Source organism: Caballeronia sp. LZ028, assembly GCF_031451415.1.
GTDB classification, from domain to species: domain Bacteria; phylum Pseudomonadota; class Gammaproteobacteria; order Burkholderiales; family Burkholderiaceae; genus Caballeronia; species Caballeronia zhejiangensis.
The window spans coordinates 1-57,671 of sequence record NZ_JARUXN010000004.1; the positions used below are offsets into that span (position 1 = coordinate 1).

The 57,671-nt window shown below is 62.4% G+C and carries 49 protein-coding genes and 2 pseudogenes (1 of these 51 running past the window's edge); 16 read left to right on the forward strand and 35 right to left on the reverse strand.

Annotated elements, in window-relative coordinates; all coding sequences use genetic code 11:
* Positions 1–508: 508 nt before the first annotated feature.
* From QCE58_RS22785 to QCE58_RS22825, 9 genes are all read right to left on the reverse strand, one after another.
* On the reverse strand, positions 509–1,345 hold the full coding sequence (locus QCE58_RS22785; protein ID WP_409014143.1) for a glycine betaine ABC transporter substrate-binding protein: 837 nt from the start codon (positions 1,343–1,345) through the stop codon (positions 509–511).
* A gap of 133 nt (positions 1,346–1,478) precedes the next feature.
* Positions 1,479–2,720 carry an FAD-binding oxidoreductase gene (locus QCE58_RS22790; protein WP_409014144.1) on the reverse strand — a complete coding sequence of 414 codons (1,242 nt, stop codon included), beginning with the start codon at positions 2,718–2,720 and terminating at the stop codon, positions 1,479–1,481.
* Between the two features lie 23 nt (positions 2,721–2,743).
* On the reverse strand, positions 2,744–4,042 hold the full coding sequence (locus tag QCE58_RS22795; RefSeq protein ID WP_175982385.1) for an SRPBCC family protein: 1,299 nt from the start codon (positions 4,040–4,042) through the stop codon (positions 2,744–2,746).
* Between the two features lie 38 nt (positions 4,043–4,080).
* Positions 4,081–4,839, reverse strand: coding sequence for an electron transfer flavoprotein subunit beta/FixA family protein (locus tag QCE58_RS22800; RefSeq protein WP_250521473.1), 759 nt, complete (start codon positions 4,837–4,839; stop codon positions 4,081–4,083).
* On the reverse strand, positions 4,836–5,999 hold the full coding sequence (locus tag QCE58_RS22805) for an electron transfer flavoprotein subunit alpha/FixB family protein (RefSeq protein WP_175982383.1): 1,164 nt from the start codon (positions 5,997–5,999) through the stop codon (positions 4,836–4,838). The genes QCE58_RS22800 and QCE58_RS22805 overlap by 4 nt, the downstream gene beginning before the upstream one ends.
* A 4-nt stretch (positions 6,000–6,003) precedes the next feature.
* Positions 6,004–7,920, reverse strand: coding sequence for a (Fe-S)-binding protein (locus QCE58_RS22810; protein WP_175982382.1), 1,917 nt, complete (start codon positions 7,918–7,920; stop codon positions 6,004–6,006).
* 14 nt (positions 7,921–7,934) lie between these two features.
* Entirely contained in the window at positions 7,935–9,998 is a 2,064-nt protein-coding gene (locus QCE58_RS22815; RefSeq protein ID WP_250436319.1) for an NADH:flavin oxidoreductase, read from the reverse strand.
* Between the two features lie 28 nt (positions 9,999–10,026).
* The gene (locus tag QCE58_RS22820; protein ID WP_250521472.1) at positions 10,027–10,557 is read right to left on the reverse strand and encodes a DUF5943 domain-containing protein; all 531 of its coding nucleotides are present in this window, start codon (positions 10,555–10,557) and stop codon (positions 10,027–10,029) included.
* 31 nt (positions 10,558–10,588) lie between these two features.
* Positions 10,589–11,560: a dipeptidase gene (locus QCE58_RS22825; RefSeq protein WP_008354153.1), complete on the reverse strand. Its 972-nt coding sequence runs from the start codon at positions 11,558–11,560 to the stop codon at positions 10,589–10,591.
* Between the two features lie 410 nt (positions 11,561–11,970).
* Between QCE58_RS22825 and QCE58_RS22830 the strand changes: the two genes are divergently transcribed.
* Positions 11,971–12,966, forward strand: coding sequence for a GlxA family transcriptional regulator (locus tag QCE58_RS22830; RefSeq protein ID WP_008354155.1), 996 nt, complete (start codon positions 11,971–11,973; stop codon positions 12,964–12,966).
* A gap of 4 nt (positions 12,967–12,970) precedes the next feature.
* Here QCE58_RS22830 and QCE58_RS22835 read toward each other — a convergent pair whose 3' ends face one another.
* Together QCE58_RS22835 and fdhA are read right to left on the reverse strand one after the other, a co-directional pair.
* A complete protein-coding gene (locus QCE58_RS22835; protein WP_241484883.1) occupies positions 12,971–13,420 on the reverse strand; it encodes a GNAT family N-acetyltransferase in 450 nt (149 codons plus the stop codon).
* Positions 13,421–14,404: 984 nt separating this feature from the next.
* Complete coding sequence (gene fdhA / locus QCE58_RS22840; RefSeq protein ID WP_008354157.1) at positions 14,405–15,601, reverse strand: formaldehyde dehydrogenase, glutathione-independent; 1,197 nt, start codon at positions 15,599–15,601, stop codon at positions 14,405–14,407.
* Between the two features lie 227 nt (positions 15,602–15,828).
* Here fdhA and betI point away from each other — a divergent pair, with 227 nt between their 5' ends.
* The 3 genes from betI to betA are packed head-to-tail and all read left to right on the forward strand — an operon-like array spanning position 15,829 to position 19,628.
* Positions 15,829–16,416: a transcriptional regulator BetI gene (gene betI / locus QCE58_RS22845; protein ID WP_008354158.1), complete on the forward strand. Its 588-nt coding sequence runs from the start codon at positions 15,829–15,831 to the stop codon at positions 16,414–16,416.
* Between the two features lie 29 nt (positions 16,417–16,445).
* A complete protein-coding gene (betB, locus tag QCE58_RS22850; RefSeq protein ID WP_250440856.1) occupies positions 16,446–17,915 on the forward strand; it encodes a betaine-aldehyde dehydrogenase in 1,470 nt (489 codons plus the stop codon).
* Between the two features lie 12 nt (positions 17,916–17,927).
* Positions 17,928–19,628 (forward strand): choline dehydrogenase, encoded by a 1,701-nt coding sequence (betA, locus tag QCE58_RS22855; protein ID WP_250521471.1) that lies wholly within the window; start codon positions 17,928–17,930, stop codon positions 19,626–19,628.
* Positions 19,629–19,805: 177 nt separating this feature from the next.
* Here the strand turns inward: betA and QCE58_RS22860 are convergent, their stop codons facing one another.
* The 7 genes from QCE58_RS22860 to QCE58_RS22890 are packed head-to-tail and all read right to left on the reverse strand — an operon-like array spanning position 19,806 to position 27,141.
* On the reverse strand, positions 19,806–20,072 hold the full coding sequence (locus QCE58_RS22860) for a hypothetical protein (protein ID WP_008354170.1): 267 nt from the start codon (positions 20,070–20,072) through the stop codon (positions 19,806–19,808).
* The gene (locus QCE58_RS22865) at positions 20,069–20,512 is read right to left on the reverse strand and encodes a dihydroneopterin aldolase (protein WP_250521470.1); all 444 of its coding nucleotides are present in this window, start codon (positions 20,510–20,512) and stop codon (positions 20,069–20,071) included. Before QCE58_RS22865 ends, QCE58_RS22860 begins: the two co-directional genes overlap by 4 nt.
* Positions 20,509–21,162 carry a sarcosine oxidase subunit gamma gene (locus tag QCE58_RS22870; protein WP_175982377.1) on the reverse strand — a complete coding sequence of 218 codons (654 nt, stop codon included), beginning with the start codon at positions 21,160–21,162 and terminating at the stop codon, positions 20,509–20,511. The genes QCE58_RS22865 and QCE58_RS22870 overlap by 4 nt, the downstream gene beginning before the upstream one ends.
* Positions 21,152–24,154, reverse strand: coding sequence for a sarcosine oxidase subunit alpha family protein (locus QCE58_RS22875; protein WP_250440853.1), 3,003 nt, complete (start codon positions 24,152–24,154; stop codon positions 21,152–21,154). The genes QCE58_RS22870 and QCE58_RS22875 overlap by 11 nt, the downstream gene beginning before the upstream one ends.
* Entirely contained in the window at positions 24,151–24,450 is a 300-nt protein-coding gene (locus tag QCE58_RS22880) for a sarcosine oxidase subunit delta (protein WP_175982376.1), read from the reverse strand. The genes QCE58_RS22875 and QCE58_RS22880 overlap by 4 nt, the downstream gene beginning before the upstream one ends.
* A 20-nt stretch (positions 24,451–24,470) precedes the next feature.
* On the reverse strand, positions 24,471–25,715 hold the full coding sequence (locus tag QCE58_RS22885; RefSeq protein ID WP_008354176.1) for a sarcosine oxidase subunit beta family protein: 1,245 nt from the start codon (positions 25,713–25,715) through the stop codon (positions 24,471–24,473).
* Between the two features lie 31 nt (positions 25,716–25,746).
* Positions 25,747–27,141, reverse strand: coding sequence for an L-serine ammonia-lyase (locus QCE58_RS22890; protein ID WP_008354177.1), 1,395 nt, complete (start codon positions 27,139–27,141; stop codon positions 25,747–25,749).
* 368 nt (positions 27,142–27,509) lie between these two features.
* On the opposite strand from QCE58_RS22890, the gene QCE58_RS22895 reads away from it, so the two are divergent.
* The 3 genes from QCE58_RS22895 to QCE58_RS22905 all read left to right on the forward strand — a co-directional run bounded on the left by QCE58_RS22895 (position 27,510) and on the right by QCE58_RS22905 (position 29,864).
* Entirely contained in the window at positions 27,510–27,824 is a 315-nt protein-coding gene (locus QCE58_RS22895) for a hypothetical protein (protein ID WP_033535841.1), read from the forward strand.
* A 137-nt stretch (positions 27,825–27,961) separates the two neighbouring features.
* Complete coding sequence (locus QCE58_RS22900; RefSeq protein ID WP_175982375.1) at positions 27,962–29,050, forward strand: GlxA family transcriptional regulator; 1,089 nt, start codon at positions 27,962–27,964, stop codon at positions 29,048–29,050.
* Positions 29,051–29,099: 49 nt separating this feature from the next.
* On the forward strand, positions 29,100–29,864 hold the full coding sequence (locus QCE58_RS22905; RefSeq protein WP_250521469.1) for a class II aldolase/adducin family protein: 765 nt from the start codon (positions 29,100–29,102) through the stop codon (positions 29,862–29,864).
* Positions 29,865–29,894: 30 nt separating this feature from the next.
* Here the strand turns inward: QCE58_RS22905 and QCE58_RS22910 are convergent, their stop codons facing one another.
* From QCE58_RS22910 to QCE58_RS22940, 7 genes are all read right to left on the reverse strand, one after another.
* Positions 29,895–30,830, reverse strand: coding sequence for a choline ABC transporter substrate-binding protein (locus tag QCE58_RS22910; RefSeq protein WP_250521468.1), 936 nt, complete (start codon positions 30,828–30,830; stop codon positions 29,895–29,897).
* 94 nt (positions 30,831–30,924) lie between these two features.
* On the reverse strand, positions 30,925–31,917 hold the full coding sequence (locus tag QCE58_RS22915; RefSeq protein ID WP_008354182.1) for a GlxA family transcriptional regulator: 993 nt from the start codon (positions 31,915–31,917) through the stop codon (positions 30,925–30,927).
* A 15-nt stretch (positions 31,918–31,932) separates the two neighbouring features.
* Entirely contained in the window at positions 31,933–32,835 is a 903-nt protein-coding gene (gene choW, locus QCE58_RS22920; RefSeq protein WP_008354184.1) for a choline ABC transporter permease subunit, read from the reverse strand.
* A complete protein-coding gene (locus QCE58_RS22925; RefSeq protein ID WP_008354185.1) occupies positions 32,828–34,006 on the reverse strand; it encodes a glycine betaine/L-proline ABC transporter ATP-binding protein in 1,179 nt (392 codons plus the stop codon). Before QCE58_RS22925 ends, choW begins: the two co-directional genes overlap by 8 nt.
* 455 nt (positions 34,007–34,461) lie before the next feature.
* A complete protein-coding gene (locus QCE58_RS22930) occupies positions 34,462–34,614 on the reverse strand; it encodes a hypothetical protein (protein ID WP_008354186.1) in 153 nt (50 codons plus the stop codon).
* Between the two features lie 252 nt (positions 34,615–34,866).
* A complete protein-coding gene (locus tag QCE58_RS22935) occupies positions 34,867–35,844 on the reverse strand; it encodes a hypothetical protein (protein ID WP_250521467.1) in 978 nt (325 codons plus the stop codon).
* A gap of 190 nt (positions 35,845–36,034) precedes the next feature.
* Positions 36,035–36,718 carry an MgtC/SapB family protein gene (locus tag QCE58_RS22940; protein ID WP_008354188.1) on the reverse strand — a complete coding sequence of 228 codons (684 nt, stop codon included), beginning with the start codon at positions 36,716–36,718 and terminating at the stop codon, positions 36,035–36,037.
* A 124-nt stretch (positions 36,719–36,842) separates the two neighbouring features.
* On the opposite strand from QCE58_RS22940, the gene QCE58_RS22945 reads away from it, so the two are divergent.
* Positions 36,843–37,955 carry an AGE family epimerase/isomerase gene (locus QCE58_RS22945; RefSeq protein ID WP_250521466.1) on the forward strand — a complete coding sequence of 371 codons (1,113 nt, stop codon included), beginning with the start codon at positions 36,843–36,845 and terminating at the stop codon, positions 37,953–37,955.
* 6 nt (positions 37,956–37,961) lie between these two features.
* Here the strand turns inward: QCE58_RS22945 and QCE58_RS22950 are convergent, their stop codons facing one another.
* Positions 37,962–39,503 carry a methyl-accepting chemotaxis protein gene (locus QCE58_RS22950; protein WP_008354190.1) on the reverse strand — a complete coding sequence of 514 codons (1,542 nt, stop codon included), beginning with the start codon at positions 39,501–39,503 and terminating at the stop codon, positions 37,962–37,964.
* A 271-nt stretch (positions 39,504–39,774) separates the two neighbouring features.
* Between QCE58_RS22950 and QCE58_RS22955 the strand changes: the two genes are divergently transcribed.
* Positions 39,775–40,215 (forward strand): PaaI family thioesterase, encoded by a 441-nt coding sequence (locus QCE58_RS22955; protein WP_008354191.1) that lies wholly within the window; start codon positions 39,775–39,777, stop codon positions 40,213–40,215.
* A 72-nt stretch (positions 40,216–40,287) separates the two neighbouring features.
* On the opposite strand, the gene QCE58_RS22960 is transcribed toward QCE58_RS22955, so the two are convergent.
* Genes QCE58_RS22960 through QCE58_RS22985 form a run of 6 tightly spaced genes read right to left on the reverse strand, consistent with a single transcriptional unit; the run spans position 40,288 to position 45,497 of the window.
* Positions 40,288–41,136 (reverse strand): ureidoglycolate lyase, encoded by an 849-nt coding sequence (locus tag QCE58_RS22960; protein ID WP_175982371.1) that lies wholly within the window; start codon positions 41,134–41,136, stop codon positions 40,288–40,290.
* 41 nt (positions 41,137–41,177) lie between these two features.
* Positions 41,178–41,921 (reverse strand): SDR family oxidoreductase, encoded by a 744-nt coding sequence (locus tag QCE58_RS22965; RefSeq protein WP_008354193.1) that lies wholly within the window; start codon positions 41,919–41,921, stop codon positions 41,178–41,180.
* Between the two features lie 43 nt (positions 41,922–41,964).
* Positions 41,965–42,810, reverse strand: a complete 846-nt coding sequence (locus QCE58_RS22970) for an amidohydrolase (RefSeq protein ID WP_250521474.1) — start codon at positions 42,808–42,810, stop codon at positions 41,965–41,967.
* Positions 42,811–42,818: 8 nt separating this feature from the next.
* A complete protein-coding gene (locus QCE58_RS22975) occupies positions 42,819–43,868 on the reverse strand; it encodes an aldo/keto reductase (RefSeq protein WP_250457911.1) in 1,050 nt (349 codons plus the stop codon).
* A 34-nt stretch (positions 43,869–43,902) separates the two neighbouring features.
* The gene (locus tag QCE58_RS22980; protein WP_250521465.1) at positions 43,903–45,171 is read right to left on the reverse strand and encodes a UxaA family hydrolase; all 1,269 of its coding nucleotides are present in this window, start codon (positions 45,169–45,171) and stop codon (positions 43,903–43,905) included.
* Positions 45,172–45,179: 8 nt separating this feature from the next.
* The gene (locus tag QCE58_RS22985; RefSeq protein WP_250436304.1) at positions 45,180–45,497 is read right to left on the reverse strand and encodes a UxaA family hydrolase; all 318 of its coding nucleotides are present in this window, start codon (positions 45,495–45,497) and stop codon (positions 45,180–45,182) included.
* Between the two features lie 211 nt (positions 45,498–45,708).
* Here QCE58_RS22985 and QCE58_RS22990 point away from each other — a divergent pair, with 211 nt between their 5' ends.
* Together QCE58_RS22990 and QCE58_RS22995 are read left to right on the forward strand one after the other, a co-directional pair.
* A complete protein-coding gene (locus tag QCE58_RS22990) occupies positions 45,709–46,506 on the forward strand; it encodes an IclR family transcriptional regulator (RefSeq protein ID WP_372492614.1) in 798 nt (265 codons plus the stop codon).
* Positions 46,507–46,599: 93 nt separating this feature from the next.
* Positions 46,600–47,145, forward strand: coding sequence for a hypothetical protein (locus QCE58_RS22995; RefSeq protein ID WP_008354201.1), 546 nt, complete (start codon positions 46,600–46,602; stop codon positions 47,143–47,145).
* On the opposite strand, the gene QCE58_RS23000 is transcribed toward QCE58_RS22995, so the two are convergent.
* Positions 47,142–49,541 (reverse strand): GNAT family N-acetyltransferase, encoded by a 2,400-nt coding sequence (locus tag QCE58_RS23000; protein ID WP_250521464.1) that lies wholly within the window; start codon positions 49,539–49,541, stop codon positions 47,142–47,144. The genes QCE58_RS22995 and QCE58_RS23000 overlap by 4 nt on opposite strands.
* Before the next feature lie 332 nt (positions 49,542–49,873).
* Between QCE58_RS23000 and parA the strand changes: the two genes are divergently transcribed.
* The 3 genes and pseudogenes from parA to QCE58_RS23010 form a co-directional block, all read left to right on the forward strand.
* Positions 49,874–50,536 (forward strand): ParA family partition ATPase, encoded by a 663-nt coding sequence (gene parA, locus QCE58_RS23005; protein ID WP_250440844.1) that lies wholly within the window; start codon positions 49,874–49,876, stop codon positions 50,534–50,536.
* 24 nt (positions 50,537–50,560) lie between these two features.
* Positions 50,561–50,666, forward strand: a pseudogene (locus QCE58_RS34145) (chromosome partitioning protein ParB); the annotation flags it as partial.
* Between the two features lie 77 nt (positions 50,667–50,743).
* Positions 50,744–51,625 (forward strand): annotated as a pseudogene (locus tag QCE58_RS23010) (ParB/RepB/Spo0J family partition protein); the annotation flags it as partial.
* Between the two features lie 76 nt (positions 51,626–51,701).
* Here the strand turns inward: QCE58_RS23010 and QCE58_RS23015 are convergent.
* On the reverse strand, positions 51,702–53,048 hold the full coding sequence (locus QCE58_RS23015; protein WP_008354205.1) for a replication initiation protein: 1,347 nt from the start codon (positions 53,046–53,048) through the stop codon (positions 51,702–51,704).
* Positions 53,049–54,789: 1,741 nt separating this feature from the next.
* On the opposite strand from QCE58_RS23015, the gene QCE58_RS23020 reads away from it, so the two are divergent.
* On the forward strand, positions 54,790–55,989 hold the full coding sequence (locus QCE58_RS23020; RefSeq protein ID WP_250503199.1) for a DNA-binding protein: 1,200 nt from the start codon (positions 54,790–54,792) through the stop codon (positions 55,987–55,989).
* 24 nt (positions 55,990–56,013) lie between these two features.
* Here QCE58_RS23020 and QCE58_RS23025 read toward each other — a convergent pair whose 3' ends face one another.
* Complete coding sequence (locus tag QCE58_RS23025) at positions 56,014–57,042, reverse strand: tyrosine-type recombinase/integrase (RefSeq protein ID WP_250521462.1); 1,029 nt, start codon at positions 57,040–57,042, stop codon at positions 56,014–56,016.
* A 186-nt stretch (positions 57,043–57,228) separates the two neighbouring features.
* Here QCE58_RS23025 and QCE58_RS23030 point away from each other — a divergent pair, with 186 nt between their 5' ends.
* Positions 57,229–57,671, forward strand: the start of a protein-coding gene (locus QCE58_RS23030; RefSeq protein WP_250521461.1) for a DUF2252 domain-containing protein. The gene runs 982 nt beyond the window's last position; only the first 443 of its 1,425 coding nucleotides appear in the window; the start codon lies at positions 57,229–57,231; the stop codon falls past the right edge of the window.

Below are 57,671 nucleotides of genomic sequence, written 5' to 3' on the forward strand. Positions count from 1 at the left end.
GGCACAGCGCTACGCGCTGCCGCCCGGTATGCAAGGGAAACCAACGTGCGGCAAGTGCAGCGAGATTGAGACGTTAGTAGCGAAGCACGCGCGGACCCGATTGACCGGTCGGCCGCGAAGCGGGCTGGAGCTATTTGGTGCTGAACCAGTTTGGTGTGTGGTGCGATGTGGCAGACCGTGCGCGAGCCAAGCTCGATGGGGCCTATGAGGGCACTCTTTAGGCAGCCCACGAACGACGAGAGGACTATCCAAATTGCGTGTGACCGCGGGCGTATCAGTAGCTGCTTTCTTTGCTTACTTTCTTTGCAGCAGCAAAGAAAGTGAGTGCCGCCCCGCACAGGGGCAATGCTAATAGACCGACACGAATACGGGATCCGGCGAAATCAAAAGCCAAAAGCCAAAAGCAAAAGCCAAGAGCAAAACCCCAAAAAAAAGCGCCGCAGGCATAACCCACGACGCTCAGCGTTTGCCCAAACGCCCAAAGACCCAAAAAACCCAACGAAAAAAATTACTTAGTCCAGGACTCCACCCGATCCCCATGCGCGCTGATCCACGCATCCGCCGCCGCCTGCGGCTTCTCTCCATTTTGCGTCGCCAGCATCACGCTATCGATCTCACCCGGCTTCCACTGAAACTTCTTGAGGAATGCCACCACCTGCGGCGCCTTCTTCTCCAGCTCCGGATTGATCACGTTATCGACGTGCTCCGACTCACCGAACACCTTCTTCGGATCCTCGAGGAACTTGAGCTTGTACTTCGCGAACATCCAGTGCGGCTTCCAGCCCGTCACGATGATCGGCTTATTGGCCGCTTCGGAACGCGCCAGTTCCGCCGTCATCGCCGAACCCGAGCTCGGCAGCAGCTTGTAGTCGAGGTTATAAGCCTTGATCGCTTCGCTCGTCTTCTGCATCACACCCGCGCCCGCATCGATGCCCACGATGCGCGAATCGAATTCCGCCTTCTTCGCCTCGAGATCGCTCAAGCTGTTGACGTCGACGTTCTCCGGCACGATCAAGCCGATTTTCGCGTCCTGAAAGTTCGGACCGAGATTCACGACCTTCGACTTGAAGTTGTTCCAGTACGCGCCATGCGTGACCGGCAGCCACGCCGACAGCGTCGCGTCGAGATCGCCGCGCGCCACGCCCTGCCACATCACGCCCGCGGCCACCGGCACCAGTTGCACCGGATAACCCAGCTTCTTCTCGATCACGCGCGCCGCCACGTTCGACGTCGCCACGCTATCGTCCCAGCCCTCGACATAACCGATTTTGATCGTCGGCTTATCCGCGGCGTTTGCCATCAGGCTCGATGCGAGGGCGGCGCTCATCGCCCCCAAAACGAGCATTCTTCTCATCGGTTTCATTTGGTTTCCCCTTAGCGGCCCCACGCCGTGTAGCGAACAGAATCACCAGCCAGAATTGACGCGTAGCGCACTTTTCCGACACTCAGTTGTCAAGAAACGACGCGCCCCTCAGGGCTTACTTGTCGACGACGAGATCGCTCATAGGCTTGCTGCAGCACAGCAGCACCATGCCCTGATCGATCTCGCGCTGACGTATGCCGCCCGCATGCTTCATGCTCACTTCGCCCGACACGAGCTTGACCTTGCACGTCCCGCACATGCCCTGCGTACACGACGATGGCAAGCGCACGCCCGCCTTCTTCGCCGCATCGAGCACATGTTCGTTGCTGCCGCATTCGATGTCGCGCCGGCTCTTCGCGAAGCTCACCTTGAACTTCGTATCGACGACGGGCGCGGCTTCAACAGGCGCTTCGATGATCTCGACGGGCTCTGTCGGCGCAGGCGCAAAGCCGACCGCCTCCTCGCGCGCTTCGACGAAATCCGTCTGCGTCGCAAGGGCCTCGGCGACATGCGCCGTCGTCAGTTCAGCCGCGACTTCCTCGACGACGCCGAACGAGAAGCTCTCCTCGTGATAATGCTTGCGATCGAAACCACCTGCATCGAGCAGATCGCGCACCGCCTTCATATACGGCGCCGGGCCGCACGTGAAGACTTCGCGCTCGAGAAAGTCCGGCGCGATCAGCTTCAGGAGCGGCAGCGTGAGAAAGCCCGTCACGCCCGGCCAGTTCGTGCGCGTGCCGACCCGCTCGCACACGAACGCCGTGCGGAAGTTCTTGTGATTCGACGCGATGAGATCGAGCTCGCGCGCAAAGATGATGTCATCCGGCGTGCGCGCGCTATGCACGAACACGATGTCGGCATCGTCGCCGAGTTCGTGATGCGCGCGGCTCATCGACATGAGCGGCGTAATGCCCGAACCCGCCGACAAGAACAAATACTTGCGCGCCGGATGACGCGCGCACGTGAATTCGCCCGATGGCCCGAGCACGCGCACCGTCGATCCCGCGACGAGGTTATCGTGCAGCCAGTTCGACACCGGCCCGCCCGGCACGCGCTTCACCGTGATGGAGATCGTGTGCGGGCGCGTCGGCGCGGACGAGATCGTATAGCAGCGATTGATCTGCTCGCCGTTGATCTCGAGCTCCAGCGTGATGAACTGCCCCGGCTCGAAGACGAACGTGCGCTCACCCGGCGCCTTGAAGAAAAAGCTCTTGACGTCGTGCGTTTCCTGTCGGACGTGACAGCAGACGAGCGTCTCGTCCGTGTCGCAATTCCAGCGCACGGGCAGCGTCCCCCAGAACTTCGGCTGGGTCACGCGGCTGTCGGTCGGCTCGAAAGTAGCCTGATCGCGCATCATGTTCTACTCCTGCTACGAGGCTGTCAGCGCATGAAGGAAACGACTTTCTCACCGAGCGACGCATCGACGCCGTGCTCGGGCGTATCGGCGTAATCGGCAAGACGTCCGATGTACCACTCGCAAAACTTCTCGACGAGACCTTCCGTGAACGGCGAGTACGGACCCGGTTCGTAGGCGTTGCTCGCGACGCCGAGTTGCGAGTACTCGACGAGCGTGCGGTCCTGATCGTTCGTCGCGCGCCACACGGCGGTGAGATTGTCGACGTCGTAATCGATGCCTTCGCGCGCGTCCTTGTGCACGAGCCACTTCGTGCGGACGAGCGTTTCCCCCGATGCAAGCGGAATCACGCAGAACGTCACGATGTGATCGCTCATGAAGTGATGCCACGAGTTCGGCTGCGTCCAGAACGACAAGCCGCCCAGGTCCGCGCGCTCGAAGCCGCCGAGCAGTTTCTTCGATGCGACTTTCGCATCGAGCGTCTGCGATTCGCCATCGCGATCGAGCGGCAAACGTTGCGTGCGAAAGCCCGTCACGAGATCGGCGAGGCGTTCGATTTCCGCGGACGGCAGGCACATCGCTTCCCATTGCTTCGTGCGCTCTTCGACGGTCTTCTCGAACGCCGCCATGCCTTCTTCGTTCGCGGGCGAGCGCTGATAGCCGAAGCCGTATTCGTAAAGCGAAATGGTCAGCTCTGGATGATTCGCGACGCAGTGATAGCACTCGCGATTGTTCTCCATCGTGAGCTTCCAGTTGCCCTTCTCGACGATATCGATGCTCGCCGCGATCTTGCAATCCTTCAGACCGTGCGGCGCGAGATACGGCTCCATCGCTTCGCGCATCACGGCGAAATCGGCGGGCGGTTCATCGGCGAGACAGACGAAGATGAGGCCCGCGAGATTCTGCACATGCACCTTCTTCAGGCTGTGCTTGCAGCGGTCGAACTGGTCGCCCATGTGCTCGGCGAACATCAGATCGCCGGAGAGGTTGTAGGTCCAGCTGTGATACGGGCACACGATATTGCCGAGCGAGCCCTTCTCCTGATTGCACAGGCGCGCGCCGCGATGCCGGCACACGTTGTAGAAGGCGCGTATTTCCATATCGTCGTCGCGCACGATCAGGATCGAATCGTTGCCGATCTCGATCGTCGTGTAATCGCCCGGCTCGGGAATGTCCGGCTCGACGGCGACCTGAATCCAGGTCTTGCGGAAGATGGCATCGAGGTCGAGCGCGTGAATCTCTTCGCTCGTGTAGAACGGCGCCTCGAGCGTGTGGCCCTTTTTGCGGCGTTCGATCATTGCGCGAACGTCTGCCGAAACTTTCATCGTGTGCACCTGTATGTGGGTCGATGTGGGTCGAGAAATCAGTAATCGACGAGTTGATGCTCGCGCAAATACGCCAGAATCACTTGTGCTTTTTCGACGGAACTCCCTTCAATTACGACGCTTCCGCCGCGGCTTTCGGTCGTTGTCGCGCCGAGCATGCGCGCGTGGCCCGAGCGCTTTTCCGGCGCGGCGAGTTTCTTGGGCTTGGCCGTCACCGGGCCGATGCGCCACGCCGTGCTTTCCTTGTCGACGGGCGCGCTCGCGGCGACCGGCGCGACGTGGCCTTCGCGCATGCGCGCATAGGCGTAGCGCGGCGCGGCGTTGGCCAATGGATGCACGGCGACGAGCGCGGGCAGCGGCGCGCGCACGCGTCGGCGCAAGCCCTTCGGCATGAACTGGCGCACTTCGACACCTTCCTTCGTCACGCCGACATCGACGGCCGCGCCGACGAGCGGAACGTTCAGCGCATCCGCGAGCTTGTACGGCAGCGTGCCGCTGTCGTAAGCGCCTTCGGCGCGCGTGCCGGTGAACACGAGCTCGTAACCCGCAAGCCTTTGCGCGAGGGCCGCACACGCATCGCCTTGCGTGTTGAGCACTTCGACTTTCGACGCGCCGAGCGCGAGATATTCCTGCAACGCCGGATTAGCCGGATCACCCGCGTGCAACACGTCGAGTTGCGCGCCGTGCGTCTTCGCGATGCCGATGGCGATGGTCAGCGCGGCGGCGTCGTTGCGGCTGTAGCGCGCCGCGCCGCTGACGGGATGACGTCCGGTGGAGACGAGAACGGCGATCTTCATGCAGCGACTCCTTCGGCGATGTGCGCGGTCTGCGCGATCGATCCGCCGCTGGCACGCGCGGCGCGTGCGGCGGCGGCGGCATCGGTCAGTGCCTTGATCGTTTCCTGCGTGTCCGCGACGATCGTCAGATTCGCGCGCTTCGCGATCGGCGCACTGGCGTCGAGATTCACGGCGATGACGTGGCGGCAATCCTTGATGCCCTGCAAGTGCTGCACCGCGCCCGAAATGCCGAACGCGATATACACGCTCGCCTCGACCGTCTTGCCGGTCGCGCCGATCTGCTTGTCGCGCGTGAACTTGCCATCGTCGACGGCGACGCGGCTCGCGCCGATCGCCGCGCCCAGCGTGCCCGCGAGCGCTTCGAACGCGGCGATGTCCGACACGCCGTTGCCCGCCGACACGATGAAGTCCGCTTCCTCCAGCGCGACCTGCGCCGCGTCCATCTCTTCGATGCCGAGATCGACGTAAGCGCTCGCTTTCGCCGCCGGCACGATGCCTTGCGGATTCATCGCCTCGCCCGCGCCGACGAAGGGCAGCTTCGCATCGACGGCATGAGCTGCAAGCAAAACCATGTCGGGCAATGCACGCGATGCAAGCGCGCGACCCGCCTGTGCATACGACGCGACATGCGCTGCATCGATTTCGACGACCTGCGTCGCGATGGACGCATCGGCGCGTGCGGCGTAGCGGCGGCCGAGATCGCCGTCGCCGGTTGCGTTGTCGGGCATGAAGATATGCGCCGGTCGGAACGCAGCGACGCAGGCGGTCAACGCGCGCACTTCTTCGTCGGGCGCGTAGTTGCGGCGATCGAACTCCGGCAGCGCGACGTAGCGATCCGCGCCGAGCACGGCGGCATCGTCCTTGAACTCGCCGAACGCGATCAGCACGACTTCGGTCTGATCGTCCGCGAGCAAGGCGGCGGCCGCGAGCGCCTGGCGCGCGTGATCGTCGAGCGCGCCGCGATCCGTGTGCGCCGCGACGAGCAGCGAACGCGTCGCGGGCTTCGTCGTGCGGCGCGGCTTCGTCGCTTCCTTGTGGCCGCCGTGCGTGAAGTTCAGCACGACGCCATTGCCGATTTCGCCGAGCGTGATGCGCTTCAGTCCATCGGCCGTGATGACGAAGGGACGGCGCGGATCGATTCGTTTGATGTCGTTGTTCATCGCTTCACTCCAAGGCCGCAGCGACGAGTTCCGCCACGTCGAGCACTTCGGGACGAGGACCGACCACGCCTTCCAGCATCGCGGTGCATTGCGGGCAACCGACCGCGACGACTTCCGCGCCGACCGACTTCGCATCCGCGATGCGGATATCGGGAATGCGCTGCTTGCCGGGGATATCCGTCAGCGGCGCACCGCCGCCACCGCCGCAGCAACGCGCGCGCATGCCATGACGCTCCATCTCGACGACCTTGATGCCAATGGTCTTCAGCAACTTGCGCGGCGCTTCCGTCTCGCCGTTGTAGCGGCCGAGATAGCACGGATCGTGGTACGTGATTTTCTTGTCCGCGAGCACGGCGGCGGCCTTCGGCGTGAGCTTGCCGCTCGCGACGAGCTCCGCCATGAACGCCGTGTGATGCTGCACTTCGTAGTAGCCGCCAAGCGCGCGATATTCGTTGCGCAAGCTATGCAGCACATGCGGATCGGCCGTGACGATGCGACGGAACTGGTATTGCGACAGCGTGTTCATCAGCTTCGATGCGCATTGCTGGAACGTGGCTTCGTCGCCGAGACGCCGCGCCGTGTCGCCCGTATCCGTTTCGACGCCGCCCAGCACCGCGTAATCGACGCCCGCCTTGTTCATCACTTTGGCGAGCGCGCGCAGCGTGCGCTGATAGCGCATGTCGAATGCGCCTTCGCCGGCGATCAGCAGAACATCGACAGGGCGTCCCGGCTGCGCGACCTGCACTTGCAAATCCACCGACCAGTCGTAGCGCGCGCCGATATCGAAACCGTTCTGACTGCCGGTCTCGCGCAGGTTCGCGAGCGTGATCGGGCCTTTGCCGGGCACATCGCCTTCGACGAGCGTTTGATTGCGGCGCATGTCGACGATCGCATCGACGTGCTCGATCAGCATCGGGCACTCCTGCACGCACGCGCGGCACGTCGTACACGACCAGATCGTGTCCGCTTCGATCATCTGCGAGATGAGCGGCTTGGCCGGACCGCCGGAATGCCTGCCGACGGGAATGCCGGGTGTCGGGCTACCCGCGTATTGCGAGTCCGATCCGCCGACCATGCCGACGACCAGATCCTGAATCAGCTTCTTCGGATTCAACGGCTGACCCGATGCGAACGCGGGACACGCGGCCTCGCACTTGCCGCACTGCACGCAGGCATCGAAGCTCAACAACTGATTCCAGCGAAACTCGACCGGCTTGCCGACGCCATATTCCTTCGCATCGAGCACGGGCTTCTTGAGCGCCGTCGGCGGCACGACTTCGCGTTCGTTCTCGTCCTTCGCGTGAAAACGCTCCTGACGCGGATGAAAGGCGAGATGCAGCAGACCCGCCATCGCGTGCTTCATCGGGCCGCCTTGCGCCGCGCCGAAGGTCATCGTGTACGCGCCCGCCGCGATCAGCAACGCGACGATGATCGCGAGCGCGCCGGACATCCACGATGCAGGCAGCAGCATGAACAACGCGAGACCGAGCGCGAACGAACCGAGCAGCAACGGCAGGCTGTCCCACGGTCCATGCGACAGACGCGCGGGCACGTCCTTCGCGCGACGCCGCTTGTACACGAACATCGCACCGACGAACATGATGATCGCCGCGAGGAAAATCGCGCGGTCGAGCCACACCGAATAGATCGCGAGACCGTAGTTGATGAAGACGAGCGCCATCGCGAGGATCGCGCCACCCGCGGTCGCGACGTGCGTCTTCGCGATATACGGATCGCGCGCCACGACATGATGCAGATCGACGAAATAGCGCTTCGGAATGGTCAGCAGATTCGCCCATCCATAGGCGCCGGCCGTCGTCGCGCGGCCTTCGCGCCAGTACGCTGCGCGCTTGAGCAAGGCGAACGCGAGGCCCGCCATCGAAAGCCACAACAGCGCGGTGATGACAAACACGGGGTTCATCGTCGAATACCTCGTCAGAAGTCTTTGCAGAGGCGCAGCGAATCGTAGATCGCGCTGTGGATGTTGTGCATCGAGATGCAGTCGCCGACGCGGAACAACAGGAAGCGTCCGTTGCCGAGCTCTTCGCTCAACGACGGCTGCGGTAGCGATGCGAACAGCGTGTGCACGTCGATCTGTCCGCGATTGAGCGACTCGGGCTTGAGCTTCCAGTAGAGCGCGTCGTTCGGCGTGATGCCGTTCTCGATCACGACCTGATCCACCGCGCGCTCTTCCTGCTCTTCCGTGTACTCGTTGCGGATCACGGCGATCTTCTTGCCGTTTTCCTCGTAGACCTTGTCGAGCCAGTAGTTAGGCGTATGAATGACGCCTTGCGCATAGAGACGGCGATAGAAGATCGGGAACGTGGTGCCGCCGGTGTCGTCGGCGACTTTGACATCGGGCGTGACGATCTCGACGTTATTCCCGCGCGACGCGATAAAGTCCGCTACGCCCGCGCCCGCATGAGTCGATACGCCGTCGTAGACGAGCACGTTCTTGCCCGGCTCGACCTTGCCCGAAAGAATGTCCCACGAACTCACGGCGAGACCTTCTTCGACGCCCCACGCAGGAACCTGTTCGGTGAACGACGAACCGCCCGTCGCGAGCACGACGATGTCCGGCTTCTCTGCCATGATCATCTTCTCGTCGGCGGCGACACCGAGACGGCGATCGACGCCGAGGCGCTTCGTTTCCATGTCGAACCAGCGCACGATGCCGGCCATTTGCTCGCGCTGCGGCGCTTTCGCGGCGAGCATGATCTGACCGCCGACATAATCGTTCTTCTCGAACAGCACGACATCATGACCACGCGAACGCGCGACGCGCGCCGCTTCGAGACCGGCAGGCCCCGCGCCGACCACGACAACCTTGCGCTTCGGGCCACGCGTCTTTTCGATGACGTGCGGCATCGTCTGTTCGCGCGACGTCGCGGCGTTCTGCACGCACAAAACGTCGAGACCGTTGTACTGGCGATCGATGCAATAGTTCGCGCCGACGCACTGCTTGATTTCGTCTTCGCGGCCATCGCGAATCTTGATGACCATATGCGGATCGGCGATCTGCGCGCGCGTCATGCCGACGAGATCGACCATGCCGTTTGCAAGCAGACGCTCGGCCTGTCCCGCATCGCGAATGCTTTGCGCATGCATGATCGGCAGCTTCACGACCGACTTGATGCCCGCGGCGAGATGCACGAACGGCTCGGGCGGCAGCGCCATCGGCGGCATGCAGTTGGCGAGCGTGTTGTGCGTATCCGCGCCCGAACCGATCACGCCGACATAATCGATGAGGCCGCTTTCGGACATCGCCTGCGCGATCTCCTTGAGGTTCTCGTGCGAGAGACCGTCTTCATGAAATTCGTCGCCGCACATGCGCAGGCCGACGCAGAAATCCGCGCCCACTTCTTCACGCACGGCCTTCAGCACTTCCATCCCGAAGCGCAGACGATTCTCCAACGAACCGCCCCATTCATCGGTACGGAAGTTGGTGCGCGGGCTCCAGAACTGATCGATCAAATGCTGATGCGCCGCCGAGATCTCGATGCCGTCCATGCCTGCATCCTTCACGCGCCTCGCGGCCGCCGCGAAGTCCTGGATGATGCGCTTGATCTCTTCCACTTCGATGATCTTCGCGTTGCCGCGATGCACCGGCTCGCGCACGCCCGACGGCGACATCAGATGCGGCCAGTGCTCGCCGTGCCATGCGGAGCGGCGGCCCATGTGCGTCGCCTGAATCATGATGAACGCGCCATGACGATGCATGGCTTCGGCGAGACGCGAGAGCGGATCGATGACCTTGTCGGTCGCGAGGTTCACCGACTTCCACCAGCCTTGCGGACTGTCGATCGACACCGGGCTCGAACCGCCGCACACGGCGAGGCCGACGCCGCCCTTCGCTTTCTCCTCGTAATAGCGGATATAGCGGTCGCCGGGCAGACCGCCCGGTTCGGCATAGACCTCCGCGTGCGCGGTGCTGACGATGCGGTTGCGCAACGTGAGCTTGTTGAGCTGAAGAGGCTTGAAAAGGTTCGGGTAACGCATCGCGATCGACCTCGGAGTTGAGCTTTGCTTACAGCGGCGACACTTCAAATACGCAATGCGAATGGCCTTCCGCCGCGCATTGGGTTTCGATCGACGTCGAGCGCGGACCTTTCTTCGCACTGTCGGGAGCCGTGTCGTTGACCCAGTCCATCGCGCCCGCGAACCATCCCGCGAACATGTAGCAGAGCTTGCCCTCTTTGCCGGGCTGCGCGAGCACGAACGACGAGTTATGCAGATGAATGCGCGCATGCGATGTCGCAGGATCGGCTTCGACGATCGTGAAGAGTCCCCATCCACGTTGCGACAGGCGCTTCAGGTAATGCTCGAAGCACGCCATGCCGCTGATGCCGTGCTTCTCGGCTTCCTTGTCGCACCAGTGATACGCGGACTTGTAGCCGGCCTTGTAGAGAATCTCGGCATACGTATCGCGGCCGAGCGCTTCTTCGACGGCGACGTGATTGTTCGTGAAGAAGTGGCGCGGCACGTAGAGCATCGGCAGCGCGTCGGTGGTCCAGACGCCGGTTTGCGGATCGACATCGATAGGCAGTTGCGGTTGCATCGCGGGGTTCCTGTTTATTTGTCGTTGACGGTCAGACGTTCCAGACTTCGCCGAAGAAGCGCATCCAGTTTTCGCCCATCACTTTCTTGATGCGCGATTCGCTCCAGCCGGCCTTTTCCATTGCAGCGGTGAGGTTCGGGAATTCGCCGATCGTGCGAATGCCTTCCGGATTCACGACCTTGCCGAAGTTCGTCAGGCGGCGATAACGGCCCTTGTCGTGCGTGATCCAGTCGAAGAATTCGGTGCTATAGCCTTGCGTGAAGTCCGTGCCGATACCGACGTTGTCTTCGCCGATGACATCGATGGTGTATTCGATCGCTTCGAGATAGTCATCGACCGTTGCATCCGGGCCTTTCTTGAGGAACGGCGAGAACATCGTCACGCCGACGAAGCCGCCCGCATCGACGATCTCGCGCAGTTGATCGTCGCTCTTGTTGCGCGGATGATCCTTGAGTCCCGACGGACAGCAGTGCGAGTACGTGACGGGCTTCTTCGAGCAGGCGATCGCATCGGAAGACGTCTTTGCGCCGACGTGCGAGAGATCGACCATGATGCCGACGCGATTCATCTCGTGAATCACTTCCTTGCCATAACCCGACAGACCGCCGTCCGGTTCATAGCAACCCGTGCCGACGAGGTTCTGTGTGTTGTAGCAAAGCTGGACCACGTTCACGCCCAGCTCCTTGAACACTTCGATATAGCCGAGGTTGTCCTCGAACGCATACGAGTTCTGGAAGCCGAAGATGATGCCGGTCTTGTTTTCCTTCTTTGCGCGCAGGATGTCGTCGGTCGTGCGGACGAGCGTGAGAATTTCGCTGTATTCGCGGATCTGCTGCTTCATTTCCGCGATGTTGTCGATGGTCTTCTGGAAGTCTTCCCACACCGACACGGTGCAGTTCACGGCGGTGACGCCGCCCTTTCTCATGTCTTCGAACACGGAGCGCTCGAACTTCGAGATGTTCAGTCCGTCGATGATGATGCTGTCGTTGTGGAGGGTGCTCATCGTGGTGTGCTCCGTGTCGCCTGAGAGGTGGGGGTCGTTCGACGTCGCTTTCGTCGTTGCGTCTATTCTTGACTTTCGCCCTGCCGGTCAATTTACGAATTCAGACGTGTTCTTTACCTTTTCCGACATGCGCGTCTGTTTTCGACAAGTGGCGAATTCCTTTTCGGTGTAGCGAATTTTTTGTGTGGGCTGTTGCACTGCATCGGAACGATCGTGCGCTGCTGCAGTGCATGTCTTGCGGCGCCTGGCCCCGCGTCAGTGCGAGCGCGCAGCGGAGCATGCGCGATGCCCTTCATCGATCAGGGTTTAGCCTGATGGCATGGTAGTTGCACTCGCAACCAAAATTGCAAGCGTGGTAAGCGCCGCGCATGACGGCGCCACTCAATAGATTCCAAGGAATCAGTTCTCACATGTCCTCCGATCGCACGGCGTCGCTGTCACACTTCGCGTTCATGCCGCTTCCCAACTTCACGATGATCGCGTTCACCAATGCGATCGAAGTCCTGCGCATGGCGAACTACTTGACGGGGCAGCCGTTGTATCGCTGGTCGATCGTGAGTCCGGAGGGCGGGCCGGTGACGGCGAGCAACGGGCTTTCCGTCGATACCGGTCCGGTGGAATGCGTCGGGCAGCCCGACATCGTGTTCGTGGTCGGCGGCATCGACGTGCAGCGTGCGACTACGCCCGCGCATCTTTCTGCCTTGCGCCGTTTCGCGCGCACGGGCAGCGTGCTCGGCTCGCTTTGCACCGGCACGTATGCATTGGCGCGCGCGGGCTTGCTCGCCGGCTATGCGTGCGCGATTCACTGGGAAAACATGTCGGCGCTTAAAGAAGAGTTTCCCGACACGCGCTTTCTCAAAGAGCTGTTCGTGGTCGATCGCGATCGCGTGACGTGTACGGGCGGCGTCGCGCCGCTCGACATGATGCTGAACTTGATCGCGGCACGCGTCGGCACCGCGCGGGTGACGCAGATCGCGGAGCAGTTCATCGTCGAGCATGTGCGCGATACGAGCGCGCAGCAGCGGATGCCGCTCGTCGCGCGTCTGGGGTCCGCGAACAAGTCGCTCTTCGAAGTCATCTCGCTGATGGAGAACAACATCGAAGAGCCGTTGTCGCGCGAGGAACTGGCGCGGCTCGCGGGCATGTCGCAACGGCAACTGCAGCGGCTATTCCGCGAACATCTCGGCATGACGCCGACGCATTACTATCTGACGTTGCGCTTGCGGCGCGCGCGTGAATTGCTGCTGCAGACCGACATGTCGATCATGCACATCACGATGGCGTGCGGTTTTCAGTCGGCGTGTCATTTCTCGAAGAGCTATCGCGATGCGTTCGGCACGGCGCCGACGCGCGAGCGGCGCAAGCAGGTGCCGCCGCTGGCTGCCGTTCCCGCGATGGTGGCCTGAGCGTTCAGATCGCCATGTGAAGGCGCGTTTCGCAGACTTCGCATCCGCCGAGTCTTTCGGTGCGGAACACGCCGTCCAGTGCAAAGCCGAGCGCCTTGTAGAAGCGCAGGCCGTGCACGTTTTCTTCGAGCGCCCAGAGCGTCATTTCCCGATAGCCTTCGCTTGCCGCGGCGTTGATCGCTTCATCGATCAGCATTCTTCCCGCGCCCTGGCGCCAGTGTGCCGGGTCGATATAGATGGCTTCGATTTCGGCATCCGTTCTGCCTTTGTCGTTATCGCGTGACGGGCCCCATGCGATCCAGCCGAGCATGATGTCGTCGCGTTCGGCGAGCATTATGCGGGGCATGCCGCGCGCGATCAGCTCGGACCAGAGGGCACGGCGTTTCGGAATGGAAAGCGAATTGAGGTATTCGGCGGGGAAGATGGAACGATAGGCGGCCTGCCAGGCCTTCACGTGGATGCGCGCGATTTCCGCAGCATCGGAGGGGGCCGCCAGGCGGAAGGAAAGCGCGGTTCGGAGGTAATCGGCCTTCATGCGTCCTAGTATGACGCGGTTTTCTTGCTTTTTGCCTTGTGGTTTTCGCTTGGTTCGGGTTTTGCCGGATGCCGGTTTGGCCGGCGGCTGGCTTGGCTTGGCGTGGGTTTCGCCGGAGCCCGGGTTGGGTTGGCTTGGCTTGGTTTCGCCGGAGCCCGGGTTGGGTTGGCTTGGCTTGGTTTCGCCGGAGCCCGGGTTGGGTTGGCTTGGCTTGGTTTCGCCGGATCCCGTTTTCGCGTCGGTCTATTAGCACTGCCCCTGTGCGGGGCGGCACTCACTTTCTTTGCTGCTGCAAAGAAAGTAAGCAAAGAAAGCAGCTACTGATACGCCCGCGGTCACACGCAATTTGGGTAGTCCTCTCGTCGTTCGTGGGCTGCCTAAAGAGTGCCCTCATAGGCCCAACCGGGCTTGGATCGCGCACGGTCTGCCACATCGCATCACACACGAAACTGGTTCAGCACCAAATAGCTCCAGCCCGCTCCGCGGCCGACCGGTCCATCGGGGATGCATGTGCTTCTCTACTAACGTCTCCATCTCACTGCAATCGCCGCCCTTTGGTTTCCCTTGCATACCGGGCGGCAGCGCGTAGCGCTGTGCCGAAGCTCTTTCGTGCTGAACCAGTGTCCTCAGCGTTTTCGGGCGGCGGACCGTGCGCGATCCAAGCCCGATTAGGTGTTTGAGGGCACTCTTTAGGCGAGTGCCGCCTGTGACGAGAGGACTACCCAAATTGCGTGTGACCGCGGGCCGTGACGAGCTGCTTTCTTTGCTTACTTTCTTTGCAGCAGCAAAGAAAGTGAGTGCCGCCCCGCACAGGGGCAACGCTAATAGACCGCCACGAAAACGGGATCCGGCAACAACAAGAAAACCGAAGGCCCCCAACCCGCCGGGGGCAAAAACAAAGGCTCAAGCCGCCTTCAACAACCCATGCGGATCGATAACAAACTTCCTCGGCGCTCCGCCATCAAACTTCCGATACCCATCCGGCGCTTCATCGAGCGAAACCACCGTCACATTGACGATATCGGCAATCGGCAACCGATCCCACAAAATCGCCTGCATCAGATTGCGGTTGTACTTCATGACCGGCGTCTGCCCCGTATGGAACGAATGCGACTTCGCCCAGCCCAGCCCGAAGCGAATGCTCAAACTCCCCTTCCTCGCCGCAGCATCGACCGCACCGGGATCGTCAGTCACGTAAAGACCCGGAATCCCGATCGCGCCCGCCGCCTTCGTAATCTCCATCAGCGAATTGAGCACCGTCGCGGGCGCTTCGTGACCGGCATCGCTGCCGTGACCGTGCGCTTCGAAACCGACGCAATCGACCGCGCAATCCACTTCCGGCTTGCCGAGAATCTGCTCGATCTGCTCGCCGAGCGTCGCATCCTTCGACAGGTTGATCGTCTCGAAGCCCATCGCGCGCGCATGCGCAAGACGCTCCTCGTTCATGTCGCCGACGATCGTGCAAGCCGCGCCCAGCAAGCGCGCCGACGCAGCCGCCGCCATCCCGACCGGCCCCGCGCCCGCGATATACACCGTCGAGCCCGGCCCCACGCCCGCCATCACCGCGCCGTGGTAACCCGTCGGAAGAATGTCGGAGAGACAAGTCAGATCGCGGATCTTGGACATCGCCTGCGCTTTGTCGGGAAACTTCAGCAGATTGAAGTCCGCGTACGGCACCATCACGTATTCCGCCTGACCGCCGATCCAGCCGCCCATGTCGACATAGCCATACGCGCCGCCCGCACGCGACGGATTCACGTTCAGGCACACGCCCGTATGCTGCGCCTTGCACGTCGGACAACGGCCGCACGCGACGTTGAATGGCACCGAAACCAGATCGCCGATGGCAAGCGTCTCGACATCGCGCCCCACTTCGATCACTTCGCCCGTAATCTCATGGCCGAGCACGAGGCCGACTTCCGCTGTCGTGCGGCCGCGCACCATATGCTGATCCGAGCCGCAAATGTTCGTGCTGACGACCCTCAGAATGACGCCGTGGCCGATGTCCCGCCCGCGTGGATCGACCATCTTCGGATAGTCGATGGATTGCACTTCGACCTTGCCCTGCCCCAGATACACGACGCCGCGATTGCTGCTCATTTATCGTCTCCTTGTTTCGTGGACGGCATGCGCGAACCATCCGACCGATGACCGCGCCCGTGCAACGAGGGTAGCGCTCTCGCGACGCCGCGACTCGCACTCAATGCGACGCACGTTTGACTGAAACCGACATCGCGCGCAGAAAACCTTTCGACCCGCTTTTTATTGATTGACCGTTCAAAATAAAAAAAATAGTATCTGCGCACATCGTCAGTCACGAAAAGACCATGCCCAAGCTCGGAATGCGCGATATCCGCCGCGCGCAACTCATCGACGCCACGTTGCATACCATCGACCAATCCGGACTTTCCGGCGCGACGCTCGCTTCGGTCGCGCAGCGCGCGAGCACGTCGACGGGCATCGTCAGCCATTACTTCGGCGACAAGGACGGTCTGCTCGAAGCCACGATGCGCCATGTGCTGCGCTCGCTATGGCAAGGCACGTCGCGCCGCCGCAAAGCCGCGAAGCCCGATCCGCGATCGAAACTGCGCGCGGTCGTCGCGGCGAATTTCGATGTCGAACAGGTGAACGGGCCCGTCATGAAAACCTGGCTCGCGTTCTGGTCGGAAAGCATGCACAAGCCGGAATTGCGCCGGCTGCAGCGCGTGAACACGCGGCGTCTGCATTCGAACCTGTGCGCGGATTTCGCGCGTGCCTTGACGAAGCCCGCCGCGCGCCGCGCCGCAAGCGGCCTCGCCGCGCTGATCGACGGCCTGTGGCTGCGCGGCGCGCTGGCCGGCGAGCCGTTCGACACGAAGGGCGCGCTGCGGCTCGCTTACGAATACATCGACCTCGTGCTGGAAGCGCACGGCTGATTAATCACATTCAAGGAAAGGAGCGCGACATGTCCGCATTCGGAGAGCAACGGCTTTATATCGGCGGCGAATACGTCGATGCGACAAGCGGCGAAACCTTCGACACGCTCGATCCCGCGACCGGCGAAACGCTCGCGCGCGTGCAGCGGGCGTCGCAGGCGGATATCGATCGCGCGGTGAAATCGGCGCGCGAAGGCCAGCGCGAATGGGCCGCGATGACCGCGATGCAGCGCTCGCGCATCCTGCGCCGCGCGGTCGATCTGCTGCGCGCGCGCAACGACGAACTCGCCGCGATCGAAACACGCGATACCGGCAAGCCGATCGCGGAGACGCGCGCCGTCGATATCGTCACGGGCGCGGATGTCATCGAGTATTACGCGGGGCTCGCGACGGCCATCGAAGGTGAGCAGATTCCGCTGCGCGAATCGTCGTTCGTTTATACGCGGCGCGAACCGATCGGCGTGTGCGCGGGCATCGGCGCGTGGAATTATCCGATTCAGATCGCGTGCTGGAAATCCGCGCCCGCGCTCGCGGCGGGCAACGCGATGATCTTCAAGCCGAGCGAAATCACGCCGCTGACTGCGTCGAAGCTCGCGGAAATCTATACGGAAGCGGGCCTGCCCGCGGGCGTCTTCAATGTCGTGCATGGCGACGGACGCGTCGGCGCGATGCTCGCGGAACATGCGGGCATCGAGAAGATATCGTTCACGGGCGGCGTCGAAACCGGCAAAAAAGTGATGGCGCGCGCGGGCGGATCGACGCTCAAGGAAGTGACGATGGAACTCGGCGGCAAGTCGCCGCTCATCGTATTCGACGACGCCAACCTCGAACGCGCCGCCGATATCGCAATGAGCGCGAACTTCTTCAGTTCCGGACAGGTATGCACGAACGGCACGCGCGTGTTCGTCGAACGCGGTGTCATCGGCAAGTTCGAAGCGCTCGTGATGGAGCGCGTGAAGCGCATTCGCATCGGCGCGCCCGATGATCCGCGGACGAATTTCGGGCCGCTCGCGAGCGCCGCGCAGTTGCAGAAGGTGCTGACGTATATCGAGAGCGGCAAGCGCGAAGGCGCGCGGCTCGTCGCGGGCGGTGGGCGCATGACCGACGGCGCATTCGCGCGCGGCCAGTACGTCGAGCCGACCGTGTTCGCTGATTGCCGCGATGACATGCGCATCGTGCGCGAAGAAATTTTCGGGCCTGTGATGAGCATCCTCGCGTTCGATGACGAAGACGAAGTCATCGCGCGCGCCAACGATACCGACTACGGCCTCGCGGCGGGCGTCGTGACGGAGAACCTGTCGCGCGCGCATCGCGTGATTCATCGGCTCGAAGCGGGCATCTGCTGGATCAATACGTGGGGAGAGTCGCCGGCGGAAATGCCCGTCGGCGGATACAAGCAATCGGGCGTCGGGCGCGAAAACGGCATCGTCACGCTGAGCGCCTTTACGCGCATAAAGTCCGTGCAGGTCGAGCTCGGTCCCTATCAGCCTGTGTTTTAAGGAGCATGTGCGATGAGCGCGAACGAATACGATTACATCATCGTCGGTGCGGGATCGGCGGGCAACGTGCTCGCGTCGCGTCTCACGGAAGACGAAGACGTGACGGTGCTGCTGCTCGAAGCGGGCGGGCCGGATTATCGCTTCGACTTTCGCACGCAGATGCCTGCGGCGCTGGCTTATCCGCTGCAAGGGCGGCGATACAACTGGGCCTATGAAACCGAGCCCGAGCCGCATATGAACAACCGTCGGATGGAGTGCGGGCGCGGCAAGGGGCTGGGCGGATCGTCGCTGATCAACGGCATGTGTTATATCCGCGGCAATGCGCTCGATTACGACAACTGGGCGTCGATGCCCGGTCTCGAGAACTGGAGTTATCTCGACTGTCTGCCGTATTTCCGCAAAGCGGAGACGCGCGATATCGGACCGAATGCGTATCACGGCGGCGATGGTCCCGTGCATGTGACGACGAGCAAGCCCGGCAACAATCCGCTTTTCGCCGCGATGGTCGAGGCGGGCGTGCAGGCGGGTTATCCGCGTACCGAGGATCTCAACGGTTATCAGCAGGAAGGCTTCGGTCCGATGGATCGCACCGTGACCGCGAAGGGACGTCGTGCGAGCACGGCGCGCGGGTATCTGGATCGCGCGAAGCATCGTGCCGGGTTGACCATCGTGACGCATGCGATCACGGATCGTGTGTTGTTCTCGGGTAAGCGGGCTATCGGCGTTGCTTATCTGCATGGCGGGCAGCGCGTGACGGCGCATGTGCGGCGCGAAGTGCTCGTGTGCAGCGGGGCGATTGCATCGCCTCAGTTGTTGCAGCGCTCGGGCGTCGGACGGTCTGACTGGCTGAAGGAGTTGGAGATTCCTGTCGTGCATGATCTGCCGGGCGTCGGTGAGAACTTGCAGGATCATCTCGAGATGTACATGCAGTACGAATGCAAGGAGCCGGTGTCCTTATATCCGGCGTTGCAGTGGTGGAATCAGCCGGCGATCGGGCTCGAATGGATGCTGAACGGGACGGGCATCGGCGCGAGCAATCAGTTCGAAGCGGGCGGCTTCATCCGCACGCGCGACGAGGATCTTTGGCCGAACATCCAGTACCACTTTCTTCCGGTCGCGATCAATTACAACGGCTCGAATCCGATAAAGATGCATGGGTTCCAGGCGCATGTCGGATCGATGCGCTCGCCGAGTCGGGGGCGCGTGAAGCTCAAGTCGCGCGATCCGAACGCGCATCCGAGCATTCTTTTCAACTACATGGCCGATCCGCTCGACTGGCGCGAGTTTCGCGATGCCATTCGGATTACGCGCGAGATCATGCGGCAGCCCGCGCTCGCGCGATATCGCGGGCGGGAGTTGCATCCGTCGGATGATCTGCAAAGCGATGCGGAACTCGATGCGTTCGTGAGGGCGAAGGCGGAGACGGCTTTTCACCCTTCGTGCTCGTGCAAGATGGGTTATGACGATATGGCTGTCGTCGACAGCGAAGGACGCGTGCATGGGATGGAAGGATTGCGCGTCGTGGATGCGTCGATCATGCCGCAGATCACGACCGGGAATCTCAATGCGCCGACGATCATGTTGGCGGAGAAGATTGCGGATCGGATTAGAGGCGTTGCTGCGTTGGGGCGGGCGGAGACGGCTTATTTTGTGGCGCGGGGGAAACGGGCGCGGGGGGTGGTGGGGGCGAAGGGGGGGTTGGTGGGGGTTTGAGGTGGGAGCTCCGCTTGGGCGGAGGGGGCTAACGGGGGTTGTAGGTGTGTGGACACAAATCGGGTCTATCTCCGCGCATGCGGAGGAACCACTGCGGCACCCATGCCGCCATGTGGCACGCCAAGGTCTATCTCCGCGCACGGCTCGATCGTCGCATTCCTCCGCCCCCGCGGAGCTTCAACTCCCCCCAAACCTCCCCCTAGCCGCCTCCACCACCCTAACCACCGCCTCCGCGCTCAACCGCGCCGCCACGACCCTCACATACTCATGATGCCTGGCCTCTAACGGCGCATCGAGATACTGCGCATGCAGATACCGAATCAACGCAATCCGCCGATGCTTCAGCGCGATACTTCGATCCAGCAGCTTAAGCGCCGCATCCGCATCATGCTTCTTGCATGCACGTTCGGAGAGCTGCGCAGCCGAATCACGCGACGCGTTCATCGCCGGACTACAGCCGCATCCCACGCATCGACGCGCGACCGCCAAGCATCGAAATCCGCCCGACGCCAGTCGAGTTCAAGCCCAAGCCGCTTCGTGCCCTCACGAATCTTCGGCTTGTGCAGCACCAAAGTAAGCGCATCCAGCGCCGGCCACTCTTCGAACGACAACGCGGCGATCTCCACCGCGAGCGTCTCCAGCAAGCGCGTATGCGCCTTCCCTTCAAGAAACGCGCTCACCCGATTGCACCACGCCTCGTAATCAATGAGACCATCGTCCGATTCATGCGGCATGCCGCGATAACGCAGGCTCGCATCGATGCACACGGGCTGCGGCCCTTCATGCTCATGCTCATACAAGCCGACGCGCGTCTTCACGACCAACTCATCGACGATCACGCGCCAGCCCAGGCCACCCGCGGCAAGCGGTTCGAACGGCTTCATGAGAGCAACGGCGCGGCGGCGTCGAGCATCATCTTCACGAAGTAATCGGCGAAGCTGCGGCGCACGATTATCTCGAAGCGATCGCCGCCCAGCGGCACGAGCGTAAGCGATGCCTTGAAGTAATGGCTCTGCGCGCATTGTCCTTCGCCGAAAACCTTCGGATGCAGATCGAGCGGACAACCGCGCGAAAGCACGTCACGCGTCTTCGGTCCGTCGATTTCGAGCACCGTATAACCGCTGCCGATATCCACCGCCGCCGAGAACTGTCCGACGAACGCGTCGCGCAGTTTCGCTTCGAGCGGCGCGGGACGCGATGCATCGTGCGCCGTATCCGAATGCACGAGCCATTCATCGGGACCGAGCCACAGCATCGTATAACCGTTGCCGCGCGCAATAGTGTTCGCCTTCTCGGGCGGCGTGCAGCCGATCACGCTCTGCACCGCCTTCGCGAACGCCGGATCGCGCGTATCGCCACGCACGTTCACGAGTTCGAGGAACGGCCGCTCGGCCAGACGAAACGCTTTCGGCGAGCCCGACTGATGCGTCTTCATCAATGCATCCGCGCCGACGAGCGGAGACTCCTGCCACACACCCTGTCCGCTGATTGCGCGATCGACGACCGTCGAGGAACCTTTGATCTCATTCAACATGCTGACGTGCTCCTTCGCTGTCGTAGAACACTGAACTGGTGATTTTTGCGTTGACCCGCTTGCCGTTCGCGAGCGGAATCATGACCGATTCGCCGATCTTCTCCAGACCGCCCTTCACGACGGCCAACGCAATCGAGCGCTTCAAAATAGGGCTGTAATAGCTCGACGTGACGTGTCCGAGCATCGGCGCGGTATCGCCCTGAAACGGTCCCGCGACGATCTGCGCGCCTTCCGGCAGCACGAACGAAGGATCGTCGGTGAGCAGGCCGACGAACTGCTTTCGCCCTTGTTTTGCAGTGTCCGAACGCGTGAGCGAGCGCTTGCCGATGAAGTCCTTCGACTTCGCGACAAGCCCGCCCATGCCGAGGTCGTAAGGCGTCATCGAGCCGTCCGTATCCTGTCCGACGATGATGTAGCCCTTCTCTGCGCGCAGCACGTGCATCGTTTCCGTGCCGTACGGCGTAATGTCGAATTCAGCGCCCGCGAGCATCAGCGCTTCCCACACCGCGCGTCCGACATTCGCGGGCACGTTCACTTCATACGCGAGCTCGCCCGAGAAACTGATCCGCATCACGCGCGCCGATGCGCCCGCCACCGTGCCATCGCGATAGCTCATGAACGGGAACGCCGCGTTCGCGAAGTCGATGTCGTGACACACTTTCTGCAGCACCTTGCGGCTGTTCGGTCCGACGACCGCGAACGTCGCCCAGTGATCCGTCACCGATGCGAGACGCACGCGCATGTCGGGCCATTCGGTCTGCAGCCAGCGTTCGAGCCACGTCAGCACGCGCGCCGCGCCGCCGGTGGTCGTCGTCATCATGTAATGCTGTTCGCCGAGACGCACCGTGACGCCATCGTCGAAGATCATGCCGTTCTCGTCGAGCATCAGCCCGTAACGGCACTTGCCGACTTCGAGCTTGCTCCACGGATTCGTGTACATCCAGTTCAGGAGCTTCGCCGAATCGGGGCCTTGAATGTCGATCTTGCCGAGCGTCGATGCATCGAGAATGCCGACGCTCTGACGCACCGCGAGCGACTCGCGCGCGACCGCCGCGTGCATGTCCTCGCCCGCCTTCGGGTAGTACCAGGGACGCTTCCAGTTGCCCACATCCTCGAACATCGCGCCGTTCTCGACGTGCCATTCGTGGATCGCGGTCTTGCGCACCGGATCGAGAAACTCGCCCAGCTCGCGGCCCGCGAACGTGCCGAAAGTGACAGGGGTGTAATTCGGGCGGAACGTCGTCGTGCCGGTCTCGGGAATCGTCTTGCCCAAGGCTTGCGCGAGAATCGCCATGCCGTTGATGTTGCCGAGCTTGCCCTGATCGGTGCCGAAGCCCATCGCCGTATAACGCTTGACGTGCTCGACCGATTCGAAGCCTTCGCGCGCCGCAAGATAGATGTCGGCCGCCGACACGTCGTTCTGGAAGTCGACGAATTGCTTCGGACCGCGCGTCGACAATTCCTTGTTGCCGACGATCCACAGCGGCAACATCGGCGCTTCGACGATTTCAGCGACTTGCACGGCAGCCGGCTTCACGACGATATGACCCGCGGCGCGCGCCGCTTCCGCGCCCGCATCCGCGCCGAGGCGAATGCCGCGCGACAGCGAGAACTCGCCCGCGCATGCGCCGACGCTGCTCTCCAGTTGCATCGCCTTGCCCGGCACGAAGCACGCTTTCTCTTCGTGCCAGTGCGCCTTGCCGCCCGATTGCGCGAAGAGATGCAGCACGGGGCTCCAGCCCCCCGACATGGCGACGAGATCGCATGGCAGGTCTGTCTGCTTCTGACCGACCTGGCCTTTGTCGTACGAAGCCACTTCAACCGATGCAACCCGCAGCTTGCCGCGCGCAGCCGTGATGACCGCGTTGTTCAGCACGCGCACGCCGTAGCGTCGCGCGGCCGCGGGCAACGTGCCCTTCGATTCGGCCGGACGCGGATCGACGACGGTCACATCCGCGCCTGCCGCCTTCAGATCGAGCGCGCATTGATATGCGTCGTCGTTGTTGGTGAACACAACGGCGTTGCGGCCCGGCATCACCGCATAGCGATGCAGATACGTCGACACCGCCGACGCCAGCATGATGCCCGGCAGATCGTTGTTGCCGAAAACGATCGGGCGCTCGTGCGCGCCGGTCGCGAGCACGACGCGTTTCGCGCGCACTTTCCACATCAGTTCGCGCGTGCCGCTGCGGCGCGATATCGGCAGATGCTCCGTCAGACGCTGCGTGACCGTGACGAGGTTGTGATCCTGATAACCGAACGCCGTGCTGCGCGAAAGAACCTTCACATCGGGCATCTTGCGCAGTTCGCCTTCGATTTTCTGCACCCATTGCAGCGCGGGCTTGCCGTCGATCTCCGCGCGGCACGACAGAAGGGATCCGCCGAGTTCGCGCTGATCGTCGACGAGAATCACGCGCGCGCCCGACAAACCCGCCGCATGCGCCGCCGCGAGACCCGAAGGTCCGCCGCCGATCACGAGCACGTCGCAATGCGCGAAGCACTTGTCGTAGCGATCGGCATCGAGTTGCTTCGGCGCTTCGCCGAGACCCGCTGCATCGCGAATCACTTCCTCGTATTTCGGCCACAACTTGCGCGGCCACATGAACGTCTTGTAGTAGAAGCCTGCGGGAATGAAGCGCGCGATCTTCTGATTGACCGCCATGCGATCGTTTTCGATGTTCGGCTTCGCGTTCACGCTCTGCGCGACGAGCCCTTGATACAGCTCGACTTCGGTAGCGCGCGCATTCGGCACGGTGTACGCGCCGGTTTCGAGTTGCACGATTGCGTTCGGCTCTTCGACGCCCGCCGTGATGATCCCGCGCGGACGGTGATACTTCCAGCTGCGCGCGACGAAGCGCTCGCCGTTCGCGAGCAACGCGGACGCGAGCGTATCGCCTTCGAAGCCCTGATACGTCTTGCCGTTGAACGTGAAGGTGACGGGAATCGCACGATTGATGCGCCCGCCCATGCCGAGTCGGTCTTTCTGGCTCATTTCGACGTGCCTCCGTTGTCATGCATCACAGCCAGCGGACGGTCGAACGTCTCGTAGCCTTGAATTTCATATGAAACCGTATCGCGCTGCACTTTGAACCAGCGGCGGCAGCCTTGCGCATGATTCCATTGCTCGCGATGCACGCCGCGCGGATTCTTGCGCATGAAGAGGTAGTCGCCCCACTCGCGGTCGGAGAGCTTTTCGGTGTCGAGCGGGCGCGCGATATCCGCTTCGCCGCCGCAGGAAAATTCGGTTTCGGCGCGCGGCCCGCACCAGGGGCATTCGATCAGCAACATGTTTTTCGCTCCTAATGCGATTAGTGGGCCACGGCAGCCGCGCCGTGTTCGTCGATCAGATGACCGGTATAGAAACGATCCAGCGAGAACGGCGCGTTCAGCGGATGCGGCTCGTCCTTCGCGATCGTGTGCGCGTAGGCCCAGCCCGAACCCGGCGTCGCCTTGAAGCCGCCCGTGCCCCATCCGCAGTTGAAGTACAGACCCTTCACGTCGGTCTTGGAGATGATCGGGCACGCATCCGGCGATACGTCGACGATGCCGCCCCACTGACGATTCATCCGCACGCGCGAGAACACGGGGAACATCTCGACGATCGCTTCCAGCGTGCCTTCGATGATGTGAAAGCTGCCGCGCTGACCGAAGCCCGTGTATTGATCGACGCCCGCGCCGATCACGAGGTCGCCCTTGTCGGACTGGCTGATGTACGCATGCACCGCGTTCGACATCACGACCGTGTTCACGACCGGCTTGATCGGCTCCGACACGAGCGCCTGCAACGGATGGCTTTCGAGCGGCAGGCGCACGCCGGCCATGTCGGCGAGCGTCGTCGTGTTGCCCGCCGTGACGACCGCGACCTTCTTCGCCTTGATGAAACCCTTCGTCGTATCGACGCCCGTCACCTGACTGCCGTCGCGGCGAATGCCCACGACCTGGCAGTTCTGGATGATGTCGACGCCCGCGCGATCCGCGCCGCGCGCGAAGCCCCACGCGACCGCATCGTGACGCGCGACGCCGCCGCGACGCTGAATCGACGCGCCCAGCACCGGATAGCGGCTGTTGAGATTGATCGTCGGCTCGATTTCCTTGATCTGCTGCGGCGTGAGGAACTCGGCATCGACGCCGTTGAGACGGTTCGCGTTCACGCGGCGCTCGGTATCGCGCACGTCCTGCAGCGTATGCGCGAGATTCATCACCCCGCGCTGCGAGAACATCACGTTGTAGTTGAGGTCTTGCGAGAGGCCCTCCCACAGCTTCATCGCTTTTTCGTACAACGCCGCCGATTCATCCCACAGATAGTTCGAGCGCACGATGGTCGTGTTGCGCGCGGTATTGCCGCCGCCGATCCAGCCCTTCTCGAGAATCGCGACGTTCGTGATGCCGTGCTCCTTCGCGAGGTAATACGCGGTCGCGAGACCATGACCGCCGCCGCCGACGATCACCACGTCGTACTCGCGCTTCGGCTCGGGACTTCGCCACTGGCGCTCCCAGTTCTCGTGATACGACATGCCGTTGCGTAAGAGGCTGAAGATGGAATAGCGGCTCATGGTGTTTCTCTTCCTTCGTGGGGTCCTGAATTCAGCATTCGATGACGTTCACGGCGAGGCCACCGCGCGACGTCTCCTTGTATTTCGTCTTCATGTCCGCGCCGGTTTCGCGCATCGTCTTGATGACCGAATCGAGCGACACGTAATGCTTGCCGTCGCCCTTCATCGCCATGCGCGCGGCGTTGATCGCCTTGATCGCGCCCATCGCATTGCGCTCGATGCACGGAATCTGCACGAGGCCGCCAACGGGGTCGCACGTCATGCCGAGGTTGTGTTCCATGCCGATTTCCGCGGCGTTTTCGACTTGCGCGGGCGTGCCGCCCATGACGGCGGCGAGCGCGGCGGCGGCCATCGAACAGGCGACGCCGACTTCGCCCTGACAACCCACTTCCGCGCCCGAGATCGACGCCGTTTCCTTGTAGATGATGCCGATGGCCGCGGCTGTCAGAAGGAAGCGCACGATGCCGTCATCGTTCGAGCCGTGCATGAACTTCACGTAGTAATGCAGCACGGCGGGAATCACGCCGGCCGCGCCATTGGTCGGCGCGGTGACGACGCGGCCGCCCGCCGCGTTCTCTTCGTTGACGGCCATCGCGTAGAGATTGACCCAGTCGAGCATCGACAGCGGGTCGCGCAGCGACTCTTCCGAGCGCGACCGCAGCGACGCGGACAGATCGGCGGCGCGGCGCTTGACTTGCATCGGACCGGGCAGCTCGCCGCGCTCCTTGCAGCCGCGCTCCACGCACGCGGCCATCACGCGCCACACCGCGAGCATGCCTTCGCGGACTTCGGATTCGCTGCGATTCGCGCATTCGTTTTGCATGGTCACGTCGGCGATAGACAGACCTGTCTCCTGACAGACGCGCATGAGATCGTCGCCGGTGCGAAACGGATACGGCACCGTATTGGCCGCGCGCAAGCCGTTCACGCGATCGCCTTCGCGATTCACGACGAAGCCGCCGCCGACCGAGTAATACTCCTTCTCGACGAGAAGCTGGCCGTTCTCGTCGAACGCCTGAAAGCGCATGCCGTTCGGATGCACGATGCTCGATCCCGGCGCGCCCGGCATCAGCTTGCGATAGAAGCCGATATGCTCGCGCTCCTCGAACATCACATCGTGCTTGCCGAGCAGCTTCAGGCGCTTCGTCGCGCGGATTTCCGCGAGACGCGGCGCGATGACGTCCGGATCGATGAGATCGGGCAGATTCCCTTCGAGGCCGAGCAGCACGGCCTTGTCGGTGCCGTGGCCTTTGCCGGTCGCGCCGAGCGAGCCGAACAGCTCGGCGCGCACGCGCGTGACGAAGGCGAGCAGATTGGCGTCTTCGATATGCGACGCGAAGCGGCACGCCGCGATCATCGGCCCGACGGTATGCGAACTCGACGGTCCGATGCCGATCTTGAACAGATCGAAGACGCTGACGTTCATTGGCGTGTCCCTTGGGTTGGCGAGATGTTCCGGTATGGCGCTCATTGCACCAAACCCAGAAAAGACCCGATAGAACAAAAACGCCATCGAAATGGGATCGCGGCGTCAGCGCCGTTTTTCGCGCGTGGACGACGTCGGATTTCCGATGATTTCAGGCCCGGCGACGCAAGCGCGACTGCGCGTAACAGAGCATTTCGCGCCCGGCGCGTTTTTGCGTATCTTCGTTGCACATCCCGCATTTTTGAGACTGGTCCGAAGCGTCGCGCCGACAGGCATCGGTATATTCCCTAGGTCTTGAGGTGAGCCACGCCTACAGGTTTCGGATCACTCGTCCTTTCCGCCTTTTCTTGCTTATCCGGTTCGCATTGATGGAAACTCACGCCTTACCCGACCAGTTCTTCAAATCCTGGATTCTCGCTTTCCTTATCAGCGTGGCTGTCGTCGGCACGCTTCAGGCAGTCGATCTGCTCGCCGTCGATCGGGTGCTCACGCGTCAGGTGCCCGTCTGGATCGCGCTGATGCTGCTCTGCTCGATCGATCCCGCCCTGCGCTACTTCGGCGTGTTGAAGGCCGAAGTCGAACAGCGCTGGGCCGATTACACGATCGCGAGCGTGCTCGGCCGCGCGGCGGGCGCGCTCATCGGCGGCGCTTTCGCCTGGGGCTTCGCGGTGCTCGGCGGCTGAAGCGCACCGCTTCGATTCACGGTTATTTGCGCGGCCGGCGTCACACGACGCCGGCCGCGTTCCATTTCTGACGCACGCCCGATGCTCGCGGCCGAGTGATATGCTCGCTGGATAACGTCCAGCCGCATGTCTCCCGCATGAACGCCGCAGAATCTCTTCCGCCGTCGTCTGTCGACGGTCAATCGAAATCGCGCATCCGCTTCGGCATCATCCTGCTGCCGAATTTCACGCTGACCGCGTTCTCCGGTTTCGTCGATCTGCTGCGCCTTTCCGCCGATGAAGGCGATTTCAGCCGACCGGTGCGCTGCTCGTGGAGCGTGATCGGCGAGACGCTCGCGCCCGTTCGCGCGAGTTGCGGCATACAGATCACGCCGTGGGAAACCTACGATCAGGCCGAGCCTTTCGATTACGTCGTCGTCGTCGGCGGCCTGCTGCATTCCGGCCCCGCGACGAGCGATGCGACGCTGCAGTTCATCCGCCGCGCGGCTGCCTCAAATGCAACGCTCGTCGGCATGTGCACCGGCGTGTTCTCGCTGATGCGCGCGGGCGTGCTCGAAGGCCATCGCATCTGCGTGAGCTGGTTTCATTATTGGGACTTCGTCGAGCGATTCCCGCACGCGGATGAGCAATCGCTCGTCGCGGACCGGCTCTTTGTCATCGACCGAAGGCGCATTACGTGTTCGGGCGGGCGCGCATCGATCGATGTCGCCGCCGCCATTCTGCTGCGTCACTTCGAAACGGCGACGGTGCAAAAGGCGCTGCGCATCCTGCTCGTCGATGACATGCAGAAGGGCAACGCGCCGCAGCCGCATCCGCCGGGTCTCGCGCCCGCGACGCATCCGAAAGTAAAACGTGCGATCCTGCTGATGGAGCAGCACGTCGGCCGTTCGCTTACGCTCGATGAACTCGCGCACAAGCTCGATCTTTCGACGCGGCAACTCGAACGGTTATTCAAGGCGGAGACGGGCAAGGCGCCGCAGGCGTATGCGAAGCAGGTGCGGCTGCGCACGGCGGCGTGGCTGCTGACGAGTTCGGACAAGACGGTCGCCGATATCGCATCGAGTTGCGGCTTTTCCGACGCATCGCATCTGGGCCGCGAATTCCGCAAGCAATTCGGCCTGCCGCCGATGATGTATCGCGAGCAGGGCGGCGCGCCGGATGCGCCGGATGCAAATCACGCAATGGACTACGACGAAACTTTCCCGGGCCGCGCGCAGGCAATCTAGCAGGATCTGAATACGTTTTCCGCGGCTCATCAAACCAAGGAGGAACGGCATGGAGACTCACGGATACTCGCAGGAAGAATGGAAAGTGCGCTGCGATCTGGCGGCGCTGTATCGCGTGATCGGGCATTTTCGCTGGACCGACATGATCTTCACGCACATCAGCGCGCGCGTGCCGGGCACCGATCATCACTTTCTGATCAACCGTTATGGCGTGCTTTTCGACGAGATGCGCGCATCGGATCTCGTGAAGATCGATCATGAAGGGCGGCCGGTCGAAGCGGGCGCACGCGATGATCCCGCGCGATATCTCGTGAATCCGGCGGGCTTCACGATTCACTCCGCGATTCACATGGCACGGCCCGATGTGTTTTGCGTCGTGCATACGCATACGGCGGCGGGCGCGGCGGTATCGGCGCAAAAGCAGGGCTTATTGCCGATCAGTCAGCATGCGTTGAAGTATTACGGACATATCGCGTATCACGACTATGAAGGCATTGCGCTGGACCTCGCGGAGCGCGATCGCCTCGTCAACGATCTCGGCTCGCATAACGCGATGATCCTGAAGAATCACGGGTTATTGTCGTGCGGAAAGTCCATTCCGGAAGCGTTCCAGGAAATGTACTTTCTTGAACGCGCTTGCGAGATTCAGATTCGCGCGCTGGCGGGCAATGCGGAATTGAATCTGCCGTCGCAGAAGGTTTGCGAGTTGACTGCAGAGCAATATCGGCGCGATGAAGCCGATGGAATCATGGCGTTGCAGTGGCAAGCGGCGTTGAGAATGATCGAAGGCGCGAAGCCGGATTATCGGACCTGACGCGCCTTCGTTGAATCACTGCGTCAGTTTTCAGTTGCCGGCGACATACGCCTTCACTGCCGGCAACCCATCCTTCCCGTCGAACGTCTTTACGCCCGCAAGCCATTTATCGAGCACCGCCGGATTCGCCTTCAGCCATTCGCGCGCCGCCTTGTTCGCATCCGTCTTGTTCATGATCGGCAGCATCACGTGGTTCTCGATATCCGTCGTGAACTGCAGGTTGGACACGAGCTTCGCGACATTCGGACAGCGCGTGTCGTAATCCGTCGGCGTGACGGTCAGCACTTTTGCTTCGCCATAGTTCGGGCCGAAGACATCGTCGCCGCCCGCGAGATAGTCGATCTTCATCTGCACGTTCATCGGATGCGGCTCCCAGCCGAGGAACACGATCGGCTTCTTGTCGCGAATCGCGCGATTCACTTCCACGAGCATGCCCGCCTCGCTCGATTCCACGAGCTTGAACTTGCCGAGCCCGTACAGGTTGTTGTCGATCATCTTCTTGATGAGCGCATTGCCGTCGTTGCCCGGTTCGATGCCGTAGATCTTGCCGTCGAGCTTGTCGTAGTTCTTCGCGATGTCGTTGAAGTTCTTGATGCCCGCCTGATACGCATAATCCGGCACCGCGAGCGTGTACTTCGCGCCCGTCAAGTTCGGCGTCGGCAAGACCTTCACTTGATTCGCTTTCCTGAACGAATCGATCATCGGGTCCATCGTCGGCGACCAGTAACCGAGGAACACGTCGATCTGCTTGCTCTTCACGCCCGCGAACGTGATCGGCACGGACGCGATCGTCTTCGTCGGGTTGTAGCCCAAGCCCTGAAGAACGGTCGATGCAAGTCCGGTGGTCGCGGCGATATCCGTCCAGCCGACATCCGCAAAGCGCACGTTCCTGCACGCGGCAGGCTCGGCTGCATACGCTCCCGCCAAACCAGATAGCAAAGCTGCCGCGATCCACAATCGTTTCATCGATCTCTCTCCGAAGTTATTTTCAAGGCATGACGCGGCCCGCACGCGAGGCTTTCATACGAAGCCCGCGCGGCCAAAAAAGAAAAAGAAAAAGTCAGGCCGATAATCGCCGCTCGACGCTCGGCGCATGTCCGAACTGCGCGCGATACGCCTTGCTGAAGTGACACGGCGAATGGAAGCCGCAGATGCTCGTCACGCGCGCGATCGACGCATCGGTGTTGCGCAACAGTTCGCGTGCGCGACGCAATCGCAACGTCAGGTAGTAATGCGTCGGCGATACGTTGAGGAACATCTTGAACATGCGCTGCAAATGCCGCTGCGACAGATGCACGAGCCGCGCGAGTTCTTCGAGCGACAACGGCTCTTCGATGTTCGCCTCCATCAGCCGCACCACTTCGACGAGTTCCGCACGCGAGAAGCCGACGCGCGCATCGACGGGAATGTGCTGATAATCCGTCGATCCGCGAATTCGCTCGACGATGAACTGCTCCGACACCTGCGCCGCATGCGCCTGCCCGAGCCGCATGCCGACGAGATTGAGCATCAGGTCGAGCGGCGCGGTGCCGCCCGTGCACGTCAGGCGGTCGCGGTCGATCACGAAGAGCTCGTCGGCGAAGCGCACATGCGGAAAGCGCTTGTTGACCGGCGACATGTCTTCCCAGTGCAGCGTGCAGCGATAACCATCGAGCAGTTTCGCCGCGAGCAGCGCATACGGCCCGGTGCAGATTCCGCCGAGCGGAATGCCCGCTTCATGCGCGCGCTGCAGAAGACCGATCACCTTGTCGTCGACATAATCGGCGACATGCCAGCCCGCGCAGACGATCAGCACGTCGGGCATGCCGGCTTCGTCGAGCGTCATCGTCGGCTTGATGGTGATGCCGTTGCTCGCACGCGCGGGCTCGCCGTCCGGCGTGATGATCGACCAGCTGTAGTGCTGCGCGCGGCCGACGTAATTGGCCATGCGCAGCACCTCGACCGCGCTCGTGAACGCGATCATCGAGAAGTTCGGCAGCGTGAGAAAGCCGAAGCGCGAAAGACTGGACAACGGTGATTCGGTACCCGCCGGAACGATCGCGTCGCGCTTCATGGGTCGTGTGCCTTGTTAGCCTTGTTGCGCCGCCGGCTCGCGGCGCACTTTCATCACGCTCTTCAGACCGGCGAAGAGCGGTGCGCGTGCCATGCCGGGCGCTCGTCCGAAGCTCTCGGTGATGCGGTCGAGGATGATCGCCAGCAACACCACCGACAAGCCGCTCTCGAAACCAAGCCCGATATCCAGACGCTGAATCGATGCGAGCACGTCGTTGCCGAGACCGCCCGCGCCGACCATCGACGCGATGATGACCATCGACAGCGCCATCATGATCGTCTGGTTCACGCCGGTCATGATCGACGGCAGCGCGTTCGGAATCTGCACCTTGTAGAGCAGCTGGAACGGCGTGCAGCCGAATGCCTGGCCGGCTTCGACGATCTCGCGATTCACCTGCTTGATGCCGAGCGCGGTGAGGCGCACGGCCGGCGGCATCGCGAAGATGACGGTTGCGAGAATCCCCGGCACGCGGCCGAGACCGAACAGCATCGCGGCCGGAATCAGGTAGACGAAGGCGGGCATCGTCTGCATCAGATCGAGCACCGGGCGCACGCCCATTTCGACGTACTTGCTCTTCGATGTCCAGATGCCGAGCGGAATGCCGAGCAGCAAGCTGATGAACGTCGAGGACAGCGTGAGGCCGAGCGTGATGACCATCTGATCCCAGAAGTTCGTCGCGTAGATCAGCAACAGCGACGCGAGGACGAACACGGCGAATCGCCAGCCCACTCGCCACAAGCCGATGCCGACGAAGATCGCCATGAGCGCCCACATCGGAATGGCCTGCAGGCCGTGCTCGACGGCCGCAGCGAATGTTTCGATGACCTTGCCGATGGAGTCGAAGGTCTTCGCGTCGTGATCGAGGAGATAGTGGACGCCGTGGTCCACCCAACTGCCAAGCGGGATGATTTCAGACATGGGAACCTCGATGGTGCGTAAGGACCTTCAGGACATTGGTCTTGTTGATCGAACCGCAGTACGAACCGTCCGCTTCGACGACCGGCAGCGGGGCGGGACTTGCGACCACGCGATTCACGACCTCGTCGAGCGCGACGTGACGCTCGATGCATTCGATCGGATTGATGCGCGGCGCGGCGTTGCCGTTCGCATCACGTCCGACGAAACCGCGGATGCGGCGCTCGGCGTCGAGCACGAACGCGTAGTCGGCGCTGCCGTTGAGCGTCGCCGCGACGCTCGATGCGTCGATTTGCGGCGAATGTTTGATGAGCGGCACGTCGTCGGTCTGCATCAGATCGCCGGCCGTGAGATAGCGGCTCGTGTCGATGCCTTCGAAGAACGCTTCCACGTAGTCGTCCGCGGGATTCGTGATGATTTCCTGCGGCGTGCCGATCTGCACCACGCGGCCGCCTTCCATGATCGCGATGCGCGTGCCGATGCGCATCGCCTCTTCGAGATCGTGCGACACGAACAGGATCGTGCGGCGCTGCTCGCGTTGCAGATCGAGCAGCACGTTCTGCATTTCCTTGCGCTTCAGCGGATCGAGCGCGGAGAACGCTTCGTCCATGATCATCAGCGAAGGATTCACGGCAAGCGCGCGGGCGAGACCCACGCGCTGCTGCATGCCGCCCGATAGTTGCGCAGGTAACTTTTGGGCGAACGGAGCCAGGCCGACCTGCTCCAGCACGGTCATGGCGCGCGCTTCGCGCTCCTTCTTGCCGACGCCCGCGACCTCGAGGCCGAATGCGGCGTTGGAAAGAACCGTGCGCTGCGGCATCAGCGCGAAGGACTGAAACACCATGCTCATGTCCTTGCGCCGCAGGGACGTGAGTTCGGAGCGCGGCACGGCGGCCACGTCGCGGCCATCGATCAGCACCTTGCCCGCCGTCGGCTCGACCAGCCGGTTGATGAGCCGGATCAGCGTGGATTTGCCCGAGCCGGAAAGGCCCATGAGCACGAAAATCTCACCTTCCTTGACGTCAAAGGAGACGTTATGGACGCCGACGATCTGTCCGGTGCGCTTGAAAACCTCTTCCTTCGTCGCACCACCGGCCAGCATGTCCAGCGCCTGTTTGGGACTGTTGCCGAAAACCTTGCACAGTCCTTCGACTACCACCTTGGGGGAATTCATCGAATATCTCCTGGCGTGTGCGGACGTGCGTCCGCGCTGTGCATACATAGTTGCCAGAAAAAAGTCACATCAGCCGACTATTTGCGACAACCACATGTGGAAATACGACACCGGAATAAGCGCGAAAGTGCCAGCAGTCAATCGAATCCTTGCTGGATAAGGGTTTGCGGGAAGCGCAGCGAACGATCTTGCGATTTTCGGCATGTCGCGCATGAACAAGTCGCGAAGCCTTTTTGCGATGCAGGCGGCTTGCGAACCGCGCGTCAGCATTACGAAAGAAAGAAAAGACTGGCGTCGCGCAGGAAGCGCGAAGAAGGGATGCGTTCGGCAGAAGCCGAAGCGATGTGGAATTGCTAGAAAAACTACATAAAACGGAAAACTGGCGGGCGGGTCGTACGGCTCGTGCCGTCGTAAGTTGCTGGTGTTGCGTTTCCCGCGCCGCCGTCAGCTGCGCATTACAGGCGGAAGCCGAAAGCCGTGCCGCGCGCCTTGCGCTGACGCTCGGATTCACGGAAACGCGCTTGATACGAGTAATCTTTGTCCATCGGCAGGTGGGCCGATTCGAACATCGAAGCAAATTTTTGCAGCAGGGCGAAGAGGTAGCTCATGACTGACTCCGGTTAGTTACAGAGGGTTTTCCCTTAGAGAGGATTATAGGGTTGTCCCTAACCGATTTCTAGTGCAATGCAACATTTCGTGGCAAGAAATTTGGTAGTTTTTCTACATTCTTACCGGTTTGCCGTCTCCTTGAAACGGGGACGGATCTGCGAGGCCCGTACGACGGCATTCCGATCCGAGGACGAGCGGCTGCGCGACACGCCGCCGCAGAACGGCGTGTCGCGCGAATCTGACAGCGGGAATCAGTGCGCCGAGGAAGTGGCGCGATGGTGCGCGTGACGCGTGTGCTTTTTCGGCGCGGGATCGGGCGTCGCGGCGCTGATCGGCCGAACCGGTGATGCGTCCGTCAGGTCGGGAGGACGGCGCACGCTGATATTGGCGGAATCGGTATCGAAGAGCGACGCGAGCGTCGCCTGCTGGTTGAGCATCAGTTGCTCGGTGCGGTCCTGCTGCAGCTTGCTATCGTGGTTCATGCGCAGCAGTACAGCGGTTTGCGCGATGCCCGTCGCCACCGTGACGAGCACCACGCAGACGATGATCGTCAGCATCGTCTTCATGCGGCGCGCGTGGGCGGCCGTCGAAGTGCGCTGCTCCGCGATCACCGCATAGAGCGCGTCGATGGTGTCCGCGAACGCCGTGGCGCGGGCGCGGTCGAGTTCGGGCGCGGCGGCATCGCGGATGCCGGGCTGCGCGAACGGCGCCGCTTCGTTGCGGTCGCCGCGAGCCCCGCGATCGCGGGCGATGAGCGCTGAAGCGAGCGCGGCGAGCGATGGCGCCGCATTCTCCGGCGCAACCGACGTGCTGATGCTCGCCGATCGCGTCGTCACCGCGGCCATCGCGCCGGTTTTCGCGGCTGGTTGGCTCGCGTCCGGCGGCGGGGCATCGATTTGAGGCAAATCGTCCCCGAAGAGGCCCTGCTCCGGCGCAACCGATGTGACGCCGCCACGCGCCGCCCGTTTCCCGACGACGGATTCCGGCGCGTTCCCGCCATTCGATTGCACGGCCGCGAGAAACACTTCTGGCAGTTCGAAACCTTCGAACGTGCCTTGGCGGATATCGGTGTTCATCGCCTGAAGTTGCGCGCGCTCGGCGTCTTCGGCGAACAGATCGAGCGTTTCGCCCGCACGCGCGCCTTCGCTCAGTTGTGCGAGACGCTGCGCGGAACGTGCGGCGCGAGCGAGTTTCTTTTCCGTGTCGGCGCTGGTCTGCGGCGCCCGCATCTCATGCTTTTGCGTTGCGCGCCGGCGGCGGGACGAGGCGTCGGCGTCTCTCTTTACTGCGGAATCTGACATAGGTTCGAAAGGCGGCTGCCCGAACCGGCGTGCAAGGCGCACCGGCGCATCGGCGATTATTTCGAGAGGCCGCATTGTCGCATGGCTGCGCGTGCAAACCCGCATCCCGAAGGCGATTTCAGGCGGCATCGTCCTCACGAAACTCGCGCACGACGTCGAGTTGACGCAAACGATCGCAAATCGCGCGATATTCCACCGCAGATGCACGCGACAGTTCGACTCGCACCTCGTCGAGATCGGGCGAATCATCGCTTTGCTGCACGACGAACTGCTTCACGCGCACGCTGCCGGGCCCGAGCGCCTCGTGCAGCGCATGAAAACTGAGCGCGCCGCGATCGACGAGCATCGTCAGTTGACGGCGCTGCTTCACGCTGATGAAGCGGCGTTCGAGCGGCTTGATCCCCGCCAGAATGATGAGGATGATCGCCGTCGCCGCGATCGACGCCGTATAGAGCCCGCCGCCGACCGCGAGGCCAATGGCCGCGACCGACCAGAGGCTCGCCGCGGTCGTCAGGCCGCGCACGATCTCGCCGCGCAGCAGAATCGAGCCCGCGCCGAGAAAGCCGATGCCCGACACGACCTGCGCCGCGACCCGCGACGGATCGAGCACGACGTGGTCGTATTTCAGCGCATCCTCGAAACCGTAAGCCGACACGATCATGATGAGCGCCGAGCCGACGCACACGAGCATGTGCGTGCGCAGTCCCGCCGCCCACGAAAGCCGCTCGCGCTCGAAGCCGATCACGCTGCCGAGCGCCGCGGCCATCATGAGCCGCGACACGAGTTCGATATTTCCTATCATGTTCTCGTCCTCCTCTCGGTGAGTCGCCCGCGAATGCGTCGCGCTGCGGGCCGGTTTTGCTATCCTTTCCCGTTGCGTAGGCGCCTCACGGCCGCGCATCCCCCGAAACAATAAGAGTCGTCCTATGCAGGATCAGCAACCAAACGCATCGTCGGCGATGCAATCGGCGAACCCGGAATCCGCCGCGCCATTGCGCGCGCATTACGCGAACATCGTGCTGCCCATCTGGCGCGGTCCGGGCTTCAACGCGGCGCTCGGGCTCGCCTATGAAGCCGTCGCGCCGGGGGATCACGCGCCGCTGCCGCCGAAGCGCTATCGGGCGATGGCCTGCGCGCGCCAGCTCTTCGTGTTCTCGGAAGCCGGCGATCTCGCGCACGCCGCGACGCTGTTCGAATCGCTACGTCACTATTTTCAGGACAAACGCAACGGCGGATGGTTCTACAGCGTGGACGCGAGCGGCGCGCCGCTGGAGCGTCAAAAGGATCTCTACACCCATGCGTTCGTCGTTTTCGCGTGCGCGCATTACGCGAAGAAAAGCGGTTCCGCCGATGCTTTCACGCTGCTCGATGAAACGTCGCGGCTCGTCGAGGCGCGCTTTTCGAGCGGCGGCGATCTGCTGAACGCGGTGCTTGCCGAGGATTTCGGCGCGACCATCGAGACGCCGCTGCAAAATCCGCTGATGCATCTCGCCGAAGCGTGGCTCGGGGCGCGCGAAGCGACCGGCGAGCCCGCCTACGACAAGCGTCTCGCGCAGCTCGCGAAATCCGTCGCGGATGCGTTCGTGCACGAGCCGAGCGGCTCGATCGCCGAATTGCCGATGGGCACGGCGGGCAACCGGCTGGAGCCGGGCCATCAGTTCGAGTGGTATTTTCTGGCGCTGGGCAGCGGTCACGCCGCATTCGAAGCGGCGGGGCTGAACGAACGGCTCGCGCGCGCGTTCGACTTCGCGCAGCGGCACGGCGTGGACGAGCAGACGGGCGGCGTTCATGCCGCCATCGACGAAACCGGGCGCGTGATCGACGGGACGCAGCGCATCTGGGCGCAGACGGAATATCTGCGCGCGCTGGCGACGCGCGGCGACGCCGTCGGTCCGCAAATCGAGCGGTTTCGCGCGCGCTTCCTGCACGAAACCGGCTGGGTGGAATGCCGCTCGGCGACGGGCGAGATCAGCCGCGCCGAGATGCCGTCGACGACGCCGTATCACCTCGCGACGTCGTACGCGGCCTTGCCTCTTTAAGCGAACTCAGACGAGCTGAAACACCGAAACCGCAGCCTTCAGTTGCCGCGTCTGCTCATGCAGCGACGACGCGGCAGCCGCAGCCTGCTCGACGAGCGCCGCGTTCTGCTGCGTCATCTCGTCCATCTGCGTGACCGCCTGATTCACTTGCTCGATGCCCACGCTCTGCTCGAGCGACGACGCGCTGATCTCCGCCATCATCTGCGTGACGCGTGAAATCGACGCCGACACTTCGCGCATCGCCGTGCCCGCGCGCTCGACGAGCACCGAGCCGTCGCTCACTTGCGCGACCGACTCGCCGATCAGTTCCTTGATTTCCTTCGCCGATTGCGCCGAACGCTGCGCGAGACCGCGCACTTCGCCCGCGACGACCGCAAATCCACGGCCCTGCTCGCCCGCGCGCGCCGCTTCGACAGCCGCGTTCAACGCGAGGATGTTGGTCTGGAACGCGATGCCGTCGATGACCGAGATGATTTCCGCGATCTTGTCCGAGCTCGACGCAATGCCACGCATCTTCTCGACGACATCGTCGACCACGCTCGCGCCGCGCGACGTCGCGTTGAGCGCTTCGCCCGCGAGCGTGTTGGCCTCGCGCGCGTGCTCGGCGTTCTGGCGCACCGTCGCGGTCAGCTCTTCCATGCTCGATGCGGTCTCTTCGAGCGACGCCGCCTGATTCTCTGTGCGCGCGGACAAATCCGCGTTGCCACTCGCGATTTCATCGGCGCCGAGGTTGATCGAATCCGACGTTGCGCGCACCGTTTTCACCGTGTTCGCGACGCTTGCCTGCATCGTCGCGAGGCCCGCGAACAGACGGCCGATTTCGTTCGTGCCGCGATCTTCGATACGCTCGTCGAGACGGCCGTTCGCGATGCGCTCGAAATGGCGGCCCGCTTGTTCCAGCGGCTCGATCACGGCACGGCGCAGCGCGACGTGCACGAGCGCGATGCCCGCGACCAGCGTCACCAGAATCGCGATGCCGACCGCGCGGAACCACGCGTAGCGCGTGTCGATCGACGACAGATAGCCGCGGCCCGCTTCATCGCCGAAATCGACGAACTTCTGCTGTTCCGCGAGATAGCGATCCTGGAAGCCTTGCGTCGGCTGGTCGAGGAACGCCTGGAGATTGCCCGCGTCGAGATACTGCACGAGCTCGCTCAGCGCCTTCGAATACTCCGCGTATTTGGCCTGCAGCGCGCTCATGCGCGCCGTGTTTTCATCGCCGGTCTTCGGCGCGTTCAGGAACGCCGTGAACGACTTGTCCGCCGCCGCGATCTGCTCGCGCGCGTGCTGGACGATTTCCGTCGGCTCGCTTCCGCCGCGCACCATGCGCGTGCCCGCGCGCGACAGGTTGATGCGCGCATCCATCAGATGCTGGGTGGTCTTGTTGACCGCGTTGACCTGCTTGAGCGCGATGTTGGACAGACTGCCGACATCGTCATGCGTGCGCGACAGGGACCAGAAACCGAGCCCTTCGGTCACCAGTTGAAAGAGACAGAACACCACCAGAACGGCGAGCAAACCCGATGAAACCTTGATCTTTCCGAACATCACTAGCACCCACACTTTCCGAATTAAGGCCCGCCGATGCGGGGACACTGCGGGTTTACGGCAGTCGGGCGACAAAGCTTGAATCGTTTGCCGCAACGGCTTGTCTATGCGAATGCAGGGAACGCGCCGCTTCGGCGAATCGTCATCGGAGAGCGCGCGTGCCGCCCGAAACGCACCATTGCACAATTTTTGCGTGACTTCCTTGCAGTGCGCGCGATCGCTTCCTATTGTCTTTGCAGGACGGCACCGAACCCACCCAAGGAGTGTCCGAATGGCCGAAATTGTCGATATCGCGCGCGGTGCGCTGAATGCGCAACCGTTCAGCGCCTTGCTCGGAACAAAACTGATGCAGGTCGATTCAGCGAGTCTCACGCTGTGTCTGACGATCAGGGACGAGCTAAGGCAACAACACGGCTTCGTACACGGCGGGGTGGTGAGTTATCTCGTGGACAACGCCCTGACCTTCGCGGGCGCGCTGCGGCTCGGGCCGAAGGTCGTCACCGGCGAATACAAGATCAACTATCTGCGCCCGGCCGTCTCCGGAACGCTGATGGCGCGTGCTCGCGTCGTCCATGCCGGCATGACGCAGGCAACCTGCCAGTGCGACGTGTTCGTCACCGATGGCGGCGCCGAGCGGCTCGTCGCGGTCGCGCAGGGCACGATCACGCGCATCTCCGAAGGCGTTGCGGCGGAACCCGTCTATCACGCCTGAACTTTTCAAATCCCGTCGTCCGAAACGAAAAACCTCGCCGCGGCGAGGTTTTTTGTCGTTGCTGCGGGCCGATTACTGCGCCGCGACGGTCTTCTGCGTCTGCTCGCCGAGACCCTGAATGCCGAGCTTCATCGTCTGGCCGGCCTTCAGGAAGACCGGGTTCGGCTTCACGCCCATGCCGACGCCCGGCGGCGTGCCCGTCGAGATGACATCGCCCGGCTGCAGGCTCATCACCTTCGACAGATACGCGACCAGTTGCGCGACCGTGAAGACCATGGTCTTCGTGTTGCCGTTCTGATAGCGTTTGCCGTCGACTTCGAGCCACAGATCGAGCTTCTGCGGATCCGCGACTTCGTCCTTCGTGACGAGCCACGGACCGATCGGGCCGAACGTGTCGAAGCCCTTGCCCTTGTCCCATTGCGTGCCGTGTTCGAGCTGCCATTCGCGCTCGGAAACGTCGTTGATCACGCAATAGCCCGCGACGTAATCGAGCGCGTTGGCTTCATCGACATACTTCGCTTCCTTGCCGATGACCACGCCGAGCTCGACTTCCCAATCGGTCTTCACCGAGTTGCGCGGGATTTCGACGTCGTCGTTCGGGCCGCAGATCGCGCTCGTCCATTTGTTGAAGATGACCGGCTCGGTCGGCACCGGCAGATTCGATTCGGCGGCGTGATCCGCGTAGTTCAGGCCGATGCACACGAACTTGCCGACGCGCCCCACGCACGGTCCAATGCGCGGATTGCCGTCGACGACCGGCAGCGTCGCCGGATCGGTCGCGCGCAATTTGGCCAGGCCCGCTTCGGTCAGCGTCGCGCCGGCGATGTCATCGACGACCTTCGACAAGTCGCGAATCTGGCCTTCGGCGTCCAAGAGACCCGGTTTTTCCTGACCCTTGGGGCCGTAACGAAGCAGCTTCATCTGATGTGATCCTCCTGGTTCCAAATAACGTGAGCGGTCGGTCAGTTCGACCAGCCGCCGTCGATGATGTGAATCTGTCCCGTCGTGAACGACGATTCGTCCGAGCCGAGATAAAGCGCGAGCGCCGCGATTTCTTCGGCGCGGCCGACGCGTCCCATCGGCTGGCGCGCGACGAACGCGGCCTGCACCTGATCGACGCTCGCGCCCTGCGCCTTCGCCTGCTCCGCGATGCGGTCCTTGAGCGACGGCGATTCCACCGTGCCCGGACAGATCGCGTTGCAGCGAATGCCGCGCGTGACGAAATCGGCGGCGACGGATTTCGTGAGGCCGATCACCGCCGCCTTCGACGCGCCGTACACGAAGCGGTTCGGCACGCCCTTCACGCTCGATGCCGCCGACGACATGTTGATGATCGAGCCGCCGCCTTTTTCCAGCATCTTCGGCAGGAACGCGCGAATCGTCCGATACATCGCCTTCGCGTTCAGATCGAAGGCGAAGTCCCAGTCTTCCTCGCTCGCCTCCAGAATCGAGCCGGCGTGCACATAGCCCGCGCAGTTGAAGAGCACGTCGATCGCGCCGATCTCGCCGGCCAGCGCGTTGATCGCCTGCGGGTCGCGCACATCGAGCTTGCGCGCTTCGAAGGGCTTGCCTTCGAGCGATTCCGTGCGGATGTCGGTGGCGATCACGCGCGCGCCCTGTGCCGCGAACAGTTCGGCGGTCGCGAGCCCGATGCCTTGCCCCGCCGCCGTGATCAGCGCGGTCTTGCCTGCCAGTCTTTGTACCATCTACTGCTCCAGTCGGAAGTGTTTTTGAGACATGCCGGGTATATCAGCCGTTTCTTAGGCGATAGAAGGCGCGGGCGTTCGCGCCGAAAATCGCGTCCTGCTGCGCCTTTTCGAGATGTGACGTGAGATTGCGCGCCGTGTCGTGCCACGCCGCGTAGCTGCCATTCATGTCGAGCACGGGCCAGTCGCTACCCCACATCAGCCGTGCATATCCGAAATGTTCGAGCAGATGCGCGACGTAGGGTTTCAGCGTTTCGTCGGTCCAGTTCGGGTTCGCTTCGGTCGCGAGTCCGGACAATTTGCAATGCAGCTTTTGCGGCAGTTTCGCGAGTTGCGCGATGCCATCGGCCCACGGTTGCCAGCCCACGTCGATGCCGTCGCGGATCGGCGGCTTCGCGCCATGATCGACGACGATTCTTAGTTCTGGATATCGCTCGACGAACTTCACGAGCGACGGCACATGCCGCGCGAAGATCAGCGCGTCGAAGGCGAGATCGAGATCGATCAGACGCTCGATGGCGTCCTTGCGCGGCGCGTGCTCGATCCACGTATCGTCGGGCAAGTCCTGAAGCATCGGGCGCACGGCCTTGAACTTCGGCTCGCGCGCGAGTTCGTCGATGATCGCCGCGGCATCGGCCGAATCGAGCGGCACCCAGCCGACGACGCCCGCGATCGAATCGTCGCTGCGCGCGAGATCGAGCAGATAGCGCGTTTCGTCGACCGTCGGCGCGGCCTGCACGACAACCGTTTTCTGAACGCCGGCCGCCTTGCGCAGCGGCGTGAGATCGTCGGGACCGAACACGCGATACAGCGGCTTCATGTCGGGCGTGAGCCAGCCATAGTCGCCGCGCGCGGGATCCCAATAGTGTTGATGCGCGTCGATGTTCACATTCGATGTCATCGCGGCACCGGTGCATTCGCATGAAGCAGACCTTCCGCGCGCAACGCGTCCCACAGCGCGGACGGAACCGGCGTCGCGAACGATGCAGCATTCTCGCGCACTTCGTCCGGCGTGCGCGCGCCCATCAGAACCGTGGCCACAACTTTATGCGCATAAGGAAACTGGATGGCCGCCGTCGACAGCGCAACGCCATGCGCGCGACATACGCGTTCCAGCTTGCCGACGCGCTCGACGACGTCCTTCGGCGCATCGCCGTAATTGAACTTGAGATCGCCATGCGCGTTGGCATCGAGACCACGCGCGAGAATGCCCGAGTTGAACGCGCCACCCAGCAAAATACTCACGCCGCGCTTCTCGCATTCGGGCAATAAATCATCGAGCGTGTTTTGCTCGAGCAGTGTGTAGCGGCCGGCGAGCAGCGCACAGTCGATGTCGAATTCGGCCATCGCTTCCATCACTGCCGCGCCTTCGTTCACGCCGAGGCCGACCGCTTTCACGCCGCGCGATTGCTTCAATTCTTCGAGCGCGCGGAAGCCGCCTGCATCGGTCAGTTGCTTCCAGTAGTGCGCGTTCTTGTCGCCGTGCGTCACGCGGCCGATATCGTGGATCAGCACGATATCGATATCGGTCATGCCGAGCCGCATCTGACTGTCTTCGAATGAACGAAGGATGCCGTCGTAGGTGTAGTCGTAAATCGCCTGAAACGGCAGCGGCGCGGCCCAGCCTTCCCTGCCGTCGTCGGGCGTCGTGCGCGGCACGAAGCGGCGGCCGACTTTCGTCGACAGCACGAAATCGCCGCGCGGATAACGCCGCAATGCATCGCCGAGCCGATGCTCCGCTTTCGTGTGGCCGTAGTGCGGCGCCGTGTCGAAGAAGCGGATGCCCGCCTGCCACGCGGCATCGACGGTCGCGCGCGCCTCGTCTTCCGTCAGCTCGTGATACAGACCGCCGAGCGGCGCGGTGCCGAGCGACAACGCGGTGACTTCCAGCGACGTGCGGCCAATCCTGCGTCGACGTGAAACTGCCTCTTGCGCTTCTGCGGTCATCTGCAAACCCCGAATGATTTAGAGATGGCGAAACTCAAGCCGCCACAGTAACGCGTCGCGCGGCGCTCGGCAAACACGCGGGGCCGACCGGCTCGAAGGTTTTGTAAGTCAGGATGAACTCCTGATGCCCGAGCGCCTCCGACTTCGACGCCGCGCCCGCCGCCACCGCAACGGTCACGTCGACGATCTCGCGGCCCACCTCGTCGAGCGTCGCGCGGCCCTCGAGGATGCGGCCCGCGTCGACGTCCATGTCGCCGGACAGATTGCGATACGTCGACGGATTCGCGCAGACCTTGATGACGGGCGATATCGCCGAGCCGACGACCGAGCCGCGCCCCGTCGTGAAGAGAATGACGTGGCAGCCGCACGCAATCAGCTCGCCGATCTCCGCGTTGTCGCTGATATTCGGAAAGCCGAAGCGCGGCTCGCCATCGGGCACGACATCGAGCAGATAGAGACCGCCGGTCGGCGGAATATCGCCCGGCTTGATGATGCCGACGATCGGCGACGCCCCGCTCTTCGAATATGCGCCGAGCGATTTCTCTTCCTGCGTCGTCAGCCCGCCGTCCGCGTTGCCGACCGAGAACGAGCCGTGGCCCATCGTCGTGTAATAGCGCGCGGCCTTTTGCACGCATTCGACGATGGCATCGCCCAGTTCGGCCCGCGCCGCGCGCCGTTTCATGTGGAATTCGCAGCCGACCAACTCGCCCGTTTCCTCGAAGATGCACGACGCGCCTTGATCGATGAAAGCATCGAACGCGCGCCCCACGGCCGGATTCGCCGTGATGCCGCTGGTGCCGTCCGAGCCGCCGCAGATCGTCCCGACGATCAGTTCGTCGAGCGCCATCGGCACTTTCTGTTGAGCCGCGAGCGTCGCGCGCGCCTCGCGCACCCAGTCGAGACCGTTCTGGATCGTGCTGCGCGTGCCGCCTTTTTCCTGAATCGTGAGCACGGCGGCGGGACGGCCGCTCGCGCGCACGACATCGGCGAGATAGTGCTTGTTCATGCTCTCGCAGCCGAGCGACACGAACAGCACCGCACCGACGTTCGGATGCGTGCAGATGCGCTCCAGCATCTTTTCGGCGTAGCTATTGGGATAGCAGCCCGGAAAGCCGATCAGATGCACGGGCGGTTCGACTTGCGGATCGAAGGAATTGAAATCATCGAACGATGGACGGAAGTGCGCGACGATCTCGCGCGCAACGTGATGCGCGCATTCGACGAGATACGCCACCGCGACGACATTGCGGATGCCTTTGCGGCCATCCGCCCGGAGATAGCCCTGCAGTGCGGAAGTGTCCATGGAAGTGTTCAGTGCTGCACGTAGGCGTGTGCGGCGTCGTGCGTGTAAGTGGGCAGGTAGTCGCTTTCCAGGTTGTGCGTATGCAGATGCTCGCCGCGCGCGACATCGACGCTTACGTGGCCGATGATCGCGCCATAACGCAGTACCTTTTCGTCCTTCGACAACGCGCGCCGCGCGATCTTGTGCGCAAGCTCGATGGTCGTCGCGAGCGTGACAGACTCGCCTTCGATCATTAGCGTCTCGCCAGCGGGCAGGCGCGCGGCGGCGATCAGGCAGTTGTCTTCCGGACTGAGAAGAATCAGGCGCGGGTCGGTGGTTTCTTGCATCGTCGATCTCAGAAGGAGGATTGCGCCGAACGTCCAAAGCAAGTCGCCGCGGGAAAATGTGGATGCAACGATTCATCAGTGAACGTAATATTCATAGACGCACCAGTCGAAGTCAACAATGACGCAACCCGGATCGATCAGTGATTTCCCTAGCCGGCGCATGCGAATGGGATCGCGCTCCGTGACGGAAGGCTTAAACTCGCGCGAATTCATGAACCAACTCAGACAGCACATGGACGTGGAAGACAACGACGCCGATCGTTATCGCGCGCCCGCGCTCGATAAAGGGCTCGATATCCTCGAATTGCTTTCGGAACAAAAGTCGGGCCTCACGCGTGCGGAAATCACGAAGATGCTCGGGCGCAACGCGAGTGAGATGTATCGGATGCTGGAGCGGCTGGTCGCGCGGCAGTACGTTGTGCGCTCGCCCGAAGGCGATCGTTATTCGTTGAGCCTGAAGCTGTATGCGCTCGCGCATCGGCATCCGCCGATGAATCGGCTCATCGCCGAGGCGCTTCCGGCGATGCAGCGATTCGCAGATGCAGCCGAGCAATCCGTGCATCTCGTCGTCTACGATCGCGGAAATTTGCTCGTCATCGCGCAAGTGGACGGTCCCGGCACGTGGGGCATTTCAGTGCGGCTCGGCTCGCGCGTCGGGTTGATCGACACGGGCTCCGGCCGCGTCATGCTCGCGTTTCAGACCGACGAACAGCGCGAACACATGCTCGCCGAGCATACGAAGGTCAAAGGCGAACTCGCGGTCGATCGCGCCGTGCTCGACGCCGATTACCGGCAAGTTCGCGAACTGGGCTATTCGCAAAAGGATAGCCAGCAGACTTTCGGCGTGACGGACGTGACGTATCCGCTGCTCGGGCCGTCCGGCCAGGCGATCGCCGCCCTCACCTGCCCGTACCTGCGGCGCATCGACGATTACGTGGCGCCGTCGATCGAAGACGTCACGTCCTTGCTGAAAAATGCAGCCGCGTCGCTTTCGATGACGCACGACTGAATGGCGCACGCTTCGCGCGTTAGAATGGCGGCCCCCTCAAAAAGACGGCGCGCCGCGATGGCGTGCCGCCGTATCCAATCCGACGCATTCCCGATGGCGAAACTCCTTTCCGACTCCGAATTCCTCCGCTTCACCGAACTGCAGCAAAAACAGGCGAACTTCACGATCACATCCGAAGAAGCCGACGAACTGCGCGAGATTGTCGCCCGCGCGCAAAAGAAACGCGACGATCGCGCGGCCGCGATGCAGGCGATCGAAACGTATATCGCGCAGTTCGACATCACGCCCGACGAGCTTTTTTCGGCCGAGCAGATCGGCGATGCGGCACGGACATTCGGCCTGATTCCCGCCGCGAAGAAGGAGCGCACGCTGCCGCCGCAACTGACGTACAACGGCAAGCCGTATCAGTGGACGTCGCGCGCGCTGCCCGACGACATTCGCGTGCCGCTCTTCGATGCGTTCACGTCGGGGCAATCGGTGAAGCCGTTCATCGCGACGTTGAAGGACACGTCGCGATGCGCGTTGACAATCGCGCGCCTCGAAAAGGAAACGGGCAGTTTGTACGCCGAAGCATTGCTCGACGAGCTTTCGCTGTCGCGCGCCCAGATCGACGACGCGCTCGCCAAATTCGCGGCTTAATCGCCGCGCGGCTGTGACGGCGCATCGCACAGCCGCATCCTGAAACCGACGACGCCCGGGTCGTCGGTCTTCGTCACTTCGAAGCCGGTGTTGCGTGCGAGCGCGATCATGCCGGCGTTCTCGCGCAACGCCTCGCCGACCATCCAGCGGGTGCCGCGCTGTCTCGCGTAGTCGATGATGCGCGACAGCAGCAGCGAGCCCAATCCCCTGCCCTTCATATCCGAGCGCGCGGCGACGGCGAATTCCGCGGTCTCGTTGTCCGGATCGGCGATCGCGCGCGCGACACCGAGCGTCTCGCCCGTGCCGTCACCGTTCGCTCGCGTGACGATCAGCGCCATTTCGCGGTCGTAGTCGATTTGCGTCATGCGCGCGAGTTGCGAATGATCGAAGTTACGGACAGCGCCAAAGAAGCGCAGGCGCAAATCCTCGGCGGTATTGGCCGCGACGAACGCCGCGTGCGCTTCTTCGTCTTCGGGACGAATCGGCCTCACGGTGACGCGCATGCCGCGCCAGTCGAGCGTCTCTTCGAGGCAGCGTGGATACGGCACGATCGCCAGCGGCTTGCGATGCGCGCCGAGCGTGAGTTGCGGTTCGTGAACGGCGACTGAATCGCGCGTCACGCGCAACGTGAGACGCAGCGCAACGATTTCTTCGATATAGCAAACGAGTTGCGATAACGCCGTCAGCGCATTGAGCAGCGACTCGGCGGGCAGTTCGCGCGAACGCGGCGAGCGCATGACGAGATCGCGCGAAAGCACGGGATTGAGCGGCGGCAACGCAAACTCGTGAAGTGCGTCGGCAAGGCCGAGCGCGCCTTCGGCCTTGAATTCGAATACCGGACCGAACACGCGATGGTTGAGCAGGCGCGTCTGAATTTCGACGGCATCGCTCGTAAGCGAGTCGGGCGGCCCCGGTTTCACCGAGATGCCGAAACGAGCGAATACGCGCGCCGCACGTTCGCCATTCAATTCGGCGATGCCGTTTGCGAGCGCCGTGCGAATCTCGTTGTGCGCGGCGTCGATGTCTTCGGGAATATTCGCGGGGAGGCCGTCGGGCGTTTGCATCAAGAGTTCGCGGCCCTGCCGGAAATCGACGAGCCGGGCAAAACCGCGCGCCAGCCGATGCGGCGTCGTGTGCACGGGAATGCCGTTCGCATGCAACTCGTCGCGCGTGGCGGCATCGACACAGCCGAAAAAGCACGCGAGCAATCCGCGATATGCGTGACGTCGCTCGGCAATCAACGTGCGGGCGACTTCGGCGACGGGCGCGCTATGCGTCGGCGCATGCACGACGAACACTGTGCCGGTCTCGCGATGCGATGCGAGCGCTTCGAGCGCCGCGCCGAAATCCGCGGGCGTGGCGTCGTCGCCGAGAAGAAGAGGATTGCCCGCGCGAGCGCGAGGCAGCGCGGCGGCGACGGCGTCGCGCGCGGCGATCGGCCATTGCGCGAGGTCGTCGCCTGCTGCGCCAAAGGCGTCCTGGGCAAGTGCTGCGACGCCGCGGTCGCTTGTGATGACAGTTGCGACATCGCTTGTCGCGACGCGGCCGATGCCCAAGGTCTCAATCTCATCGAGCAGATCATCGAGCGAATCGACGCGGACGAGTCCGGCACGGCGGAAGGCCGCGCCGTAGAGGCGGTCGAAAGGGTCATCGCGACCCGTGCGCAGCACGAGCACCGGTTTGTTTCGCGCGGCGGCGCGCGCGGCGGACATGAATTTGCGCGCCGACCGAACCGTTTCGATGGCGAGCAGAATCGCACGCGTCGATGCATCGCTTGCAAGGAAATCGAGGATGTCGCCGGAATCGACGTCGGCTTCATCCCCGAGCGCGACGATTCGCGAGAAGCCGAGTCCGCGAGCACGCGCCCATCCCAGTACGCCGTTCGTCAGCGCGTTCGATCCCGACACCCACGCGACGCCGCCCGACTTGACACTGCATGCGGGGGCGCCGAGACATGCGCCGATTGCCGGCGTGACGACGCCGAGACTGGCAGGTCCGATCACGCGCACGAGAAAAGGCCGGGCGGCGGCGAGCGTACGAACGGTCCATTCGTCGGCGTCCGCTGCGGAAGACTCTCCGCGTTGCTTCGCTTCGCCGACGATCACGACGGCTTTCGTTCCGCGTCGGCCGAGGCGCTCGATGAGGTCCGGCCAAGTGTGCGGTCGCGTGCAAATCACGGCAACGTTCGGCGCTTCCGGTAACGCGTCGACGTCGCGGTACACGGTTTCGCCGGTCAGCGAGTCGTATTTTGGATTGACTGGCCAAAGAGAACCTGTGAAGCCAGCGCATTGCACACGCGCCCAGACCATCTCGCCGACGCTGCCCGCACGCGAGGAAGCGCCGACGACAGCGATCGACTTCGGCGCGAACAGGGTGTCCAGGTTGCGAACAGTCATGGAGGCTCCGGCGTAGGCGCAGTTGTGTCAGCGCCTAGGATAGGCGATTTCGTTTTGCAGGTGATGACTGGCGTCCAGGCCACCGAGGGAGTGCGACTTTATGCGCATAAAGGCGAGGCGGCGGTGCTTGTAAGACCCGCCTCGCCATAGGATGGCGGCGGCTTTATGCGCATAAAGTCGGGCACGTCCGACGCCGGCCGCCGGCCGGACAAGGACTTTATGCGCATAAACCTCGGCCGAACGGCTAACGCGAGTCAGTTGTTGCGGAATATCACTGGAAAAACAACAACGACAATGTAGAATTCAACGGACTTCAAAATACGGAGTGGAACGTGGCGGCGGAAATCATAGCGATCACGCAACAAAAGGGCGGCGTCGGCAAAAGCACGATTGCGATGCATCTCGGTGCGGCCTTTCACGAAAAGAAGAAGCGTGTGCTCGTAGTCGACGCCGATGGTCAGAACACGCTGATCCATTGGTCAAGCGCCGCATCGGATGACGCAAGCGGCATCCCGTTTCCAGTCGTCAATCTCTCCGAGGCCGGCGGGCAGATTCATCGGGAAATCAAGAAGTTCGTCAACGACTACGACGTCATCGTCGTGGATTGCCCGCCGTCGATCACCGAGAAGGTATCTGGCGTCGTGTTGCTGGCGGCGAGCGTCGCGGTGATTCCGACTTCGTCATCGCCGGCGGACTATTGGTCGAGCGTCGGCCTTGTCAAGCTCGTTCAGCAAGCGCAGGTGATGAACGAAGATCTGCGCGCCGTCTTTCTGCTCAACAAGACCGAAGAAAAGCGCATGCTCACGCGCGAACTCAAGGTTGCGCTCGAAGAGCTCGGCTTTCCCTTATTGAAAACGCAGATCCCAACGCGCGAGTGTTACAAGCAGGCCATGGCGCTTGGACAGACCGTGCTTCAAATGAGCGATCGCGGCTCGCGCCTCGCAGCGGCGGAAATCCGCTCGGTCGCGGACGAGATCCTCGACATGCTCTCCTGACTTTATGCGCATAAAGGACCCTGAATGAAACCGTCCCAATTTGCCAAGGGCTTCAAGGCTCGGCCCGACACGACGAGCAGCGAGAAGCGCACTGCGCTGGATCGCCTGAATGCGATCGATGGCATCGTCGACATTCAACATGTGGGGCAGGCCGCCGCGAACGGCCGATCGAGCGCCTTCGTGGCCGACGAGCCGGGCGACATCAACGCCGGACCTGAGTCCGATGAATATCGTGCGTGGCGCCGTGCAAACCGCTACACGGCCGGACAGATAATCGAGTTGCCGCTCAAGTCGATCAAGCCCAGCCCGTTCAACCCGCGCCATTTCTATCTGAAGACGTCAATCGCGGAATTGGCCGTCAATCTGGCGAAGCAGGGCCAGCAACAGGCGATTCACGTCATTCCCGATTACGAGCATCCGGGAACGTTCTTCGTCAGCGATGGCGGTCGGCGCGTGCGAGCACTGAAAGAGGCAAACAAGGAAACCGTGAAGGCAGTGGTCGTCGATCTGCCGATCGGCATTCAGAGCTACAAGCTCGGTTATGACCTGAACGTTCAGCGCGACTCGCAGACTGTTTTCGACAACGCCGTGGTCTGGCGACGCTTTCTCGACGAACAGCATTTCCAGAGCCAGCGCGAACTGGCGGATCACCTCGGGCTGGACGAATCGACGATCGCCGTCGCTTTGTCGATCGCGAAGCTTCCTGAGAACGTCATGCACGAGATGGTTGCGCGGCCGGACCGATTCGGCTCGAACATGGCCTATCAGATCGTGCGCTATCACGCCGCGCGCGGCACCGACGCCACGCTGCGGCTGATCAACAAGATCACGTCGGATGACCTGAGCACGCGGCAGGTCGCCGATATCGTCAAGGGCCGCGCGAACGCTCAGGAAGCGCCGAAGACGCCTGGTCGGCAACGCTATGCGCAGCGCCTCGAAATCAAGCTGGAGGGCGTCGCAGTCGGCGATCTGAAGTCATACGGCGAAGATCGTCTCGAGTTGCGTTTGCGAGGCTTGTCGCGCGAGAAGCGCGATGAGCTACTGCATCAGATCGAACTGATGCTTCAGCCTGTCGAGACCAAGAAGTAAATGCACACGATGGCCGCCGAGATCATGGACCGGCGGCCATTTTCGAATTGGACGTTTTCGGTTGCGCGCGGAGACTTTAGCGCGATTGACTGAGCGTAAATGCCAGCAAGTCGCCATCGGTCGGCTCGCCCCACGTCTTTCGCGCCAGCCAGTCGAAGAAGGATGTTTCCGCCAGCTTCGAATCCAGTCCGCGCTTGCGCCAGTCGTCGCGCATGTGGGCACCGAGCCCCGGCAAAACGTCCTCCTCGAAGGATTGACGCGCGACCTCCCGTTCTTCCTCACCTTGCTCGTCGTACAGCACGCGCGCTTCCTTGCGGCGGTACGCCGAGAATTCGCTCAACAAGCGGGCTTTGAGATCGTCGGCGGCAGCCGGCGTGCGGGAGGCCGTACCGCTCGTTGCCGGAGGCAGCGCTTCTACCGGTGGCGCGTAGCCCTTTTTGAGCGCGTCCTTGAAAAGCGCCGCGCCGCTGCGAACCGGCGGCAAAGTCGTGCTGCGCATGCGCTGTTCGGTCATCTGCAACGCCGCGCGGATGCGGTTTTCCTCGCTGTCGGCATACAGCGTCTGCGCGTCCTTGAGCGGAATGCCAATCTTCACCATCCGATCCACCAACGTGCTGTCGAAGACGTTCGGATGTTCGTCCAGCGCGAGCATCGGCTGCTTTTGTTCGGTCACGCGGAACTGAATCTCAGCCACGCGGCGCCCTTCGCGGTGTTCCACCAGTTCGACGAAGATATTGGTCACCGCATTCACCTCGGCGATTGCGGGCCGCAGATAATCGCGTTTGAAGTATTTGTATTCGCGCTTGGCTTCGTCGCCGGCTTCGGTATCGGGCGTTCCTGAAAGAATAGGCCGCCACCATTCCCACGTCTCGCGCATCGTCAGATGGCTGGGATTCGTGAGATAGCGAACGCAAATTTCATAGAGTGCGAGGCCGGCGCTGCTGCGCAACTGACTCTGGAATTGCAGGCTCAGGCGCGCATACTGCACAGGATCCAGCAGCTTCTTTTTGATTTTCGGCGCGAATGAAAATTCGACCCAGACGCGGCGCGTCGTCGGATCTTCGAGGATTTCGGCATCGGCGATCAGCGTCGAGATGCCCCACTTGCGACCCGGCTTCTGACTCGATGTGCCGGTGCTCCATTCGACCTGCACCGACACCATGCGACGCAAATGCTCCTTCACGAGCGCAGTGTCGTTCGAGTCGAACGCCGAATTTGCGACGATATCCGACAGCAGCGCGCGATACGTGTCACCGGAGTCGTCGGCTTGTTGAGCAACGGCTAGCAGCACATTGAACAACTTTCTGGTGAGCAGCGTGATCTTGCCGCTTTTCGGCTGAATCGCAATGGCCTCGACTGCCTTGCGCAGTTCCGCCGAACTGGGGCTGACGACATCGGTTTTCTTTGCGCGCTTGGTGGCCATGAAATGGTCAAGATCGATATTGCGAGCAAGGATACCGATTGGGGTGAAGCCCGTCTATAGGGACACCCTCACCACACAGGGGTGATTGCCAGACAGACACCACGGCTCACTGCGGTGCGCTCCCGAAAACACTCACCGCTCACCGATCGAGGGTATCTTTTAGCTGTAGTGTCCACGCGGGTAAACGGATTGCGACGGTTTTTCGGCGCCATCCGGGAGCTCAAGCAGTCTCCCGAATAGGCTCACCTTAAAAATTTTTCGGCTCGTTGAACGACGTGTGGCGCGGCAGAGACAGCCGAAAGTCCGTCCTTCTCCGCTTCGGCCGCGCATCGGTGCGGTGCAAAGTTATAACGGCGCGCACTCACTTCAAAAGATCGGCATCGACAGGTCCCGAAAAGTCTCACCTCATCGAGTTTTCTTCAACCCGATCGCCCCCGTTCAGCCCCGTTCTACGGGCTTCGCGCCGCCTATGGCCCCCGAAAACTATCACTTTTGACCTGCTGCACGTCATATCGCCTGTCCCGCAAATGCTCACCCTGCTGCGTCCTGCAAAGCCTCACCTTTTTTCCGTCGTCGCTCAAAAATGGTGCTCTCCCAGGCACTTATCTCGCTTTCGGCACAAAACGTGAAGAAGGTGGCTCCCGTAAATCCTCACCGACGGTTTCTTGGCACTATCCCGCACCGACGCTCGTAGCTCCCGCATTCCCTCACCATACCGTGTTTCCGCTAAACGCAACGACAGGCCATCCTGGTCTATCCACTTGTTTCTAATATGTTTTTTCATGCGCGCGATTTCTCATCTAGTGCAGCGACAGCTCTCGTACAGCGCGCGTGATCCCGGATTTCCTCACCATGCGAGGCGCATGACAGGGAAGATGGACTGAAAAAAGCAGGCGCAGACACTCCTGGAAAGGCTCACCTTAGACGCTCTCACCGGCCCTGCGAGCCCATCCAAGAAGAGACTACGGCTGCACCGAGAACGTGAATCTTCCATTTCGCTCCCGGAAAAGCTCACCTCAGGCGTCGGCAGATGAAAATTTCAGCGAAAAGCAGCCTTCGCCCCCGAAAACGCTCACCTTTCTCTCGGGAATTACCCTGAAAGCCCTCACCGATCGGTAAGCTTTACCCGAATCGACTCCAAAATAGTGCGATTCGCATGCTCCCGAAAATTCTCACCGAACGAAGCCGACAGACCAGGGGGGCGCCCTCAGAAATCAACGCGTTAGCGTGCGCGTGCCCCCGAATAAGCTCACCCATCATTTTGGAGCCTCCCCGAACCCGCTCACGATTCCTCCCGAGAGACCTCACCGATCATCCCGAAGCCCGTCACCGTTCGCTCCCGCAGAGTTTCACCATAGTTCCCGTACAATCTCACCTGACGTCCGGCAAAGCCTTATCCGATAAGGGTTCTGGCTGGTGTTAACGATGTTAACAAGGTTCAAAGGTGTTAACTTCTAATACTCTCTAGCGGTGCAGTGTTTTGCACGCAGTAATTAGAAAAACGAAAAGCTGCGTGAAACAGACGCCCATGGCGCGTATGGGACTAAAATCCGCGACAAATCATCGACTTGCAGGGGTATCTTCAGGATGTTTCACGACGGCGGACATGTGTTCCATGCCAAGTTGTCGAAAACGGCCTAAATGCGCTGTTATCGACGTTGGTGTCAATGATCGAACGAAAAACATAACGACCAACACGTAAAACGTTATGATCATCATGTTGAACTGCTAGATTTTCGCCATGGATCAATCTACTCGCGACACGCTGCGCCAAGAAATCGAAGCGATGCGCGCCACCGGCGCACGGCGGCAAGACCTCTCTCAACACGCCTGCAAGCGACTCTTCTTCGACCTGGGCGTTCGGCCCTCGGTTACGACTGTCCGCGAACTGACTCAAACCGGCAGCGCAAGCGACATCCCCAAGGACATCGAGGCGTTCTGGGCCGGTCTGCGTTCGACGTTGCGCGTTCGCATCGACGCTGGGGCGATGCCGGAATCATTGCAGGAACGTGCCGGCGAACTGCTGGCGGCTTTATATGACGAGGCTCAAACGGTCGCGCGTGCCGCCCTTAACGAGGAAAAGGCCCGTCTGGACATGGCCATCCAGGCCGCGCAAGCCCAGGCTCGCGATGCCGATATTCGTCGCGAGGCGATCGAGCGGGCTCAGCAGCGTGCCGAGGCGCGCGCCGAAGCAGGCGCTGCTCAGATCGCGGCGCTGGAAGCCGAATTGAAGACGCTGCGCAGTCAAGGCACAGACGCTCAGGCGGGCTTGCGCGAAGTCATCGCCCGATGGGAGAAGGAGAACGAGACGCTCTCGGCGCGTCTGCAGCAGGAGCAGGACGCTGCGGCACGGCTGCGCGACCGCATCGACGAGCTTCAAAACGAGCTGCGCCACAGCACCGAGCACTACGCTCAGCAGATCAAGGACGCGGTCAAGGAGGCCGAACGGCGGGTGCATCCGATGCTCGTCGAACTCGACTCCCTGCGCGGCATGGCCGCCACCTATCAGACCAGCGCACGCGAAGCGAGTCAGAAAGAATTCGATTTCATTCAACAGCTTAGCGCAGCCCGGAGCCGCGCCGACCGGCTCGAGTCGCAAGTGCGGGCGCAGTCCGACGAAATCGATGCGCTAGTTCTCGAGCGCGATGCACGGCGGGTTCAATCCGGTGCGAGCGCGGAAGTCGGCGCGTTGATCGCGTCGCTGGCGGCGCAGGGGCGCCTCACTTCCGCCGAGATCGCCCGCCTCGGCACGCAGATTGACGCGCACGTCGCCGCGCCAACTTCCTGTCCGGCGTGCGAGGCTGGCGAACCGGAACTGCAGCGCCACGAAGACGAATACGAGCTTTCCTGCCCGAACTGCGAGCGCACCTCCGGGGCCACGGCATCGAAGCTTGCGGCCGTCGACGAATTTATCCGGTCGGCGCGCGTCAGCACCTCGTAATCGCGCGTCGAGTGAGCGCCGGCGTTAAAGGTGACGGTTTTCGGGATCGTCGACGGACATGTGCCGTTCCCCGTCGGCGCGCGCGTGAGCAATGTCACGCTCCCGTATTTGCTCACCCATCCATTCTTGCCAGGCACGATGCAGCCGGTGAACCGAGATCGTCTGCTGGAATCCGAGCCACTGGCCGACGCGATCGGGGTCCGTGCCATCCTCGAACAACTCCGCCGCGTACGTGTTGCGCAAGGTCTGCGGACTTGCGCGCGCGACGCGCGATGCCGCTATCCCGGACGCGGCCACGACGGCGTCGATCGCGCGCAGCATCGTCGCCTTGTGCATGGAGCGTCCCGTCGGTGCTGCCGGGAATAGCAATTCGCCTGCAAGGCCAGCCGTCTTGCGCTCGCTGATCCAGTTGTCGAGCAGTTCGACCGCGAACGGAGCGAGCCGCGCCTGCCGGATCAGCAGCGGATTCGACGCGTCGACGGTCACATAAGGCGCGCCGGCCGCGTAGCAATCGACGGTCAATTGCGCCGCTTCGCCCGTTTTCACGCCTGCGCCGAGAAAGACGGCGACCAACGCCCGGTCGCGCCGCTCGCGCCAGCGCTGCCCGGCCGGCAAGGCGCCGATCGGAGAAAACAGATGCGCGACGAGCAGCGCGCGCTCATCGTGGGTGAGAAAGCCCGTCGGCTCGTTGTCGCGTGCCTTGCGCCATGCCGCGTCGCCGTCCTGAGCGATGAAGCGCGCCGGATTCGTCGCCGCCGATTCCACTTCCCGAACGTGATCCAGCACGCGCTCGATCAGCCGCAGATACCGCATGCGCTGCGGGCGTCGGATGTCCAGTTGCGCGACGAACTGTTCGATGATCGGACGTTGCACCGTATGCAGCGTCGCGCGTTTGGTGGCCAGCCACTCGAGAAAATTTCCCCATTGCGCGCGATACACATCGGCCGATGACGCCCTGAACGATTGCTGGGCGAGCCATGCATCGAACGCGGCGTGCGGATCGGCCTGCCAGTCGGCGCGCTGTTGGTCGAAGAGATCGGAAGTGTTCGGCATATTGTTCGAAGGCGCGTTGCGCGCTGTATTGCACTGCGCACAGGGTCGGGCTTCGGGCGCGCGACGTCAAGCGCGTGTGTCCGCCAAAGTGTCGATAACTGTCTTGGCGGGCGTGCGTTTCGTCGACTACTGTCGTCTATACGGCTTCCTTCCATCCACGAACACAAGAGCAAAAAGGAGCGAGCGATGCCCCAGCAATCCTGGCAGGAACGTCGCGCGAATGGACGCGCCAGGCGCGAACGCACACCGCGGGCCGCGCAAGAGGCGATCGGCGATGTCGATCGCGATCCCATCGAGCTTTTGCGGACAAGCAGCAAAGGCCGCGTCGATGCGCTGATTCCCTTGCGTTACGGCCGCATGCTCGTTTCGCCGTTCACGTTTTATCGCGGCAGCGCGATCCTTCAGGCGCACGACCTGGCCGGCACACCGGACAGCGGCATCGCCATTCAGATCTGCGGCGACTGTCATCTTTCCAACTTTGGCGGCTTCGCAACGCCGGAGCGCGCGCTCATTTTCGATCTCAACGACTTCGACGAAACCGCGCCCGGTCCGTGGGAATGGGATTTGAAACGGTTGGTCGCGAGCTTCACGATCGCCGGCCGGCATCTCGGCCACGGCGATCTGGCTGC

Coding starts and splice junctions, on each gene's coding strand:
- QCE58_RS22785 (WP_409014143.1), bottom strand. CDS start 1,345: ATGCTCGTTTTGGGGGCGATGAGCGCCGCCCTCGCATCGAGCCTGATG.
- QCE58_RS22790 (WP_409014144.1), bottom strand. CDS start 2,720: ATGATGCGCGATCAGGCTACTTTCGAGCCGACCGACAGCCGCGTGACC.
- QCE58_RS22795 (WP_175982385.1), bottom strand. CDS start 4,042: ATGAAAGTTTCGGCAGACGTTCGCGCAATGATCGAACGCCGCAAAAAG.
- QCE58_RS22800 (WP_250521473.1), bottom strand. CDS start 4,839: ATGAAGATCGCCGTTCTCGTCTCCACCGGACGTCATCCCGTCAGCGGC.
- QCE58_RS22805 (WP_175982383.1), bottom strand. CDS start 5,999: ATGAACAACGACATCAAACGAATCGATCCGCGCCGTCCCTTCGTCATC.
- QCE58_RS22810 (WP_175982382.1), bottom strand. CDS start 7,920: ATGAACCCCGTGTTTGTCATCACCGCGCTGTTGTGGCTTTCGATGGCG.
- QCE58_RS22815 (WP_250436319.1), bottom strand. CDS start 9,998: ATGCGTTACCCGAACCTTTTCAAGCCTCTTCAGCTCAACAAGCTCACG.
- QCE58_RS22820 (WP_250521472.1), bottom strand. CDS start 10,557: ATGCAACCGCAACTGCCTATCGATGTCGATCCGCAAACCGGCGTCTGG.
- QCE58_RS22825 (WP_008354153.1), bottom strand. CDS start 11,560: ATGAGCACCCTCCACAACGACAGCATCATCATCGACGGACTGAACATC.
- QCE58_RS22830 (WP_008354155.1), top strand. CDS start 11,971: ATGTCCTCCGATCGCACGGCGTCGCTGTCACACTTCGCGTTCATGCCG.
- fdhA (WP_008354157.1), bottom strand. CDS start 15,601: ATGAGCAGCAATCGCGGCGTCGTGTATCTGGGGCAGGGCAAGGTCGAA.
- betI (WP_008354158.1), top strand. CDS start 15,829: ATGCCCAAGCTCGGAATGCGCGATATCCGCCGCGCGCAACTCATCGAC.
- betB (WP_250440856.1), top strand. CDS start 16,446: ATGTCCGCATTCGGAGAGCAACGGCTTTATATCGGCGGCGAATACGTC.
- betA (WP_250521471.1), top strand. CDS start 17,928: ATGAGCGCGAACGAATACGATTACATCATCGTCGGTGCGGGATCGGCG.
- QCE58_RS22860 (WP_008354170.1), bottom strand. CDS start 20,072: ATGAACGCGTCGCGTGATTCGGCTGCGCAGCTCTCCGAACGTGCATGC.
- QCE58_RS22865 (WP_250521470.1), bottom strand. CDS start 20,512: ATGAAGCCGTTCGAACCGCTTGCCGCGGGTGGCCTGGGCTGGCGCGTG.
- QCE58_RS22870 (WP_175982377.1), bottom strand. CDS start 21,162: ATGTTGAATGAGATCAAAGGTTCCTCGACGGTCGTCGATCGCGCAATC.
- QCE58_RS22875 (WP_250440853.1), bottom strand. CDS start 24,154: ATGAGCCAGAAAGACCGACTCGGCATGGGCGGGCGCATCAATCGTGCG.
- QCE58_RS22880 (WP_175982376.1), bottom strand. CDS start 24,450: ATGTTGCTGATCGAATGCCCCTGGTGCGGGCCGCGCGCCGAAACCGAA.
- QCE58_RS22885 (WP_008354176.1), bottom strand. CDS start 25,715: ATGAGCCGCTATTCCATCTTCAGCCTCTTACGCAACGGCATGTCGTAT.
- QCE58_RS22890 (WP_008354177.1), bottom strand. CDS start 27,141: ATGAACGTCAGCGTCTTCGATCTGTTCAAGATCGGCATCGGACCGTCG.
- QCE58_RS22895 (WP_033535841.1), top strand. CDS start 27,510: ATGGAAACTCACGCCTTACCCGACCAGTTCTTCAAATCCTGGATTCTC.
- QCE58_RS22900 (WP_175982375.1), top strand. CDS start 27,962: ATGAACGCCGCAGAATCTCTTCCGCCGTCGTCTGTCGACGGTCAATCG.
- QCE58_RS22905 (WP_250521469.1), top strand. CDS start 29,100: ATGGAGACTCACGGATACTCGCAGGAAGAATGGAAAGTGCGCTGCGAT.
- QCE58_RS22910 (WP_250521468.1), bottom strand. CDS start 30,830: ATGAAACGATTGTGGATCGCGGCAGCTTTGCTATCTGGTTTGGCGGGA.
- QCE58_RS22915 (WP_008354182.1), bottom strand. CDS start 31,917: ATGAAGCGCGACGCGATCGTTCCGGCGGGTACCGAATCACCGTTGTCC.
- choW (WP_008354184.1), bottom strand. CDS start 32,835: ATGTCTGAAATCATCCCGCTTGGCAGTTGGGTGGACCACGGCGTCCAC.
- QCE58_RS22925 (WP_008354185.1), bottom strand. CDS start 34,006: ATGAATTCCCCCAAGGTGGTAGTCGAAGGACTGTGCAAGGTTTTCGGC.
- QCE58_RS22930 (WP_008354186.1), bottom strand. CDS start 34,614: ATGAGCTACCTCTTCGCCCTGCTGCAAAAATTTGCTTCGATGTTCGAA.
- QCE58_RS22935 (WP_250521467.1), bottom strand. CDS start 35,844: ATGCGGGCGCCGCAGACCAGCGCCGACACGGAAAAGAAACTCGCTCGC.
- QCE58_RS22940 (WP_008354188.1), bottom strand. CDS start 36,718: ATGATAGGAAATATCGAACTCGTGTCGCGGCTCATGATGGCCGCGGCG.
- QCE58_RS22945 (WP_250521466.1), top strand. CDS start 36,843: ATGCAGGATCAGCAACCAAACGCATCGTCGGCGATGCAATCGGCGAAC.
- QCE58_RS22950 (WP_008354190.1), bottom strand. CDS start 39,503: ATGTTCGGAAAGATCAAGGTTTCATCGGGTTTGCTCGCCGTTCTGGTG.
- QCE58_RS22955 (WP_008354191.1), top strand. CDS start 39,775: ATGGCCGAAATTGTCGATATCGCGCGCGGTGCGCTGAATGCGCAACCG.
- QCE58_RS22960 (WP_175982371.1), bottom strand. CDS start 41,136: ATGAAGCTGCTTCGTTACGGCCCCAAGGGTCAGGAAAAACCGGGTCTC.
- QCE58_RS22965 (WP_008354193.1), bottom strand. CDS start 41,921: ATGGTACAAAGACTGGCAGGCAAGACCGCGCTGATCACGGCGGCGGGG.
- QCE58_RS22975 (WP_250457911.1), bottom strand. CDS start 43,868: ATGACCGCAGAAGCGCAAGAGGCAGTTTCACGTCGACGCAGGATTGGC.
- QCE58_RS22980 (WP_250521465.1), bottom strand. CDS start 45,171: ATGGACACTTCCGCACTGCAGGGCTATCTCCGGGCGGATGGCCGCAAA.
- QCE58_RS22985 (WP_250436304.1), bottom strand. CDS start 45,497: ATGCAAGAAACCACCGACCCGCGCCTGATTCTTCTCAGTCCGGAAGAC.
- QCE58_RS22990 (WP_372492614.1), top strand. CDS start 45,709: ATGAACCAACTCAGACAGCACATGGACGTGGAAGACAACGACGCCGAT.
- QCE58_RS22995 (WP_008354201.1), top strand. CDS start 46,600: ATGGCGAAACTCCTTTCCGACTCCGAATTCCTCCGCTTCACCGAACTG.
- QCE58_RS23000 (WP_250521464.1), bottom strand. CDS start 49,541: ATGACTGTTCGCAACCTGGACACCCTGTTCGCGCCGAAGTCGATCGCT.
- QCE58_RS23015 (WP_008354205.1), bottom strand. CDS start 53,048: ATGGCCACCAAGCGCGCAAAGAAAACCGATGTCGTCAGCCCCAGTTCG.
- QCE58_RS23020 (WP_250503199.1), top strand. CDS start 54,790: ATGGATCAATCTACTCGCGACACGCTGCGCCAAGAAATCGAAGCGATG.
- QCE58_RS23025 (WP_250521462.1), bottom strand. CDS start 57,042: ATGCCGAACACTTCCGATCTCTTCGACCAACAGCGCGCCGACTGGCAG.